65 protein-coding genes, 2 pseudogenes and 1 riboswitch (2 of these 68 running past the window's edge) are annotated in these 54,017 nt (G+C 53.4%); of the genes and pseudogenes, 40 read left to right on the top strand and 27 right to left on the bottom strand.

Going from position 1 to position 54,017, the window contains the following annotated elements; genetic code table 11:
- The 4 genes from QMQ05_RS10950 to QMQ05_RS10935 all read left to right on the top strand — a co-directional run.
- A protein-coding gene (locus QMQ05_RS10950) for a COG4705 family protein (protein WP_345469998.1) crosses the window boundary here: on the top strand, window positions 1-1,171 show its 3' portion. The gene continues 80 nt to the left of window position 1, outside the view; only the last 1,171 of its 1,251 coding nucleotides appear in the window; its start codon lies beyond the left edge, outside the window; its stop codon occupies window positions 1,169-1,171.
- A gap of 81 nt (window positions 1,172-1,252) precedes the next feature.
- Window positions 1,253-1,930, top strand: a complete 678-nt coding sequence (locus QMQ05_RS10945; protein ID WP_345469996.1) for a response regulator transcription factor — start codon at window positions 1,253-1,255, stop codon at window positions 1,928-1,930.
- Complete coding sequence (locus tag QMQ05_RS10940) at window positions 1,927-3,210, top strand: sensor histidine kinase (protein WP_345469994.1); 1,284 nt, start codon at window positions 1,927-1,929, stop codon at window positions 3,208-3,210. Before QMQ05_RS10945 ends, QMQ05_RS10940 begins: the two co-directional genes overlap by 4 nt.
- 279 nt (window positions 3,211-3,489) lie before the next feature.
- Window positions 3,490-4,119, top strand: a complete 630-nt coding sequence (locus QMQ05_RS10935; RefSeq protein WP_345469992.1) for a hypothetical protein — start codon at window positions 3,490-3,492, stop codon at window positions 4,117-4,119.
- Between the two features lie 173 nt (window positions 4,120-4,292).
- On the opposite strand, the gene QMQ05_RS10930 is transcribed toward QMQ05_RS10935, so the two are convergent.
- Window positions 4,293-5,015, bottom strand: coding sequence for a hypothetical protein (locus QMQ05_RS10930; RefSeq protein WP_345469990.1), 723 nt, complete (start codon window positions 5,013-5,015; stop codon window positions 4,293-4,295).
- A gap of 172 nt (window positions 5,016-5,187) precedes the next feature.
- On the opposite strand from QMQ05_RS10930, the gene QMQ05_RS10925 reads away from it, so the two are divergent.
- The gene (locus QMQ05_RS10925; protein WP_345469988.1) at window positions 5,188-5,664 is read left to right on the top strand and encodes an SRPBCC domain-containing protein; all 477 of its coding nucleotides are present in this window, start codon (window positions 5,188-5,190) and stop codon (window positions 5,662-5,664) included.
- On the opposite strand, the gene QMQ05_RS10920 is transcribed toward QMQ05_RS10925, so the two are convergent.
- Window positions 5,661-5,951, bottom strand: coding sequence for a DUF4287 domain-containing protein (locus QMQ05_RS10920; protein WP_345469986.1), 291 nt, complete (start codon window positions 5,949-5,951; stop codon window positions 5,661-5,663). The genes QMQ05_RS10925 and QMQ05_RS10920 overlap by 4 nt on opposite strands.
- A gap of 309 nt (window positions 5,952-6,260) precedes the next feature.
- Here QMQ05_RS10920 and QMQ05_RS10915 point away from each other — a divergent pair, with 309 nt between their 5' ends.
- The gene (locus QMQ05_RS10915) at window positions 6,261-6,449 is read left to right on the top strand and encodes a KOW motif-containing protein (RefSeq protein WP_345469984.1); all 189 of its coding nucleotides are present in this window, start codon (window positions 6,261-6,263) and stop codon (window positions 6,447-6,449) included.
- A gap of 24 nt (window positions 6,450-6,473) precedes the next feature.
- On the opposite strand, the gene QMQ05_RS10910 is transcribed toward QMQ05_RS10915, so the two are convergent.
- The 4 genes from QMQ05_RS10910 to QMQ05_RS10895 all read right to left on the bottom strand — a co-directional run bounded on the left by QMQ05_RS10910 (window position 6,474) and on the right by QMQ05_RS10895 (window position 9,077).
- Entirely contained in the window at window positions 6,474-6,977 is a 504-nt protein-coding gene (locus tag QMQ05_RS10910; RefSeq protein WP_345469982.1) for a mycothiol transferase, read from the bottom strand.
- Between the two features lie 114 nt (window positions 6,978-7,091).
- Window positions 7,092-7,859, bottom strand: a complete 768-nt coding sequence (locus QMQ05_RS10905) for an SCO1664 family protein (RefSeq protein ID WP_345469980.1) — start codon at window positions 7,857-7,859, stop codon at window positions 7,092-7,094.
- Window positions 7,856-8,383, bottom strand: a complete 528-nt coding sequence (locus QMQ05_RS10900) for a DUF3090 domain-containing protein (RefSeq protein WP_334123408.1) — start codon at window positions 8,381-8,383, stop codon at window positions 7,856-7,858. Before QMQ05_RS10900 ends, QMQ05_RS10905 begins: the two co-directional genes overlap by 4 nt.
- Window positions 8,384-8,393: 10 nt before the next feature.
- Entirely contained in the window at window positions 8,394-9,077 is a 684-nt protein-coding gene (locus tag QMQ05_RS10895) for an MSMEG_4193 family putative phosphomutase (RefSeq protein WP_345469977.1), read from the bottom strand.
- A 133-nt stretch (window positions 9,078-9,210) separates the two neighbouring features.
- Between QMQ05_RS10895 and QMQ05_RS10890 the strand changes: the two genes are divergently transcribed.
- The gene (locus QMQ05_RS10890; protein ID WP_345469975.1) at window positions 9,211-10,044 is read left to right on the top strand and encodes an MBL fold metallo-hydrolase; all 834 of its coding nucleotides are present in this window, start codon (window positions 9,211-9,213) and stop codon (window positions 10,042-10,044) included.
- Here the strand turns inward: QMQ05_RS10890 and QMQ05_RS10885 are convergent.
- The 5 genes from QMQ05_RS10885 to QMQ05_RS10865 form a co-directional block, all read right to left on the bottom strand.
- Window positions 10,041-10,505, bottom strand: a complete 465-nt coding sequence (locus tag QMQ05_RS10885) for a phage tail protein (RefSeq protein ID WP_345469973.1) — start codon at window positions 10,503-10,505, stop codon at window positions 10,041-10,043. The genes QMQ05_RS10890 and QMQ05_RS10885 overlap by 4 nt on opposite strands.
- Before the next feature lie 61 nt (window positions 10,506-10,566).
- On the bottom strand, window positions 10,567-11,763 hold the full coding sequence (locus QMQ05_RS10880; RefSeq protein ID WP_345469971.1) for an acyl-CoA dehydrogenase family protein: 1,197 nt from the start codon (window positions 11,761-11,763) through the stop codon (window positions 10,567-10,569).
- Window positions 11,764-11,768: 5 nt separating this feature from the next.
- Window positions 11,769-13,352 carry a fatty acyl-CoA synthetase gene (locus QMQ05_RS10875; RefSeq protein WP_345469969.1) on the bottom strand — a complete coding sequence of 528 codons (1,584 nt, stop codon included), beginning with the start codon at window positions 13,350-13,352 and terminating at the stop codon, window positions 11,769-11,771.
- A gap of 28 nt (window positions 13,353-13,380) precedes the next feature.
- Entirely contained in the window at window positions 13,381-14,529 is a 1,149-nt protein-coding gene (locus tag QMQ05_RS10870; protein WP_345469967.1) for an acetyl-CoA C-acetyltransferase, read from the bottom strand.
- Between the two features lie 85 nt (window positions 14,530-14,614).
- Complete coding sequence (locus QMQ05_RS10865) at window positions 14,615-15,463, bottom strand: alpha/beta fold hydrolase (protein ID WP_345469965.1); 849 nt, start codon at window positions 15,461-15,463, stop codon at window positions 14,615-14,617.
- 292 nt (window positions 15,464-15,755) lie between these two features.
- Here QMQ05_RS10865 and QMQ05_RS10860 point away from each other — a divergent pair, with 292 nt between their 5' ends.
- The gene (locus QMQ05_RS10860; RefSeq protein ID WP_345469963.1) at window positions 15,756-16,262 is read left to right on the top strand and encodes a 2'-5' RNA ligase family protein; all 507 of its coding nucleotides are present in this window, start codon (window positions 15,756-15,758) and stop codon (window positions 16,260-16,262) included.
- Window positions 16,263-16,402: 140 nt separating this feature from the next.
- Here QMQ05_RS10860 and QMQ05_RS10855 read toward each other — a convergent pair whose 3' ends face one another.
- From QMQ05_RS10855 to QMQ05_RS10845, 3 genes are all read right to left on the bottom strand, one after another.
- Window positions 16,403-16,993, bottom strand: coding sequence for a CDP-alcohol phosphatidyltransferase family protein (locus tag QMQ05_RS10855; protein ID WP_345469961.1), 591 nt, complete (start codon window positions 16,991-16,993; stop codon window positions 16,403-16,405).
- A 124-nt stretch (window positions 16,994-17,117) separates the two neighbouring features.
- A complete protein-coding gene (locus tag QMQ05_RS10850) occupies window positions 17,118-18,230 on the bottom strand; it encodes a DNA alkylation repair protein (RefSeq protein ID WP_345469959.1) in 1,113 nt (370 codons plus the stop codon).
- Window positions 18,231-18,365: 135 nt separating this feature from the next.
- Window positions 18,366-18,662: a Fe-S cluster assembly protein HesB gene (locus QMQ05_RS10845; RefSeq protein ID WP_345469957.1), complete on the bottom strand. Its 297-nt coding sequence runs from the start codon at window positions 18,660-18,662 to the stop codon at window positions 18,366-18,368.
- A gap of 207 nt (window positions 18,663-18,869) precedes the next feature.
- On the opposite strand from QMQ05_RS10845, the gene QMQ05_RS10840 reads away from it, so the two are divergent.
- The 8 genes from QMQ05_RS10840 to QMQ05_RS10805 all read left to right on the top strand — a co-directional run bounded on the left by QMQ05_RS10840 (window position 18,870) and on the right by QMQ05_RS10805 (window position 25,097).
- On the top strand, window positions 18,870-19,469 hold the full coding sequence (locus QMQ05_RS10840) for a GNAT family N-acetyltransferase (RefSeq protein WP_345474721.1): 600 nt from the start codon (window positions 18,870-18,872) through the stop codon (window positions 19,467-19,469).
- Complete coding sequence (locus QMQ05_RS10835) at window positions 19,470-19,943, top strand: GNAT family N-acetyltransferase (RefSeq protein ID WP_345469955.1); 474 nt, start codon at window positions 19,470-19,472, stop codon at window positions 19,941-19,943.
- Window positions 19,944-20,041: 98 nt separating this feature from the next.
- Window positions 20,042-20,809, top strand: a complete 768-nt coding sequence (locus QMQ05_RS10830; RefSeq protein ID WP_345469953.1) for an isocitrate lyase/PEP mutase family protein — start codon at window positions 20,042-20,044, stop codon at window positions 20,807-20,809.
- Between the two features lie 111 nt (window positions 20,810-20,920).
- Window positions 20,921-21,610: a VOC family protein gene (locus tag QMQ05_RS10825; RefSeq protein ID WP_345469951.1), complete on the top strand. Its 690-nt coding sequence runs from the start codon at window positions 20,921-20,923 to the stop codon at window positions 21,608-21,610.
- A gap of 141 nt (window positions 21,611-21,751) precedes the next feature.
- Entirely contained in the window at window positions 21,752-22,549 is a 798-nt protein-coding gene (locus QMQ05_RS10820; RefSeq protein ID WP_345469949.1) for an alpha/beta fold hydrolase, read from the top strand.
- 127 nt (window positions 22,550-22,676) lie between these two features.
- The gene (locus QMQ05_RS10815; protein WP_345469946.1) at window positions 22,677-23,138 is read left to right on the top strand and encodes a GNAT family N-acetyltransferase; all 462 of its coding nucleotides are present in this window, start codon (window positions 22,677-22,679) and stop codon (window positions 23,136-23,138) included.
- Between the two features lie 4 nt (window positions 23,139-23,142).
- Window positions 23,143-23,574, top strand: a complete 432-nt coding sequence (locus QMQ05_RS10810; RefSeq protein ID WP_345469944.1) for an OsmC family protein — start codon at window positions 23,143-23,145, stop codon at window positions 23,572-23,574.
- A 293-nt stretch (window positions 23,575-23,867) separates the two neighbouring features.
- Complete coding sequence (locus QMQ05_RS10805; RefSeq protein WP_345469942.1) at window positions 23,868-25,097, top strand: mechanosensitive ion channel; 1,230 nt, start codon at window positions 23,868-23,870, stop codon at window positions 25,095-25,097.
- Between the two features lie 79 nt (window positions 25,098-25,176).
- Here QMQ05_RS10805 and QMQ05_RS10800 read toward each other — a convergent pair whose 3' ends face one another.
- Window positions 25,177-26,145 (bottom strand): GNAT family N-acetyltransferase, encoded by a 969-nt coding sequence (locus QMQ05_RS10800; RefSeq protein ID WP_345469940.1) that lies wholly within the window; start codon window positions 26,143-26,145, stop codon window positions 25,177-25,179.
- A gap of 80 nt (window positions 26,146-26,225) precedes the next feature.
- Window positions 26,226-26,330: riboswitch (TPP riboswitch) on the top strand.
- Between QMQ05_RS10800 and thiO the strand changes: the two genes are divergently transcribed.
- From thiO to QMQ05_RS10765, 7 genes are all read left to right on the top strand, one after another.
- On the top strand, window positions 26,328-27,452 hold the full coding sequence (thiO, locus tag QMQ05_RS10795) for a glycine oxidase ThiO (RefSeq protein ID WP_345469938.1): 1,125 nt from the start codon (window positions 26,328-26,330) through the stop codon (window positions 27,450-27,452). (Overlaps the previous riboswitch by 3 nt.)
- A complete protein-coding gene (thiS, locus tag QMQ05_RS10790; RefSeq protein ID WP_345469936.1) occupies window positions 27,449-27,694 on the top strand; it encodes a sulfur carrier protein ThiS in 246 nt (81 codons plus the stop codon). Before thiO ends, thiS begins: the two co-directional genes overlap by 4 nt.
- 2 nt (window positions 27,695-27,696) lie before the next feature.
- On the top strand, window positions 27,697-28,515 hold the full coding sequence (locus QMQ05_RS10785; protein ID WP_345469934.1) for a thiazole synthase: 819 nt from the start codon (window positions 27,697-27,699) through the stop codon (window positions 28,513-28,515).
- Window positions 28,515-29,660 carry a ThiF family adenylyltransferase gene (locus tag QMQ05_RS10780; RefSeq protein ID WP_345469932.1) on the top strand — a complete coding sequence of 382 codons (1,146 nt, stop codon included), beginning with the start codon at window positions 28,515-28,517 and terminating at the stop codon, window positions 29,658-29,660. The genes QMQ05_RS10785 and QMQ05_RS10780 overlap by 1 nt, the downstream gene beginning before the upstream one ends.
- Window positions 29,661-29,704: 44 nt before the next feature.
- On the top strand, window positions 29,705-30,247 hold the full coding sequence (locus QMQ05_RS10775) for a GNAT family N-acetyltransferase (protein ID WP_345469930.1): 543 nt from the start codon (window positions 29,705-29,707) through the stop codon (window positions 30,245-30,247).
- Between the two features lie 146 nt (window positions 30,248-30,393).
- The gene (typA, locus tag QMQ05_RS10770) at window positions 30,394-32,301 is read left to right on the top strand and encodes a translational GTPase TypA (RefSeq protein ID WP_058254767.1); all 1,908 of its coding nucleotides are present in this window, start codon (window positions 30,394-30,396) and stop codon (window positions 32,299-32,301) included.
- Window positions 32,282-32,722, top strand: coding sequence for a hypothetical protein (locus QMQ05_RS10765; protein WP_345469927.1), 441 nt, complete (start codon window positions 32,282-32,284; stop codon window positions 32,720-32,722). The genes typA and QMQ05_RS10765 overlap by 20 nt, the downstream gene beginning before the upstream one ends.
- 81 nt (window positions 32,723-32,803) lie before the next feature.
- On the opposite strand, the gene QMQ05_RS10760 is transcribed toward QMQ05_RS10765, so the two are convergent.
- On the bottom strand, window positions 32,804-33,313 hold the full coding sequence (locus QMQ05_RS10760) for a helix-turn-helix domain-containing protein (RefSeq protein WP_345469925.1): 510 nt from the start codon (window positions 33,311-33,313) through the stop codon (window positions 32,804-32,806).
- A gap of 95 nt (window positions 33,314-33,408) precedes the next feature.
- On the bottom strand, window positions 33,409-33,654 hold the full coding sequence (locus QMQ05_RS10755; RefSeq protein ID WP_345469923.1) for a putative acetyltransferase: 246 nt from the start codon (window positions 33,652-33,654) through the stop codon (window positions 33,409-33,411).
- Window positions 33,655-33,868: 214 nt separating this feature from the next.
- Here QMQ05_RS10755 and fdxA point away from each other — a divergent pair, with 214 nt between their 5' ends.
- The 4 genes from fdxA (at window position 33,869) to QMQ05_RS10735 (ending at window position 37,452) form a co-directional block, all read left to right on the top strand.
- On the top strand, window positions 33,869-34,192 hold the full coding sequence (fdxA, locus tag QMQ05_RS10750; RefSeq protein WP_028268312.1) for a ferredoxin: 324 nt from the start codon (window positions 33,869-33,871) through the stop codon (window positions 34,190-34,192).
- Between the two features lie 11 nt (window positions 34,193-34,203).
- Window positions 34,204-35,319, top strand: coding sequence for a succinyldiaminopimelate transaminase (gene dapC, locus QMQ05_RS10745; protein WP_345469917.1), 1,116 nt, complete (start codon window positions 34,204-34,206; stop codon window positions 35,317-35,319).
- Window positions 35,320-35,417: 98 nt separating this feature from the next.
- On the top strand, window positions 35,418-36,698 hold the full coding sequence (locus tag QMQ05_RS10740) for a citrate synthase (protein ID WP_345469915.1): 1,281 nt from the start codon (window positions 35,418-35,420) through the stop codon (window positions 36,696-36,698).
- A 175-nt stretch (window positions 36,699-36,873) separates the two neighbouring features.
- Window positions 36,874-37,452 (top strand): hypothetical protein, encoded by a 579-nt coding sequence (locus tag QMQ05_RS10735; RefSeq protein WP_345469913.1) that lies wholly within the window; start codon window positions 36,874-36,876, stop codon window positions 37,450-37,452.
- A 65-nt stretch (window positions 37,453-37,517) separates the two neighbouring features.
- Here the strand turns inward: QMQ05_RS10735 and dapD are convergent, their stop codons facing one another.
- The gene (gene dapD / locus QMQ05_RS10730; protein WP_334123231.1) at window positions 37,518-38,474 is read right to left on the bottom strand and encodes a 2,3,4,5-tetrahydropyridine-2,6-dicarboxylate N-succinyltransferase; all 957 of its coding nucleotides are present in this window, start codon (window positions 38,472-38,474) and stop codon (window positions 37,518-37,520) included.
- 73 nt (window positions 38,475-38,547) lie between these two features.
- Between dapD and dapE the strand changes: the two genes are divergently transcribed.
- From dapE to QMQ05_RS10705, 5 genes and pseudogenes are all read left to right on the top strand, one after another.
- Window positions 38,548-39,633: a succinyl-diaminopimelate desuccinylase gene (gene dapE / locus QMQ05_RS10725; RefSeq protein ID WP_345469911.1), complete on the top strand. Its 1,086-nt coding sequence runs from the start codon at window positions 38,548-38,550 to the stop codon at window positions 39,631-39,633.
- A gap of 169 nt (window positions 39,634-39,802) precedes the next feature.
- Window positions 39,803-40,640: pseudogene (locus tag QMQ05_RS10720) on the top strand (IS5 family transposase).
- Between the two features lie 187 nt (window positions 40,641-40,827).
- Entirely contained in the window at window positions 40,828-41,730 is a 903-nt protein-coding gene (locus QMQ05_RS10715; protein WP_345469909.1) for a hypothetical protein, read from the top strand.
- Between the two features lie 73 nt (window positions 41,731-41,803).
- A complete protein-coding gene (locus tag QMQ05_RS10710; RefSeq protein WP_345469907.1) occupies window positions 41,804-42,361 on the top strand; it encodes a hypothetical protein in 558 nt (185 codons plus the stop codon).
- Window positions 42,358-42,966, top strand: coding sequence for a hypothetical protein (locus tag QMQ05_RS10705; RefSeq protein WP_345469905.1), 609 nt, complete (start codon window positions 42,358-42,360; stop codon window positions 42,964-42,966). Before QMQ05_RS10710 ends, QMQ05_RS10705 begins: the two co-directional genes overlap by 4 nt.
- Before the next feature lie 21 nt (window positions 42,967-42,987).
- Here the strand turns inward: QMQ05_RS10705 and QMQ05_RS10700 are convergent, their stop codons facing one another.
- The 7 genes and pseudogenes from QMQ05_RS10700 to QMQ05_RS10670 all read right to left on the bottom strand — a co-directional run bounded on the left by QMQ05_RS10700 (window position 42,988) and on the right by QMQ05_RS10670 (window position 48,444).
- The gene (locus tag QMQ05_RS10700) at window positions 42,988-43,560 is read right to left on the bottom strand and encodes a S8 family serine peptidase (RefSeq protein ID WP_345469903.1); all 573 of its coding nucleotides are present in this window, start codon (window positions 43,558-43,560) and stop codon (window positions 42,988-42,990) included.
- Window positions 43,561-44,062: 502 nt separating this feature from the next.
- Entirely contained in the window at window positions 44,063-44,896 is an 834-nt protein-coding gene (locus QMQ05_RS10695; protein WP_345469901.1) for an IS5 family transposase, read from the bottom strand.
- Window positions 44,889-45,044 (bottom strand): annotated as a pseudogene (locus QMQ05_RS10690) (IS110 family transposase); the annotation flags it as partial. The pseudogene QMQ05_RS10690 and the gene QMQ05_RS10695, both read right to left, overlap by 8 nt.
- A 101-nt stretch (window positions 45,045-45,145) precedes the next feature.
- On the bottom strand, window positions 45,146-46,042 hold the full coding sequence (locus tag QMQ05_RS10685; protein WP_345469899.1) for an amino acid ABC transporter permease: 897 nt from the start codon (window positions 46,040-46,042) through the stop codon (window positions 45,146-45,148).
- Window positions 46,039-46,716, bottom strand: a complete 678-nt coding sequence (locus QMQ05_RS10680; RefSeq protein ID WP_058254758.1) for an amino acid ABC transporter permease — start codon at window positions 46,714-46,716, stop codon at window positions 46,039-46,041. The genes QMQ05_RS10685 and QMQ05_RS10680 overlap by 4 nt, the downstream gene beginning before the upstream one ends.
- Window positions 46,717-46,853: 137 nt before the next feature.
- Entirely contained in the window at window positions 46,854-47,681 is an 828-nt protein-coding gene (locus tag QMQ05_RS10675) for a glutamate ABC transporter substrate-binding protein (protein WP_345469897.1), read from the bottom strand.
- Between the two features lie 31 nt (window positions 47,682-47,712).
- Window positions 47,713-48,444: an amino acid ABC transporter ATP-binding protein gene (locus QMQ05_RS10670; protein ID WP_334123244.1), complete on the bottom strand. Its 732-nt coding sequence runs from the start codon at window positions 48,442-48,444 to the stop codon at window positions 47,713-47,715.
- Window positions 48,445-48,621: 177 nt separating this feature from the next.
- Between QMQ05_RS10670 and QMQ05_RS10665 the strand changes: the two genes are divergently transcribed.
- The 6 genes from QMQ05_RS10665 to QMQ05_RS10640 all read left to right on the top strand — a co-directional run bounded on the left by QMQ05_RS10665 (window position 48,622) and on the right by QMQ05_RS10640 (window position 51,471).
- Window positions 48,622-49,395 carry a TIGR00730 family Rossman fold protein gene (locus QMQ05_RS10665; protein WP_345469895.1) on the top strand — a complete coding sequence of 258 codons (774 nt, stop codon included), beginning with the start codon at window positions 48,622-48,624 and terminating at the stop codon, window positions 49,393-49,395.
- 8 nt (window positions 49,396-49,403) lie between these two features.
- Window positions 49,404-49,748: a DivIVA domain-containing protein gene (locus QMQ05_RS10660; RefSeq protein ID WP_058254754.1), complete on the top strand. Its 345-nt coding sequence runs from the start codon at window positions 49,404-49,406 to the stop codon at window positions 49,746-49,748.
- A gap of 123 nt (window positions 49,749-49,871) precedes the next feature.
- Window positions 49,872-50,039, top strand: a complete 168-nt coding sequence (locus tag QMQ05_RS10655) for a DUF3117 domain-containing protein (protein WP_074439749.1) — start codon at window positions 49,872-49,874, stop codon at window positions 50,037-50,039.
- A 99-nt stretch (window positions 50,040-50,138) separates the two neighbouring features.
- Complete coding sequence (locus QMQ05_RS10650; protein WP_345469881.1) at window positions 50,139-50,267, top strand: hypothetical protein; 129 nt, start codon at window positions 50,139-50,141, stop codon at window positions 50,265-50,267.
- Between the two features lie 32 nt (window positions 50,268-50,299).
- Window positions 50,300-50,620: a helix-turn-helix domain-containing protein gene (locus tag QMQ05_RS10645; RefSeq protein WP_345469879.1), complete on the top strand. Its 321-nt coding sequence runs from the start codon at window positions 50,300-50,302 to the stop codon at window positions 50,618-50,620.
- Entirely contained in the window at window positions 50,587-51,471 is an 885-nt protein-coding gene (locus QMQ05_RS10640) for an IS3 family transposase (RefSeq protein ID WP_345474717.1), read from the top strand. Before QMQ05_RS10645 ends, QMQ05_RS10640 begins: the two co-directional genes overlap by 34 nt.
- A gap of 68 nt (window positions 51,472-51,539) precedes the next feature.
- Here QMQ05_RS10640 and QMQ05_RS10635 read toward each other — a convergent pair whose 3' ends face one another.
- Entirely contained in the window at window positions 51,540-52,205 is a 666-nt protein-coding gene (locus QMQ05_RS10635) for an O-methyltransferase (protein ID WP_345469877.1), read from the bottom strand.
- A 211-nt stretch (window positions 52,206-52,416) separates the two neighbouring features.
- Here QMQ05_RS10635 and QMQ05_RS10630 point away from each other — a divergent pair, with 211 nt between their 5' ends.
- Both QMQ05_RS10630 and QMQ05_RS10625 read left to right on the top strand, forming a co-directional pair.
- Window positions 52,417-52,962: a sigma-70 family RNA polymerase sigma factor gene (locus QMQ05_RS10630; RefSeq protein WP_345474715.1), complete on the top strand. Its 546-nt coding sequence runs from the start codon at window positions 52,417-52,419 to the stop codon at window positions 52,960-52,962.
- A gap of 79 nt (window positions 52,963-53,041) precedes the next feature.
- Window positions 53,042-53,440, top strand: coding sequence for a sec-independent translocase (locus QMQ05_RS10625; RefSeq protein WP_345469875.1), 399 nt, complete (start codon window positions 53,042-53,044; stop codon window positions 53,438-53,440).
- 12 nt (window positions 53,441-53,452) lie between these two features.
- Here QMQ05_RS10625 and QMQ05_RS10620 read toward each other — a convergent pair whose 3' ends face one another.
- Window positions 53,453-54,017, bottom strand: the 3' portion of a protein-coding gene (locus QMQ05_RS10620; RefSeq protein ID WP_345469873.1) for an Mrp/NBP35 family ATP-binding protein. 539 nt of this gene lie beyond the right edge of the window; the window shows 565 of its 1,104 coding nt (coding positions 540-1,104); its start codon lies beyond the right edge, outside the window; it ends in the stop codon at window positions 53,453-53,455.

Genomic DNA, 54,017 nt, shown 5'->3' with positions numbered 1-54,017 from the left:
GAAAGTTCCGATTGTCACCGCGACTTTCTGGGCGATTAAGATCCTCTCGACAACTGTAGGCGAAACCTTCGCCGACTTCCTTGCCGTAAATGTGGGGCTGGGTCCCATTCCTACCACAGGGATGATGCTGGGTCTGCTGGCCATTGCACTGATCATTCAGTTCCGCACCCGAAGCTACACGCCATGGATCTATTGGCTCACTGTCGTACTGGTCAGCATTGTCGGCACCCAGATCACCGACTTCTTTACTGACACGCTTGGTGTGAGCCTGTACGTTTCGACAACGATCTTCACTATCTTGCTCGCGGTCGTTTTTATCGTTTGGTACCTTCAAGAACGAACCTTGAAAATCACCTCAATCGATACAGTCAAACGCGAGGCGTTCTACTGGGCGGCAATCCTCACAGCATTTGCGTTGGGCACTGCCGCAGGAGACCTGGCTACTGAGGCGCTGGGACTTGGATTCATGTGGGGAACCATCATCTTCGGAACGTTGATCGTGGCGTGTGGCGTTGCAGCAAAATTGGGGATGTCCTCGGTGACCGCCTTCTGGATTGCTTACGTGTTGACACGACCGCTGGGCGCGTCCATTGGAGATTTACTGACCCAAGATCGCAATTATGGTGGTCTCGGTCTGGGAGCCTCAATGACCAGTGTTCTTTTCCTCGTGATCATCGTGATTCTGGTCGCCCGGGAACAGAGCAATGTTCGCAAATACGGAGTACTGATCAAGGGGCAAAAAGCCACTGGGGGACAACGTCGGGACTTGGCGTGGGCCTTTGGCGCCAGCGCTGCTCTGGTTATTGCCGCTTCGCTCATGACCGGCTCCCCATTGGTTCAGCAATCCGCCACGGCGGACTCAGCCAGTGGACAACATGCAACGCAGGGACCGCTAGGTGATTTGTCCCCGTTTTCGACGATCGTGGACGACGTGACCGCCAAAGTTAAAAGCGGTGATCTGGCGGCAGCGACAACCCGCGTCAAGGATTTGGAAACCTCATGGGATAGCGCCGAAGCGGGCATGAAGCCAAAATCTCCGACTAATTGGGGCACCATGGACAAAGCGATTGACGGTGAGCTCACCGCATTGCGGGCAGGCCAACCGAATCAGACCGACTGCCTGAAAGCATCAGTAAATCTGCAGAAAGTCATCAAGTCACTGTCGGCTTGAGATATTCACAGACAGGCTTGGCGGCCGTAGTATCTGTACGTCGGATACTGCGGCCGCCAATTGTGCAGGGAAGGAAAATAATTGCCAAGAATACTCATCGTCGAAGACGATCCAATGATTGGCAGCGTCTTGACCTCACGTTTATCTGAAGATGGTCATGTAGTGCAGCTGCTCACGGACGGACCTTCAGCAAAGCTTTACAGCCAATTCGGGGACTTCGACATCATCCTGCTTGACCTTGGACTTCCGGGTCTCGGCGGACTTGAAGTATTACGGGCAGTGCGGGAAAGCCAAGGCGCGGATAAGGGGCCCTCGGTCATCGTGACCACAGCACGGGGTCAAATCGACGATAGAGTCAAAGGACTCGATCTGGGGGCTGACGACTATTTGGTGAAGCCGTTCGCCTATGAAGAACTCCAAGCCAGGATTCGGGCAGTGGGAAGGCGCGGGTCGGTGCATCGCGGAGCGGTACTGAGAGCTGCCGGTCTTACCCTTGATGAAACTTCCGCCACAGCCACCGGAATAGACGGTCAGGAAAATTCCCTCACACGACGTGAGCTGGCATTGTTGCGGGCCCTGATGCTCCATGCCGGGCAGGTGCTTTCCAGAGCCCAATTAGAGGCGCAGGTCTACGACGATGAAGTCGATATTGAATCGAATGCCATTGACTTCCTCATTGGCAAGTTGCGAGTAAAGCTCGGGGCGAAAGCCATAAAGAATGTCCGCGGTCTGGGCTGGATGGTGGTCAAAGAATCATGAGTTCGTCAAATGCGTTGTCGTTGCGGACCCGTTTGATCACTGCCTTGATGCTGGTCATCCTCGTGGTCACTGGGATCGCGACGCTTTGGGCGTTCCAACGTGCACAGCTTGAAGCTAAAGAAGCCCAAGATGGGCTATTGACGCGAGTATCTCAGATCATGGATTCGCCTGGGGCAGGGTTTGCTCAGGGTGAACCGTCGGACGCCGCCGACGAATCGAGCCTGACTGTAGAAATTCTCGGTGCGGCTGACGGTGGGCATTGGCTCGACGCCAACCTTTCAGAGGGGCTGCAGACCGTAGAAACCTCACGCGGAGAACAGCGGGTCTATGTGAGGACTCTGGCCGATGGCCAGAAGCTGGCGGTGGCCCAAGCAACCGCGGTTCGGCAGGATGCCGTGAACGAAACTTTGATTTCCACACTGGCCCCAATTCTCATTAGCGCACCACTGATGATGGTGCTTGTCTGGCTGGTGGTCAGCTGGGCGCTTCGTCCGGTCGACAAGCTCCGCAAGGAACTCGCCGCCCGTGAAGATGGGTCTTTGGATCCGCTACCCGAGCATCGGATGCCGGCGGAAATCGCTGGGTTTATTCAGGCCCTAGAAGAGCATCACTCACGCGCAGCGACGGTATTAGAAGAACAGCAACGCTTTGCAGCAGAAGCAGCGCACGAGCTACGTACTCCCATAGCCGCGGTGTCCTTTCAAGCAGAGCATCTGGTGGCAGCCCGAAACGAACAAGAACGAAGTGAACGGGGTTCCGCTCTGACTTCAGGGTTGGAACGCTTGCGCGGACTGTGCGAACAGTTGTTGATTATGGGGCAGCCAGAAAATCGTCCGGATACCGCTGTGCCTCTTGGAGATATTGCCAAGAGTGTTGCCCAGAATCTTATGGTTTTACCTGAATCTGAAGACGCGGAGGTCAGTTGGGATCTTGACGGTTGCGAATCGGAATCCCTCCCGGAAATAGCGGGGAGGATCGTGATCCAGAATCTCGTTCACAATGCCATCCGCTATGCACGGGATGCGGGGCCAATAGAAATCTGTGCCCAACGGCTTAAGGACACGCTCGTCATTCAAGTGCAGGACCATGGGCCGGGAATTAAAGAGCCGAGCAAGGCGGTTGCTGCCTTCCATCGTGAAGCAGGACAACACATTCCCGGCTCAGGATTGGGTCTGGCAATTACGAACCAGACTGTGGCGCGTCTAGGTGGAAAGCTTGAACTTCTGTCTCGAAGCGATGGGCAGAGTGGTACTTGCGCAGTCATTACGTTGCCGCGCTAAGAACCCAATGTTTTGACGGCATGTCAAAGGCACCGTGTAGGCGAATCCTCAACGTACCATCCCCGATATTTCAAGAGAAAACGCCACTAGATTCATGGGATTTAGTTCAAGAGTATCCGGGAACTTATGGGTTGCGATTGGCCCCGGAACTACTACTGCGAAGGTGGTTGTCTCGCGTTGTCGTGCTCGAAATTGAACTGCTGTTCGGACCATCGTATAGATTATTAATTGCACCCTTGCGAGAAAATCGTTACAAGACAATTCCGACGGAGTCAGAGAATGCAGATTGACGTCAACCAAGCGTGGGCTACCTTGCAGTCCACAGGACACGTATCACTTCCAGGTGAGACGGCCGGATGGTCCAACGCTTCTAAGTGGTTGAGTGCGGTTCTAATTGGATTGATCGCTGTTCTAGCCGTCGGGTTTGTTATTGGGCTCCCACTGTTTTTCGCTATGAATGGGGGACTGTTCCCCGGATCGATTTTAGGGGTCATTGGTGGACTTGCGATGTTGGTGGCGCTCGGGTTAATCGTGCGTAACTGGCGTCGCCGGGACAAACAACACCAAGTTGTTGAAACCCAGCCTGTGATCCTCGAAGCCACTCGATTGACATTACGTGGGGTAGGACCGATCCCATGGCAGGATTTCGGGATGGCTGAACGTCGAATGGTTCCTGCTGAACACGATTCTGGATACATACTGAGGGCCGTCATGCCATTGACTGCTTCGGGATTTCACAACGTGAACCAGCTGCTACCTCCAGAGTTGCGCGACCGTATTTCACCTGTATCCGGGCCAATGCGGAATCGCCAGTACTCGAATATTTACGTTCCTGGTGTTTCAGGCCTGAAAACTGATGAAGTAATGTGGCTGATCAACTCCGCCCGGGAATTATTCGTGCGGTCCTGAACTAACCTTCTCTACAAATTGAGAGATAGATTCAGCGAGATCCAGCCATCGGAACGTAAAGTCTGTCTATGTCCAAAGGATGTCTCGGACTAGTTCTAGACAATCCTCCCGAATAGTGATAAAGATCTGGCACTAAAGAGTGACTTGCCACGGACTAACGACTAGAGCTTTCGTTAGTCCGTGCCGCTTTCTTTATCGATTGCGTTTCGTAGGTTGGTAAGGCTTCTGTCCTGGGCTTCATGGCCCTTCTTACCCATCTTTTCAAACGGGTTCTCAGGGAAATCGAACAGGTAGGCAACGTTGTTGAATTTTTTGCCTTGCTTTCCTAGCCGAAGATAGGCAGCCAGCTCTTCTTCAACTCGTTCTCTGCGCCGCGCTTCGATGTGCTCGCCGAGTCTTAGCTGCCAACCGATTTGCTCCGTGTACTCCAGCACTCTGCGGATATTTTGCGCCCCCTCATCCGCGCCAATCGTGTTTTCCTCGTTGACTGTACGCTGAATATGGATTCCCAAATTCGCCAAGGTGGTCCGAATCTGTCCTCGTTCTTCCTCATTGGGAGGCCACCTGTTGAAGCTATATTCTTCGGCTTCTAAGAAATCATGTACCAGTTTGAAAGTACGGTCCCGCGCTTGCCAAATCGCTACCAGATCAGAACTGACAAAAGGTTCACCTTCGGGCCGGTAACCCATCTCGGTTCTGCGCTCATGCAGGGCAATTGCTTCTCCAGATGTGTCTACACAAAGTATCGCGAGCAAACGAGCAACAGGTACAGCACCCTTTTCGAGCATGACCAGCGCCGAAGTACGCAATCTATTCGCGTTGGAAAGGAGGGTATCTGTTAATTCGATGACTTCAGCCGCGGTCAATGAAGCTGGGAGTTCCTGTGACGTAATCATGTCTTCAGTGTGCGCCTAAGGTAGGACAATTTGGCATGAGCTGGAAGATATTCACCAGCGCAGCAACAAGAATATTGCTCTCTTTCCCTTATTGCCCGTGAGACAAGTCGCTAGTATTAGCCGAGAGGCATTCTCGATTTCCGACGCACACGTATGAGAAGGAAAAATCCCCATGAATTCAGATCTTGATCTGGTCATTGAGCAAGTCATTCGGGCTCCGCGCTCAATCGTCTGGAAGGCGTGGACGGACCCGGCGAACTTTGCTCAGTGGTGGATTCCTCGGCCGTACACTTGTCGAGTCGAAGCTTTTGACGCCAGATCTGGGGGAGGGTTCATTACTCAGATGAGTGAAGACGGAATCACTTTCGTGCCACATATGGACGCAGCCTTTCTGGTTGTTGAACCAGAGCATCGTCTTGTCTTTACCAACGCGGTAGATTCAGCGCTACGTCCTGCCAATCCAATGCCGGTGGCGGTAACGGGCGAAATTACCCTCAGCGATCATTCTGAGGGAACCCTATACCGCATTGTGGCTCGCCATGGCGGTGTTGCTGCCAGAAAAGCACACGATGATCTCGGATTGAGAGAAGGCTGGACATTCGTAACTCAACAACTTGCTACCCTCGCGGAGGCAAGCAGCACGAGCTAGTTTGGCTTTGTGGCGATTCCATCCAACCACAGGGTCTCTGACTCATCGCTGTGACTGCCTTGGGTTCCAACGTGTTTGCTGCTGATAGTTGGTCCCTTTTGAATCACGTGCACAAGTGCCATACCGTGACCGCGTCCCAGCTCGTAATCTTCTTTTAGCCAAGCTAGGATTTCTCCTGCTTTGACCCCCGGAGCGTCCAACCCTTTCTCATGAGCGATTGCTATGAGTTGACGTGGAGTGAGCTTCGTCTTTTTCTCAATGGTGTCCAGATACGCTTGGAACGGCATTCGGTATCCCTTCGCAATCCGCAGGATTCGAGTGATGGTTTTATCCGCAGAATACACTTCGCCTGAGTGATCGGACAAGGCATCATCACGGACTTAGGGAAGCGCATGAATGGTGTTTTAGAAAAGCTGGCTGTCGTGGTTCGATGGCCAGCGTGTCGACCTTTAAGTCCAGGAGACTGAGCTTGCTTGGGGGAATTGTGGACTCCGGACGACAGGAATGACGGATCAATCCAATGACAACGTTCTTCTGAGCCTTGCTAAATACCGGTAGCCGGCAAATCGGTGACTAGCTGAAATAGGATGTTGCCCATGAACGAACCGACAAATGATGTGGCCGATGGCCAGCGTTGCACGGTCATAGCAGGAAATCACCGGGGAAAATCGGGTGTAGTTTCGGATGTGAACACCAGTAAGACCGGCGCTGTGACGATCACCGTGGTGCAAGAAGACGGCATCCGGTTCAAAACATTGGCCAAGAACGTTCGGGCTGATTCATAATTTCAGCCACATCGAAAATTCAACCTAACTGGTGGTAACGACCGCACCGGCAGCGTAGGCGGCCTGTCCAACATGCTGGGCTGCGTCATCAACGATGGAGACCAGACGAATTCCGCGGGTGACCGGAGGCTCCCAATTGCTGTCGATGACTTCATCAAGATCAACTTCAGCCAGCGACGCGACGTATTCTCCAAGGGCATGAGCACAGGCACTGACGTAATCCACCAGCAGTTTCTGATCATTGATTTTGATCTGTTCTGCCTGCTCACTTGTGTGGCCGTAGCCAACGGAGTCGCCCAACTCGCCTAAGCCAAAACGTTCACGGAATTCTTCCCACACCTGCTGTTTGCCGGAAAGATCGGAAAGCTGAACGTCGATCTCACGGCCGGTATGCCAGAGCAACCAAGCCACGGAATTTGGATGACCTGCAGGATGAGTATTCAACTGTTGAGCATTAAGGTTCGGCAAGGATTCGACGGCGTCGATAGGGCGTTGGATGAAATCAGCAAAAATCTCATGTGCATTCATAGCTCCATTGTGCCCGCTACTCCCGCCTTACGTTAGTGCGGTGCTCAAAGGACCTCAGAATTGTGCTTGGCTCTAGAAGCTACATATTGTCACTTATCGAGGAACTGAGATTCATTAGAACAATGGCCAGGGGACCGCTGGCATATCTCCGCTGTGCTGAGGGAAACTTGAATCGCTAAGCAAATTCGAGCAGCGTTGACCCAAAGCTTCTATTTCTGTAGTGCTGAGAAAGGATGTTAAAGCTTGGCCAAGATCCTGACTCAAAGCAACAGATAGATGACTGATGCCCTCACGCTCCTTGTCGTTGAGCGGTTCGCCAATCCAGCCCCAGAGGACAGTGCGTAACTTATGCTCCTCGTGGAAGCTCAGCCCATGGTCCACTCCAAAACGGTGCCCATTGGCCATGGCCAAAACATGGTCACCTTTACGGTCCGCATTATTAACGAGCACATCAAAAACTGCCATGCGTCTTAGCTGAAGTCCATCTTCGTGCACCAGGCTCACGTCTTGGCCGTTCTCATCCTGTCCTTTAAGTACACTCTTCCAACCAGTGGACGGTACTTCACTGGACATCACTAGATCCACTGGATGCTGTTCAGGATCAACTTCCTGCCACAGCTGCACCATGCCAGGGCCGAAGGGCCCCTCACGTAGCCACGTATGAGGAACAATGTTCCAACCCAGGGCTTCAGAAACTAGGTAAGCAGCCACTTCCCGATTAGCCAACGTGTGGTGGGGGAAATCCCAAAGAGGTTTCTCGCCTTTCACCGGTTTATAGACCACGCTCTGCTCACCGATGGTGCCGAGGAACGTAGCGTTCGAAGCTGTAGTGATTCGCCCGGTAAGTTCCAAATCCCCGGTGAACAGATCAACAGCGGTCATGAAAGTTCAGGTCCCTGACATTCATGCCCTTCGGGATCAATGGGGTAGCCACAGCTTGAGCAGACTGGTCGACCAGCAGCAACTACTTCGTGAGTGCGCATGGCAAAGGCACGCGCAGTACCAACTGGCATTCGCACCTGCATTACAGCGTCGGGATTCTCATCTGAATCTTCATCGGTTAGGGAATAGGCCTCTAGGACGACTTGCGCCACCGTGGCATCCCAACCAAGATTCATTGACCCGACACGGAATGACTCGACCACCTCTTCTAGCGGATCATTGTCCACCAATTCAACTGGCGTGTGAGTGGGAACGCTGAATGGATTATTGGCAACCGTAGCGACTTGATCAAGGATTTCGTCGATCATCTCGGCCACCACCGCGGCTTGTTGTTTCTCCAAAGCAATGCTTGCGATGGTTGCTCCGGTACGTGCCTGCAAATAGAAGGTTCTTGAGCCTGGCTCACCGATGGTGCCGATAACGACCCGATCTGGCCAATTGAATTCGTGAACTGTTGCGACCATTGCTACTTCCTTAGTTTCCTGCTCCGCCACCCACAGGGGCGTCGGCAGTCTTGAGTCCTGGGGCCAGCCAAGACAGGTCCCCTTCGTCGGTGTTGACGGAATGTACCCGCGGCGACCCAGAACCGTAATGCACAATCGACACCGAAGCCGGCCCAACATTAATACGCTGAAATAGGTCTAAATGCATACCCAGTGCGTCGGCCAATACTGACTTAATAATATCGCCATGGCTCACAGCCACCCAGACTGCTTCGGCCCCATGTTCTGCCTCGAAGCTAGCGTCTAGTCGACGGATCTCAGCTACTGCGCGTGCTTGCATCCCCGCCATCGATTCACCGTCCGGAAAGGTGACCGCCGAAGGGTTGGCCTGAACTTTTGACCATAACGCTTGTACGGAGAGATCTGAGAGTTTGCTACCTTGCCAAGCTCCGTAGTCGCACTCATTGAGGTCCTCCGCGAAAAGGATCTCTGGCGACTTGAGTTGTTGCTCGGCGATAAACCGTGCTGTTTGTTGGCAGCGTTCTAGCGGGCTCGAAACGATCCCAGCTAGCGCAATCGCCGCCAATCGTTGTCCCGCTCGTGCTGCCTGAGTTTCGCCAGTTTCATCAAGGCTCACCCCCGGGGTGCGTCCCGCCAGAATGCCTGAAGCATTCGCTGTGGTGCGGCCATGCCGCACAAGAATTACTGTGGCCATAAACCTAGCCTAGTCATCGGCCTTGGTCCACGCGAGACTTTGGAGCTGAGTGCGAACGTTGAATCCAGAGACATCAAGCACCGGAGGATAATATCCTGAGGGACGAGAACAGACCGAATAGCGAGGAGTCACTTTGCCTGAGGACCAGTGGTTAGAAGTGGGGCCTGGCGTATTTCAACGACGATACGAGCCACTGGACGTTTCTATCGGAGTGGTCCTCGGGACCACGGGAGCGACTGTGGTCGATACCCGAAACAACCCCAAAGAAGGCCAAGAAATTTTGGCTGATGTTACTCAACGTTTCCATTTACCGGTTGTTGCGGTGATTAATACTCATGCTCACTATGACCACACCTTCGGAAACCAAGTTTTTCATGACGCGGGCATCGCTATCTACGGGCACCACCTGATCCCGAAGCATTTCCAAAACTACGAAGCACCGCACCTGAAGAAGGTACAAGAACAACCCGAGACTGAACCCGATAAAGAGTGGGGCGAGGTTGTTCTCACAGCACCCAGCCGCCTAATCGACCAAGAATGCACTCTGGATCTGGGCGGACGTGAGATCCAATTGGTGCCATTGTCGGCAGGACATACAGATACTGACTTGGCCATCTATGTGCCTGATGCAAGTGTGTGGTTCCTCGGTGACATTGTTGAAGAATCCGGTCCGCCGATGTTCGGTTCCGGAGCCCATCCGCTGGGGTGGCCCGAGGTGCTCAAAGAATTGCTAACCCGTATCGAGCCCTCCCATACGGTAATTCCCGGACATGGGAAACCGATCAGCAGGGAATTCGTAGCAGAGCAACAACAGCTTTTTGGATTGCTAGCCAAGCATATCCGTCACGGTTACGAACAAGGCACAGCGCCGGAGCAAATGAGTTTCCCCAGCGTATTGCGCCAGTTATGGCCCGAGGATTTCCTCCGCGAAGCGACCATTGACGGATATGCCCAACTGGGTGATTAGTATTCGTTCTTGATTACGAAGTAGGAGCCACGGATAGTTCCGGCCAGCTTTGATTTTTGTCGAGCGAATTTGAACTTATCCGCAAGTTCTTCGGTCACCTCCATGCCATCTGAGAGTTTAAAACCAACTGCCCTTTTCTCACCTGGGGCCAACCCGTAGAGCACATTGATCGAAAGCCCGGATTCATAAAAGACATACGCGCGTTTGGCGCCGTCGGCTTCAAAAACGCAAGCTTGCAGCGGCTGGGATTCGATGCGTAATTCGCGTTCCTCGAACAAGATCTTATGAACCCAGTCAATGACCTCGGCGGCTTTGTCGGCGTCTTCGAGGACTAGATCATGATCGAATTTGTTTTTCAGATAACGGGCCTCGTTGGCGCGTAGACCCGCCAACGCCTCAGCAACTGGCGAAGACTCCAAACCAACGGTGGACACGTCCTTAAAATCGACCAAATATGACATGTTTGTCCTTTGCTCCTGAGACCTCAACGGTGATTGCTTATCCGTTTCTTATCGGCTGACACTAGCCGAAGGCACTGAATCCGGTGAGGTCTCGACCTAGGATGAGAGCTTGAATCGACTCGGTACCTTCATACGTGTGCAGGGCTTCGATGTCACCGACATGTCGGATCACATGATTCTCTAGCAGGATTCCGTTACCGCCAAGCATGTCGCGCGCGGTGGCCGCTATCCGTCGAGCTGCTCTAGTGTTGTGATATTTCAACAACGAGGCTTGCCTAGGCAGTAAGGTTTCGGCCGTTTGCTGGGCTGCTACGGCAACACATTGCAGCTGCATATTGGTCAATTCGGCCAGCATTTGTGCAAGCCGCTCTTGCACCATTTGATGCGCGCCTAGTGGTTTGCCGAACTGTTCTCGCGTTTTCGCGTAGGTCAGGGCTGCTTCGAATAAGAATTGGGCGTGGCCAAGAGCAGACCAACCGACATTGACCCGGGTTTCTACCAATGCTTTGGAGACGTCTTTGAAAGACTTGGCGTTCGACAACAGTGCGCTGTGTGGCACTCGGACGTTGTTCAGTCTGATCTCTGCCTGTTCTATGGCTCGAAGGACCCCTTTGCCACGTACGGCGGTGGCCTCATAGCCCGGCGTTTTCTGGTCAACGATGAACCCTTTGATTTCGCCATCGTCCTGATCGCGAGCCCAGATTATGGTGATACCACCAGCAGCTCCATTGCCGATCCACTTCTTGTTACCGTTTAGGATCCAATTCTCACCATCGCGTTGTGCGCTGGTTTCTAAGCTCACCGAGTCGGAGCCATGATGCGGTTCGGTCAGTGCGAAGGCACCCAGCAATGATCCGCTGGCGATTGGTTCTAGGTATTGTTCTTGCTGTTCAAGGCTGCCAAAGAGCCCGATGCTCCGAAGAACTAAACCACCTTGAACCCCGGCGGCAGCGGCCATAGAACCATCAGCACGAGAAATCTCCATTGCCACTAATCCAGCAGCCAATTTGGAGAACTGTGCATGTCCCGGGATATCTAGACCGTCGGTCAGAAGGTCCAGCTCGCCCATGCGGCGCACGAACTGAACTGGGTAATGCGCTTTGTCCCAGTGTTCGTTGATGACGGGAAGGACTTCGTGAGAAAACTTTCGCGCGCGCATCCAATGATCTCTATCCGCATCGGTGAGCGCAGAAAAAGCTGACAGGTAATCGATGTCTAGCGCTACGTCTACATCGTATGTTTTCCACGGATCAGTCATGATTCTTACTCCTCCCTACTACTTCGTTCTGCTCGAAGCTGACGTTTAAGAAGTTTTCCCGACTGATTGCGCGGTAGCTGTGCAACGAAGTCCACACGCTTGGGAACCTTGTAGTTGGCGAGTTTTTGCTTCACATGATCTTGTATCCCTTGGGCGGATAGCACCGCGCCATCTTTAAGCACGATGATGGCTGTGATCGCTTCAATCCAGCGTTCATCGGCAACACCAACAACAGCCACCTCAGCAACTTCGGGTAGTTCGTAGATGCAGTCTTCGACTTCTCGTGGTGCCACGAGAATACCGCCGGTATTAATCACGTCTTTAATACGGTCCACAACTTGGATATAGCCCTCAGGGTCTTTGACTACTTGATCACCAGAACGGAACCAACCGTCGACAAAAGCTTCTTTGGTTTGCTCCGGCTTATTCCAGTAGCCACGCATCACCTGCGGCGAACGATATTGGATCTCTCCTGGTTCTCCGTCTTCGGCGATCTGGCCGGCAGAATTGATCACGCGCGCTTCGACGAAAAAGACCGGGCGACCGCAGGAGGCTGGCCGAGCATCGTGCTCTTCGGGGCGCAGCACCGAACAAAGTGGACCCAATTCCGATTGGCCGAAGCAGTTGTAGAAGCCGATATTGGGGTAGCGTTCGCGCAGTCGAGAGAGGACGGTAACGGGCATGATTGAAGCACCGTACTGAGCCTTCGTCAGAGAGCTTAAGTCACGCGATGGTAAATCAGGATGGTTACTCAATGGCACCCACACGGTGGGAGCCAAGAACAATGATCCAATACGTTCGTCCTCGACTCGTTGAATGATTTCGGCGATGTCGGGTTTGGCCAGTAAGCGAATGCTGGCACCTAAAGCGAGGTAGGGAAGCAAGAAAACATGCATGGCTGCCGAATGGTACAGCGGCATGGCAATGAGCGGACGGTCCTCGGTCTCTAGGTCTAGGGCAATAATGGCCGAAACGTATTGGGCGATTAGGGCACCGTGGGTCATCATGGCCCCTTTGGGAGCCGAGGTCGTGCCCGAGGTATAAAGCAACTGAACGAGATCGGCACTGACCAGCCCTATATCGGCAAATGGCTGATAATTCTCTTGGCCCATGGCGATATCGAATACGCTTTGAACAGACGAAGCAGTGGAGAAGAACTGCCAAATATCGTGGACTTCGGGAAGCTCGTGGCGCTCGATTAGGTCCTGTACCAACTGGTGTCGAGGCTCGTCGGTAATCACCAAACTGGCACCAGAATCTTGGAGTATGTAGCGAAGCTCCTCGCCTTTGAGAGCAAAATTTACTGGAACATGAATCAGTCCAGCTTTCGCACAGGCAAGGAAGAGGATTGCATAGATATCACTATTCGCGGCAAAGGCAGCAACGCGAGAACCTGCAGGAAGTTCCAACTCCTGTAGTTTGGCAGCAACTTGATCAACTGCCACCAATAATTGCTGATAGGTCCATGAGCGGTCTTCAAAACTAAGTGCGGTGGCCGAAGGATTGCGAAGAACTCCGCGATGTAGAAGGTTACCTATGGTGTTTGTATCGTCTAGGTCGACTGCTGACTCATCCGTAGTTGTGTTCATTGCTCAGTCCCTTCGCATTCAGGTGTAGCTAGAGCCGTTCAATGATGGTGACGTTCGCTTGTCCGCCACCTTCGCACATTGTCTGGAGGCCCCAACGGGTGTCACTTCTTTCCAGCTCATGCAGCAGTGAAGTCATCAATCGCGCCCCGGTTGCGCCGATGGGATGGCCTAGCGCAATGGCCCCACCGTTGACGTTGACCTTGTCTAGATCTGCACCGGTTTCGCGCTGCCAGGCTAGGACAACGGCGGCAAATGCTTCATTGATCTCAACGCGATCTATCTGATCCAAAGTCATGCCGGTCTTTTCAAGGGCATATTTGGTGGCGCGGATAGGCGCAGAGAGCATCATGATCGGGTCATCGCCTCGGGCTGAAACGTGATGAATTCTTGCTCGTGGTTTTAGACCATAGCGTTTCACCGCAGCTTCGGAGGCGATCAGCAGCATTGCGGCTCCGTCTGACATTTGGGATGCAGTGGCTGCTGTGTGTAATCCGGAATCCACGATTGGCGTGAGGGAAGCCATTTTGTCGCGGTCCACCGCTCGTGGACCCTCGTCACTGCGCAATTCATTCAGTGCCAAGATTTCGCGGTCAAAGAAGCCCTGGGCTCGGGCGTGTAGTGCGCGCTCATGAGAGGTGACGGCGAAGTCTTCTAACTGCTCTCTGTTGAAACCCCAGCGTTGTGCCATCATCTCGGCACCACGGAACTGCGAGATCTCCTGATCACCGTAGCGCGCCTCCCAGCGCTTGGAACCTTGGTACGGATCGGGGAAACCAAATTCGGTGGCGGCAACATTGGAGTAAGACAGTGGAATGCTGGACATTGATTGGACACCGCCAGCCACCACAAGATCACTGCTGCCGCTGAGCACTGCTTGGGCTGCATAGGAAATTGCCTGTTGCCCCGAACCACATTGGCGTTCAACGGTGGTCCCCGGAACATATTCGGATAGTCCGGCTGCTAACCAAGCGTTGCGCGCTATGTCCATTGCTTGCGGACCGAGTTGGTCGATGCAGCCAAGGATGATCTCGTCGTATTCTGCCGAATCAATATTGTTGCGTTCAACCAGCTGCGCTAGCGGTGCTGCTGCCAGATCGAGTGGGTGAAGTTGTGCCAGGGACTTTCCTCGGCGCCCCACTGGCGTGCGTAGGGCATCGATGATGTAAGCCTCGGCCATGAGGTTCCTCCAGAGTGTTCAGATCCAAAAGTCTATGTTTGACCAACAATGCCTAAGTCCCAAGGTGTTGTCTAGGGTGAAGAAACTATGATCCTTCTAGCTGCAACATGGCAGTAGCAACCTCTTGAATATTGGTTGCTGGGATAGCAGTTGACGCTTGTTCCAACACCAATAGCTTTGCGTGGGGGATTTCACGGGCTAACGCGTGGGCATTACCGACAGGGAAGAACGGATCCTTGGCGCCGTGGATGACCAGAGTCGGCAGGTTGAGTGTTTTTAGTTGTTCGCGCCATCGAGGAGCACAATCAAGCTTGGAAAAGACGATTCCCATTTGATTAGCCATATGCGCTGGAGGGGAATTCTCGGTGGTGCGCTCCCAAATACGGGAGGCGAGTGTTCTGGCTTCATCGGGATCGTTGCCTAAAATCACTCCCCCCTGCGCGGCATGCTCTGCCACCGCATTTTGATCCGTCCAGTCAGGCATAGCGGAGGAGAATAACTTTCCCATGACTTCTTGATCATGATCCGGTAAGTCTTCATCGACAGGTCCGGGTGCAACGGGGCGCGTACCGAACAAGGTGAGTGCGCAGAAACTTTGAGGAGAATCCAAGGTAGCAACTTGGGCGACCATGCCGCCCACTCCTATTCCAGCTAGATGTGCTGGACGTTCGTCTAATGCTCGTGCCAACGCAATGGCATCGGACGCGAGATCTCGTAGGTTGTATGGGGGGTTCATAGGGTCAACGGTTGTTGATTCACCGCTATCTCGAAGGTCATATCGCACGACATGGCAGCCGGCTAGCGCAAGTTTTTCACACAGTGCGTCAGGCCAAGAAAGCATGGTGGTTCCGCCAACGCACAGTATGAGCGGATGCTTCGGATCTCCGAAGCTTTCAAAGCCTAGTTGAACACCATTGATATGAATTGTTGTCATGCCTGGAGTGCCCCATCGGTAGTCGGTTGAGTTTCCAAGAAAACGTCGGGCCTGCTTTTTCGCGCAATGTAACTCTCACAGCTCATCCTGTCCTTCTCTGGCACACGCGTCAACAGCAAAGGCGGATGATTGATAGTCCTGTGACAGAGCCATTGATTGTTAACGTCAATACATGAGTACCCCGTTTGAGGGTGTTGATCGCCAAGTTGTTGGCGCTGCCCAAGATGATTCTTTGGACACAGGTGAACGGATTGATGACGTGCTCAGTCAGTCTGTAGCAGGATGGTGAGGTATGAGCCGATCGCCGCAAAACATTCTGTTGTATTTGAAGCCGTGCGAAGAACAAACGATTCGCGAGATCTTTGCAGAGTTGGCTTCGCGCGGATTTCCCATCCAGCACCAAGAACCACACATCAGCATTACCTTTGCTCCAGAGCTTTCCGACGATGTTATTGCGCATGCTGCACAGCTTCTGCCACCGGTGATACCGGCAACTTTTCAACGAGTCGGAACCGTAGTATTCGGCACCAAACGTAAACAGACTGTTGCGTGGTTGTTGGAAACAACTGATGAGCTGGAAATCGCTGCACGGGAACTCAGCGCATTGAATATTCATGGGCGGGGACCTCGATGGACGCCGCATCTAACCATGGGTTTACGGCTTCCTAGAGAGATCGTTCCCGAATACATCCATGCGCTTGACGATCTGGGATCTACGCTACAAAAGGAGTTCACCGCTCAGCGGGCTGGACTTTGGAAACCGAAAAGTCGCGAGCTGATTCTCTACGCTGGAGAATAGACGCACGCACGCATCGTGCACGTTGGACACATTGAGCGCTAGTTCAAGTAACAATCTCTGAGCCTTAGAAACGCGCGATTCCTTGCTTTTGAGACTTGGATTTCAAACTACCAGTAGCCGTACAAGAGTCAGGAAGCTCTTCAGGTAGCGACGTCCCCACGCGTTGAGGCTGAATCTCTAGCTTCACCGCGCATGAAGTGAAAGTAACTGAATCCCACCACGATGTGTAAAAGAGCTCCAGCGTAAAGGATATAAATGCCTGGTTGGTAGAGCATGGAGAGCTGTTCGATTCTCCCGAAGGCTACACAGGCCAGACCCAACATGATGAAGGCTGTGCGAAACTTACCTAGCCGCGATGAAGCTGGTGGCTCAGCTAAACGCAAGAGGAAATAGGTACAAAGCAAGATCAGATCGGTTAAGAAAATGACCACTCCGATCCACCAAGGAATCATGCCTCCGACAACGAGAGCCACTGCGATAGCCACGATTCCAAGTCGGTCAGCAACCGGATCCAACAGGATTCCAAGTTTCGAGACCTGACCAAATTTACGTGCAATGAACCCGTCCACCCAGTCACTGAGGCCGAAAGCTAACAGGAGAATAGCGGTTAGTGTTGGGCGGGTGTCGGAGACCAGGTAAGTGCAGATCGGGATGACTAGAAACAAGCGCAGCAACGTTATCGCGTTGGGGATGGTGGCCCAATCATTTCGAGGTGCTGCGTCCATTCTCATGGTTCGCTCCTTTGATCCTTAGTTGAACCATCGCCCACAAGACGCCAAAAAACAAGAGATCCAGTGGACAATTCTCTGTCTGGGAATTGGTGGTGCTATCTAAGAAAAGGGTTCGGTGATGATCCTAGGAACCGGTTGATTCAGCTAATAGTTCAAAGTCGGTTTCCTCGGTAGGCAAACCATTAACTTGTAGCGCTACTGAGTGAGTGCCGGGGTAGTAGCGTCGCGTGGTGATGGCTCTGAACGAATGTGCTCGTTCGATTTTCAACGTCTCGTCTGGTTCCAGCGTGCGGGTGGTGAGCTTAAAAACCTTCGCAGTTCTGGACCCGTTGGCCTTTTGATGGTGCAGGACGTAGTCAATGGCTAGGGGCATTGCTTCGCTACCGGTATTACGTACCGAGGCGGTGAAGCTGACTTCTGCACCCCACTCAACCTGGGTATTGCTCACGTATGGTCCGTCGATCTCAACGGTCGGGGTACCGAACCCTAGCAGTGCCAGGGCCTGTGGGTTGCCTCGTTTGATGAGCGTCCGAAGTCCATGCTTCACCACTGACATGGTTGAAGGTGCAGGATCCTGCAACCAACGCCGCGCAGTTTGCAGGACAAGTTCTGGCTCGTTTCGGCTGAGATCATTGAGATGATTCGAAACCGAACGGCGAACATATTCGCTTGAATCTCGGTATAACGCATCCAAAATGGGAATGGTCCACGCCGGGTTTTTGATAATTTTCGGGACTCGAATAGCCCATGGGAGATAGGGACGAGTTCCTTCACTGGCTAAGCGTCTAACGTGCTCGTCGTCGGAGTGAGTCCATTCCTGAACGAATCGCGACGCAGCCTCAAGGTCATGATTTAGCAGGACTCGTATTGCAAATTCGGAGGTCAGTCGCGGGGTCAACGTACCCATCATCGCCATGGCATCGTTGAACGCATCCTGCGTATTCTCACTGACTGCCCGTGTGGCCAACGCTGAGGTGACCGGCCACATCATCCAGCCGGTGAAGGACGGCGAAGCTTCGGCTGCCTTGATGGCCGTGGCTAACTGATCATAGTTCTCAGGGAAGTCGGCTAAGAGTCCATCACGCAGGGAATCAGAACGCTCCCGTAAACTCAGTGGCTCAAGGTTGTCCGCCGCAGCTTTGAGAGCAGACAGAGAATTATCTGGGGCCACGTCGTGTAGTTCTCGAACTAGCTGTTCGGCGACGTCGCTACCAATGAGTTGATCAGCAAAAGGCATGAAATCATTCTTTACCGGATCACCCCAATGCGCGAATCATGGCAATGTCAGAGTCTAGACGTGGCCTAAACGATTGGAAGCCGCCATAAGCATGGCGGCTTCCAATCAAAGACTGTGGGGTTCTAATCTGAACAATTAGTTCTGGACGAGAACTTGAAAGCTGACGCCACCCTGTTCATCGACGGCCGCATCCAAAATCTTGTCATCTAGTTCATCGGCCACGAGCTCATCGAGGTAGACTGGGCTGCCCTCGCTAGAAACGACGGTGTCGGTTTCTTCTGGCTGCGGAACGATCTGAATAGCAAAAGCGGCTTCCTGGGATGCCTCGGTCTTGTCGGCCTGGTGAATGCGTAGTCCTGCAGATTCGGCTTCGGACTGGTTAGTGACGATGGCGGTCACAATGGATGCTGCTTGATCGGTCAGTGCGAGCACGGTGGCTCTCCTTCCGGTTGCGGACATACCAAGTTCAGGGCATGCGGGTGCCACGATTCCAAAAAGATCTCAGAAACTCAAATGCGCTTAATAGCTCCGAAATATCCTCACGGGTATGCTGTGGAATCAGTTAGGGTCCGTGCTTAAGTTTCGAAACAGCTTTACGCGCCCCTTCCACAAAGGCTATGGAAACGAAGGGAAAGTGCCATCAACCCCAAGACTTCGGAGCAGAGCGCGTCACGACAAATCATCGCTACCGGTCCAAGAGTCGATCTAACCAGTTTTCAACTCACCGACCTTGAAGCAGTTCACACCTACACCTCAAATCCTGAGGTTTGTCGCTATTCGTTGTGGGGGCCAAATAGTCTGGCTGAAACCGAAGCGTTTCTCACCGATGCGATGGATGCGCGAGTAGGGCGCGTAATGGCAGCGGTACTGTTCTCCGGAAAGGTCATTGGCTCGACCTCAATTTGGGTCACCGATGAGATCCACGGCGTCGGGGAGTTGGGGTATACCCTGAACCCCGAGTATTGGGGACAAGGTCTTGCCACCGAGGTGGCCCAGTTGCTGATTACAGTGGGCAAAGAAAGGCTCGGACTCAACACGGTAGAAGCAACCTGTGATCCCAGAAATACTGCATCCATTCGCGTATTGGAAAAATCTGGATTTGTGTTTGCTGAACGCAGAGCACTGGCTGGGGAACCGATCAGAGGAAGAGACGAATCTCTGGTCTACGTCTTGAACCCTCTGGGCACGAACGAAAATCAAGACGCTTCATTCGACCACCAGAATATGGAGACTCTCTAGATGACTGCCAAAGAATTCATGGCCCATCGAGAAGCGTCCCTGCCAGACGAAGTTGCCAGGCTCATAGCTAGCGTGCCGGAGTGGTTTGCACAGCCCGAATCTAACGAGGAGTACATACAGTCAGCTCGGAGCATGGAAACTTGGGCTGTAAGAGACAGCGGAAATCATGTTCTCGGGGTGGGCTTGATTGACCGTCATTATCCGTGGGCCGTTGAGATTCACCTGCTTGTCGTAGAACGGAGTCAGCATGGAAAAGGAGTCGGCAGCGAACTCATCTCAGCAATCGAACGTGCGGCGCTCGCCGAGGGCGTGAAACTTATGCAGGTGAAAACACTCGGTCCCTCGCATCCTGATACCGGCTATGAAAAAACGAGGAAATTTTACGAAAAAGTGGGATTCCTAGCCATGGAAGAGACCGAATTATGGGGAGAAGGGACACCCTGCTTGATCATGGTCAAGGCGCTGTCTGAATAGAAGTCCCCGGATGTACGCTGAAAATCATTGAGGGGTCTATTGGCAGGCGGACCGGACTTCGTAGACTGGGCTAGAACCACTTACTTCAGGAGGCAACTTTGTCGCTATATCAAGCACGCGCCCAATTACTGGCGAAGCAGCACGAATCCGGTGATCTTTTGGTGATGCCCACAGTCTGGGATACCTTCAGCGCATCATTGGCAGCTGACGCTGGATTCGCGAGTCTGACAATCGGAAGCCACCCTGTGGCCGACTCCATTGGAAGTGCGGACGGGGAAAACATGGAATTCTCTGACTACCTTGCCGTCGTACAGCGCATCACCTCTGCCGTAGAGGTCCCAGTAAGTGCGGATGTTGAATCCGGGTACGGCCTTAGCCCTCAGGAGTTGTTTGAACGAGTCTTCGCTGCCGGGGCAGTTGGCGTCAATATTGAAGATGTGGTGCACAAGGAAGGCCGGCGAGTACGAGATCGTCAGGAACACGCAGACTACATCCATGGAGTGCGCGAAGCGGCTGATGCAGCCGGAGTGGACTTTGTGATCAACGGACGTACCGACACCATGAAACTGACGGATCATTTTGCAGATCCGTTGGCCGAGACTATCGCTCGAATCAAGTTGCTTGAAGAAGCTGGAGCACGCAGTGTCTATCCTGTGGCTCTCTCTACCTCTGACCAAGTCCAGCAAGCCGTCCAGGCAGTCACGGTTCCGGTGAATGTCACGGCCCACCCGGTCACGGCTCACCCGGCAGGGGACTTATCGGCCTTGCGTGAACTTGGAGTGCGGCGGGTTAGTTTTGGTCCGCTGTGGCAAAAATGGTTGGCCGAAGTCTCCACTCAACAGTTGGCTGCTTGGCAGCAGAAGTAGCTGCAAAAACTTTTCACACACGAAGAACCCACCACGTCATTAGGGGTTGTGGTGGGTTCTTACTTCACTTGAAGAGCGAGTGCTGACGATGAACAACGAGAACGAGGATAGATGTTCTGGGAGAATCTGGTCTTTGATGCCAAAATGCCACACGAGCACGGCAAATATTGGGAAAAGTTATTAAGTTCTGAAACCCTCACTGACAACGAAGGCGGATTTGAAACCAGACTGCGGTTCTCCCCGGAGCGGTATTTAGATCTTTGTTTTCCGTTGGTCGGTAATCCCGAACCGCATGCGCAACGCGTCTTTCCAGTACTGGATGCGGCTGACAAAAGTGTCGCACTAGAAGTCGAAGGTGTGAAGCTGGCCCGAGAAGAGCTTGTGGACATTGCCGGCAGAGGATACTTCACATCCAGTGACCCAGCCCAAACGCCAAGAACAACATGGCTGGCTGCTGTGGAAGTACACAGCGCGGAACCGGAACGCGACGCGAAATTTTGGGCCATACTAACTGGTTTTCACAGATCGAATTCCGTGCCAACAGTTATTACGCATCCTAGTGGTATTGGCCCAGCGATCATGCTGGTTCACGAAACAACTCCCAAATCGGCAGCGAAATCATCAGTCCATCTTGATCTTCGGCTGGAAGCCGGAGATGACATCAATCAGATACTGAATCTCATACAAGAACACGGCGGAATCGAACTAAAACATGAATGGGGCACAGTTCCTTGGCGCGTGTTTTTGGATCCCTCAGGCAATGAATTTTGCATCTTGCCTGCACTCGCAGGAGATATCTAGGACCCAAAATGCAGCAGAGTCGTGGTCGAAATCTGCTGTGCTTATTCACATTTTCAAGTTTGACCAGCCGATGAGCGTATGCACGGAGCGAAATAGAATCCTTGCTCCCACTATTTTTGAAGACGGAATTGAGCACCACAAATGAACCTGACCCGTGGAAGCGGCTTGCCACTCTTGATGATTCACGGCAACGGCGTTGATCACCGAATTCTGCTGCCGTTAGACACAGCGCTTGGCGAAAAGGACGTCTTTGAAAGGCATTACATCGACTTACCTGGGTTCGGGGATCGAGAACCGCTTTCGAACGCTGGCGGGCTGCCCGAGATAGCTGATTGGCTGGAGAACGAAATCCCCTCCATCGTCGGTGAGCGACCATTCGCGTTATTGGGCAATTCGATGGGAGGGCTGTTGTGCCAAGAAATGGCTGACAGATTCGCCCCGGCAGTCCGAGGGATGTTCCTTATTGCTCCGGTAGTGTACGCCGTAGGTGAGCAACGGACATTACCTAGACAATCAGTATCAGTCAGAGATCAAGAATTGTTGAATTCGTTGAGTAAGCGAGAGCGCGAACTTTTCACTGATGTTTCCGTGATTCAATCGCGGTGGGCCTGGGAAGAATTTTCCCGGTGGGTTTTGCCCGGTCTCTTATCTGCAAATCTGAGGGCGATGGCTAAATTATCCAAGCGCTATTTTCTGGAACCGTTGCCGGTGCATCGAAAAGAACAATTGATGTTTCCAGTAACAGTGGTTTGTGGTCGAAATGATCATGTCACCGGCTTCAAGGATCCAGAGCAGCTTCAATCACGCTATCCAAACCTAAATCTCAAGGTTATTGACGACGCTGGTCACAACGTACACATTGAACAGCAAGAAATCGTCGAGCGTGAACTCCGTGCTTGGGCCAAAGAGTTAGCCGTTTGCGGGAGCGAAACTAGCTAGCTGGCACAGCGCTCTCCACATTTGGATTTCCCGTGGAATCCTGAAAATCGTTGTTGGGTAAACTCTATCTTCAGGTTAGTAATCCATCGAAGGCAGACGATGGTTGTTGGAAAGCAGGAAACAGCATATGGAAGATCGAGTTGTTCTTCGTGAGTGGACCAGCATTGAAGAAGTTCCAGACCTATTAGATGTTTGGCGAAGCTCAGTTGAGGGTGGATTGGACTTCTTGTCTGCCGCTGACTTGGACGCTGTGGCCACAGCTCTGGAAGCAGTGTACTCACAATCTTTGCAAGTGCGAATTGCTGAGCAAGACAAGCGGATCTTGGGGTTTACCGCTTGGGACAATTCGGAAATCAGAATCCTTTGGGTGCGACATGAGGCTCGTCATCGGGGCGTTGGCAGAGAGCTGCTCAACCACATCACGGAGCGCAACCCGGAGATTAGTGTTCAGTTGGATGCTCAAAGTTTACTTGCCATTGAATTTTTCCAAACTTGCGGATTCTTCAAGGATCCAAACACTCTTGAAGATTCTTCTCGACGGCTTGTAATGCGCCATCGCTACTCATCGGCGCGTAACGTGGCACGATAGTTTCATGAGTGAAAATAGCCGAGAAATTCGCGAAGTTAGTGTTCAGCGCACTGAATCACGTAAGTACACAGCCACTAGTCTCGCAACTGGGGCCAGCATCGAATTTGGTCAGGGCGAGGGATTGTTGACGCCAGTGGAGCTATTGCTTGCTGCCATTGCAGGTTGCTCTTCTATTGATGTTGATGTCGCGACCACACGTCGCAGCGAACCTGAGAAATTTGATGTACGCGCAAGCGGATACAAACTTTCGGAGGATGGCGCCAGCCGCATGGATGACATTCACCTCGGGTTTGATTTGAAGTTCCCTGATACTGAAGAAGGACGCAAGGCCGCCAGTATGGTCGAGCGGATTGTGAAGCTTTCACACGATAAATACTGCACGGTTTCACGCACGGTTGAGCTTGGCGCATCGGTTGTCAGTGAAGTAGTTGAATAAAGAGTTACAACTTCGTCTTGAGCACTTTGAGTAGCGTTGAAATGTGGAAACTACAAGTCATTCCAAGGGAATTAACGGAATTGACGGCTTGCGAACTTTCAAGATATTTTGCGATTCAGTAGTGTTTATGCGCGCTTTCTTTGGTTTTCGTTGAATAGCTAACTCAGAGCAACGGTTTTCGTAGTTGGAGCTGTTTATCTCCAATGAATCAGCCCGGCAAACCAACTCTTTGCCCTAGTCAGTGCCGTTCCTTCATCGTAGGGTCGAGTTGTCCCTACGTTGAAGGAGCAGACATGCAAACTGAGAACGTGTTAGGCAACATCGACTGGGCGTCAATGCTACAAAAAGTGGCTATTGCGCTAGTCATTCTCATCATTACGTGGCTTGTAGCGCGCATCGTTCGTTGGGCTGCAGCCAAACTAGTGACCAGAGTGAAGTTCCTGCAGAAACAGGGAAATGACGGAGCTCAAATTGGTGAGTCTCTGGGCAAGGTTGCCGGGCTGATAGTTTGGCTCTTTGGCCTCGTTGCTATCCTTCAAGTTTTTGCGCTTTCAGAAGTTCTTTCGCCGGTTCAGGGTCTACTCGGCGGCGTCATGTCGTTCATTCCGAACCTCATCGGCGCAGGCTTTATCTTCTTCATTGGCTACGTCATCGCCAACATTGTTCGTCAGTTGCTGACTACGGGTTTGAGCACTGTCGACTTTAGCGCTCTGGTGCGCAAGCTGACACCAGGGGACGAACCAGTAGATGAAGTGCAGTCTCGCGAAACCCAGGCGAAGATCGTAGACATCATCGCAAACATTGTTTTTGCTCTGATCCTGCTTGTGGTCGCAATTTCTGCGCTACAGGTCTTGGGCATCGCTGCCATTTCACAGCCTGCCGAGCAGATGCTGCAGTTGGTCTTCACGGCCATCCCACAGGTCATCATGGCTCTGGTCTTGTTGGCAGTTGGTTTCCTTATCGCCAAGTTTGTTGGACAGCTACTAGAATCCACCTTGCACGGAGTTGGAACTGATCGTGTTGTTGCTAGCTGGGGCGTTGTTCCAGAAGGTAAGAGCGCATCAGGCATCATTGCCGGCATCGTGAAGATTGCGATCGTCCTGTTCTTTGGTGTGATGGCAGCTCAGATGCTGAACTTCCCTGCAATCACCAATATCCTCAATGAGATTTTGGCGCTGGGTGGCAAGATCCTCTTTGGTGCAGCAATCATCGCTGCTGGCTTCGTCGTTGCCAATGTGATCGGCAAGTTCATGGGTGACACCACTGCTTCGAAGATCATCCGCTACACGGCCATTGCGCTATTCGTGGCAATGGGCTTGAAGTACATGGGAATCGCCGACTCCATTATCAATATGGCCTTCGGTGCAATCGTTATTGGTGCGGCCCTGGCTGCTGCACTTGCCTTCGGTCTTGGTGGTCGCGACGCAGCAGCACGCGCACTGAACAAGATCGATACCGACAAGCTGGGCTCGGACGGTCCGGATTCGGCACCTCCAGCTCCGCCGACGTCATCAGGTATCTAACCATTTCGAACAGAACCTTAGGGACATAGGAAACGTCGCGGAATCCTTTCAGGATTCCGCGACGTTTCTCCATTTGGGCTCAGAATTCTTCTCGCCGTAAGGGCAAAGGGATTGTTTGGCTCTGTGGATCGGTTCTTAGGCGGGCGTAGGCGTAAACATCGACTCTCGTGCCGTCCACTAGGAACTTGCCACGTTCAATTCCCTCGCGTAGAAAACCATTGTTTTCGGCCACATGCCGTGAACCAGGGTTATTTGCACGTAGACCCAGTTCCAATCGGTAATAGTCACGCACTTCAAAGAGATAGTTGACCATGGTGGCCATGGCTCTGGTGGTAAGGGAACGACCTCGGTACTCATGGTGCATCCAGTACCAGAGCCAGGCATTGGAGTTTGACGAGTCTAAGGTTGCACAGACTAATCCCACTAATCTGTCATTGATGGTGATGGCCAGTGGGTACTGGGTCTTTTCATTGTTGACCAGAGTAGCCACATAAGATTGTGCCTTTTCGGGGGTATCTGCATCGCCTTGACGTCTCATATCTGGATGAGAAATGAACGCCTCATATACTTCTTGCGCATCTGAGATTCGCAATTTTCTGACTGTACATTCTTGAACAAGATCGTGAGCAGTCGTCGTCTCGCGTTGCTTCGGCTTAGCCTGATTGGGGATTGTCAGCGTGCCTTGATGGAAAAGCATTCTCCATCGATCTTGATTGCGTATCCACAATGAACTGCGCAAGGCAGGACGCGGCCCGCCAGTTCTCCAACGCACTTGGACTAGGTCCGTTGCTAATTGGATCACTGCTGGATCAATAACGTGCAACTTCTCAGTAGCGGATTCCTCACGGGCGAGCAATTCAATGACTTGGTCTCTGGTGTAAGTATTGCCGCTGGCACCAATCTCCCGAAAATTTTCATGTAAGAGAGCAAGGAGAAGCTTCTCGTTGCTGCGTACCGAAATGTCCAGCAGCTGCTGTTCAAGACCTACAACTTCGCGGAAAAGTTGAGAACCTGTAGGCAAGTATGCGGGAAAGCTCTGATGCTCCATGCCAGCAAGTACATCACAGAAGATGACGAGACTAAGTCAACTGCAGTTGGCTTTTATGTGATGCATCATGCTTATAATCGCAATTACTCCGCGGGAGCCTGAACCGACCAGGCTGAGAGGGCACTGAGCCGACCGCTACACCTGATGCGGGTCATGCCGCCGTAGGAAGGAAGCGTGCCCCAGTGCATGTGAATATTGTTGGTGCCGGAATCATCGGTCTAGCTATCGCGTTTGAGCTCAGCTCGCGTGGACATACGCTCACCATCATTGACCCAGCTCCAGGCCAAGGTGCCAGTCACGCGGCAGCAGGAATGCTGGCACCGGCTGCAGAGACAGTCTGGGGCCAAGGGCCACTACATCAGCTACTAGCGACATCGAATTCGTTGTACCCGCAATTCGTTGAACGCATTGCGTCAACCACTGGTCACCGACCGGATTACTTGCGATCTTCAACTCTTGTTGTTGCTGCAGAAGCTGCTGATCGCGAAGCGCTCCACGAACTGATTGAACTGCAGAATTCGCTAGGTCTAGCTACCGAAAAATTGCTCCCGAGCCAAGCCAGATCATTAGAGCCGGCGCTAGCCAGCAATATTGCCGGAGCTGTGCTCTGCCCGGATGATCACCAAATCGATCCACGCTCTGTAGTGCGTATCCTGCTTGAATACTTCCAAGAAAATCTCGTCTACGAACGTGTCGAAGAAGTACTCACCGACCACCCAAACACTAGCGCCGTGCGCACGAGTTCTGGACAAATACACGCTGCCGATCAAACTATTATCGCGACAGCCTTGGGGGCTGTCGGGGGAGTGGAGAAGCTTCCGCTACGTCCTGTGTACGGAGATATTCTGAGAATCCAAGCGCCAGCCGGCCCCGCACTACTAAACCGCATCGTTCGTGGCATCGTTCATCGCCAACACGTGTACCTCGTCCCACGTAAGGACCGGAGCTTGGTGCTTGGTGCCAGTGTGCGAGAAGACCACAACCCAGAAGTCAATGTCGGCGCAATGTACAACTTGCTCGACAATGCCCGAAGGCTCGTGCCTGGTATTAGTGACTGCTCGCTGAATGAAGTCATTGCCAGAGCACGTCCAGCCACGGCAGATGACCGCCCACTGATCGGTCGAATAAACCCAAACGTGGTGCTTTCAACTGGGTACTCGCGCCACGGCGTCTTACTCAGCCCCTTGGGTTCTGCCCTCACCGCTGATCTCACCGAAAACATCACAACCAACCCCATGTTGAATGACGTTGATCCGCAACGTTTTTCAACCCTTTCTTCACCTCTGCCTATGGAGCAACACCAATGACATCGATCAACATCACCTTCAACTCACAACAAGTTCAAGTACAGACAGGAACTAGCCTCCGAGAATTTGTTAGCACCCAAATCGGCAAGGAACTCGATGCAGAGTCCAAGGCTGTCGATGGGAGCAAACTCGGGGTAGCTGCCGCCGTGAATGGTGGAGTCATTCCACGTAGCGCCTGGAACGCCACAGTGCTTGAAAACGGGCACAGCGTAGAACTTGTTACCGCAGCTCAAGGAGGCTAAGGATGGAAAATAACGAAGTCACTGAACTCGACGTGAACACCGATCCCTTCGTTGTCGCAGGGCGAACCTTATCGTCACGACTGATTCTGGGCACCGGTGGGGCCACCTCGTTAAGCACCCTGGAGCGCGCGCTCACCATTTCAGGTACAGAACTAACTACCGTGGCCATCCGACACTTTTCTGCAGCCGGTGCAGGCAATGTTTACGAACTTCTGCAACGCAATAACGTTATTGCTTTGCCGAACACCGCAGGATGCTTCACCGCTCGAGATGCCGTACTGACTGCTCAGCTGGCGCGTGAAGCGTTGGAGACTGACTGGATCAAACTTGAAGTCATTGCCGATGAACACACGCTCCTGCCAGATCCATTGGAACTGTATTCAGCCACGGAACAACTGGTAGCCGACGGGTTCAATGTCTTCGCCTACACGAACGATGACCCAGCCCTGGCTCAACGGTTACAAGACGCCGGAGTCGCTGCGATCATGCCTGCCGGCGCCCCGATTGGCTCAGGACTAGGCATTTTGAATCCACATAATATTTCCACCATCGTCGCCCGTGCCCAGGTCCCAGTGATCTTGGATGCAGGTGTCGGCACAGCCTCGGACGCTGCGCTGGCCATGGAATTAGGCTGTGACGCGGTATTGCTGGCCAGTGCGGTCACTCGCGCACACAACGCACCGCTGATGGCAGCAGCCATGCGCGATGCGGTTCGTGCAGGTCGTGCTGCTCGACTAGCTGGTCGAATTCCACGCAGGGACACGGCTCTCGCTTCCTCGCCGGCCGAGGGCATGATGCAAACCTTGGTCGGTGAATTCTGATGTCACGCCTGCCGCTGTGTGAACCTGCGACGGGAATTCTTCCAAGTCAACTGGCCCGCTATTCACGTCACCTGACCCTGCCTGGGGTGGGTGAAATAGGACAACGGCGCATCATCAACGCGAAAGTCCTGATCATTGGTGCCGGTGGGCTCGGCAGCCCGATTGCCAGCTACCTTATTGCTGCTGGTGTTGGTGAGCTGGCGGTTCTGGATGATGACACAGTCGAACTATCCAATCTGCAACGTCAGATCATGCACCGCGAATCTGATGTTGGTTTGCCCAAAGTGGACTCGGTTCAAAGACTGGCCCAAGAACACAACACCACGGTCAACGTTACGAAGTTGAACCAACGGTTGAGCGAAGACAACGCACTAGAACTTTTCGCATCTTATGACCTGGTTATTGATGGTAGTGACAACTTCGCCACAAGGTATCTGGCATCAGATGCCGCCGAAATTACCGGCACTCCACTGGTGTGGGGCACGCTCTTTCAATTCTCGGGCCAGGTCTCAGTCTTTGACCCCCGCACCGGTCCGATGTTGCGCGATATTTTCCCCGATATCCCGGACGCCGATTCGGTACCAAGCTGTGCCGAAGGAGGCGTCTTCGGAGCCTTGTGCGGCGTGGTCGGATCGATGATGGCTACCGAAGCATTGAAGCTGATCACTGGAGCCGGGAGTACGCTCAGCGGAAAACTCTGGTTGTACGACGCGTTGAATGCCAGTGTGCGGTCCTTGGAATTTAGTGCCGACCCGCAACGAGAAAAAGTGACTGAATTGGGGCAATACCAGTTAGTTGCTTGCGCGATCGATGAAAGTTTTTCAACCCTGAGCGTTGCAGAATTGAAGGCTCTGGAACAGGACCATGACGTACTCGTAGTTGATGTCCGGGAACAATGGGAGAGGGAAATTGCCTCGATTCCCCACAGCGTTCACGTGCCACTAAATGAATTGTTAGCTGGCCGGCACGAAAATATACCTGCCACGACTGGAACCATGGTGATGGTCTGCAAGAGTGGTGCACGTTCACGACAAGCAGCTCAATATTTGACTGAGCAACAAGGACATGCCGGAAAAGTATTCAGCCTCGACGGCGGGACGATACGGTGGTTTGCCGAAGTCCAGGGCCAACACATCGACTATTAGATGGGGATGATCCTGCGAGTGCCATGTGATGCAAGAATAGTTTCATGAGCCTCAACCCATCCCTAGAGTTTCGTGAACTAGCTAGTCAAGACGAACAACAGGCCATCGACGCACATCAGAGTATGCTCGCTGATGACTTCGAATTTTTGCCAACGTGGTCGATGGCAGAACCGTGGGAAGACTACATCTACCGTATGAACGCGGGGCGCCGAGGGGAGCATATTCCTGATGGATGGGTGCGCTCGGCACTCTTTGGTGCCTTTGACGATGGTGAACTTGTGGGTCGAGTATCGGTGCGCTACGAACTGAACGACTTCCTGCTGCAAAATGGTGGGCACATTGGTTATGGAGTCCTGCCTGAACATCGTCGCCGTGGAATGGCGGTGGCACTGTGCCAGTTTGGCCTAGCCGAAGTCGGACACGCGGGAGTGGACAGTGCACTGCTCACCTGTGACAGTATGAACGCAGGGTCCATTGCCACCATTCTTCGGTGTGGGGGAGTGCTAGATCCGCAACTTCCGTCTCTGGAGGCGGCCGACGGTTCCAAGACCCTTCGCTATTGGATTTCCACCCAATCCAACCACTGATTTTCCGCGACTTTACTTGAAATTCTTGTATGTTCTGACACAGATCACCGGAGTATTTGCAAGAACAGCGTAAACTGGATTGTTGGGTCGACTGTGGCCCCGACTTCTTAGACCCAAAAACCTCGAGCGGAAGTGAGCCTTCACGCATGTCAGCTAACACCATTAGTCGCGATGAACTTCGCAACGTAGCCATCGTTGCGCACGTTGACCACGGCAAGACCACCTTGGTCAACGCAATGCTCCAGCAGACTGGTGCATTCGCTAGCCACGGTGAAACCGAAGATCGCGTCATGGACTCCGGCGAGCTGGAACGCGAGAAGGGCATCACCATCCTTGCTAAGAACACCACCGTGTTCTACAGCGGCCCAGCTGCTGAAGGTAAGAACATGACCATCAACGTTATCGACACCCCGGGTCACGCTGACTTCGGTGGCGAGGTCGAGCGCGGCCTTTCCATGGTTGACGGTGTGGTTCTGCTGGTTGACGCATCTGAAGGCCCACTGCCTCAGACCCGTTTCGTGCTGCGTAAGGCACTGGGCGCCAACCTGCCAGTAATCATCGTGGTTAACAAGACCGACCGTCCGGACTCCCGCATCGACGGCGTTATCTCCGACTCCATGGATCTGCTGCTGGGCTTGGCTTCTGACCTAGCTGATGAAGCACCAGATCTGGATCTTGACGCCATCTTGAACGTTCCTGTTGTCTTCGCTTCGGGCAAGGCCGGTTACGCTTCGATGAACCAGCCAGCAGATGGTACCCTGCCAGACAATGAAGATCTGGAACCACTGTTCGAGACCATCATCAAGCACGTTCCTGCTCCGACCTACACCGAAGGTGAAGTTCTGCAGGCACACGTCACCAACCTTGACGCATCGCCATTCCTTGGCCGTCTGGCTCTGCTGCGTATGATCAACGGCACCCTGCGTAAGGGCCAGCAGGTTAACTGGGCCCGCCAGGACGGCACCATGAAGCAGGTGAAGATCACCGAGCTTCTTGCTACCAAGGGTCTGCAGCGTGTTCCAGCTGAAGAAGCTGGTCCAGGCGAGATCGTCGCAGTTGCAGGTATCGAAGACATCATGATTGGTGAAACCCTCACCGATCTGGAGAACCCAAAGCCACTGCCACTGATCACCGTTGATCCACCTGCGATCTCCATGACCATCGGTATCAACACCTCGCCACTAGCTGGCAAGGTCAAGGGTGCCAAGGTCACCGCACGCCAGGTGAAGGATCGCCTGGACAAGGAACTGATCGGTAACGTATCGCTGAACATCCTGCCTACCGAGCGTCCAGACGCTTGGGAAGTACAGGGTCGTGGCGAATTGGCTCTGGCCATCCTCGTTGAGCAGATGCGTCGTGAAGGCTTCGAGCTGACCGTTGGTAAGCCACAGGTTGTCACCAAGGTCATCGACGGCAAGGTTCACGAGCCAATGGAACGCATGACCATTGACGTGCCAGAAGAGTACCTGGGTGCTATCACCCAGCTGATGGCTTCGCGTAAGGGTCGCATGACCGATATGGCTAACCACGGCACCGGCTGGGTTCGTATGGAATTCATGGTTCCTGCACGTGGCCTGATCGGTTTCCGTACCCGCTTCATGACCGAAACCCGTGGCGCTGGTATCGCTGCCTCGCTGGCCGAAGGTTACGAGCCATGGGCAGGTCCGATCGAATACCGTATCAACGGTTCGATCGTTGCTGACCGTGCCGGTGTTGTCACTCCATTCGCGATGATCAACCTGCAGGAACGCATGAGCTTCTTCGTGAAGCCAACCGAAGAGGTTTACGAGGGCATGATCGTTGGCGAGAACTCCCGCGCCGACGACATGGACGTGAACATCACCAAGGAAAAGAAGCTCACCAACATGCGTGCAGCTTCCTCGGATAGCTTCGAGAACCTGACCCCACCACAGACTCTGACCCTGGAAGAGTCGCTGGAATTCGCTCGCGAAGACGAGTGCGTTGAGGTTACCCCAGAGGCTATTCGTATCCGTAAGGTGCTGCTGAACGCCAACGACCGTGCCAAGGCAACCCGTGCACGCGCTCGCTCCTAATAGTCAGCGTAAATCCCACGGTAGCAACCTCTCTGCGCTCTGGCGCGGGGTTGTTGCTGCCGTGGTAGCAGGACTTTTCGGTACTGCAATCCATGCCTCCATCACCTACGTCGGTAACGACATTCCGCTGGTGTGGGGAGTAGGGGTAGCTTGGCTACTTCTCGGCTTACTGGTGTACTGGGCGGCAGTGTCCTCAGGGAAACTGTGGTCTGGCGCCTTGGCACTCATTGGCTGCTATGTCTGCGTGGGACTTATTTCCTATGTCGGCAACGACCAGCTGATCTTGGGTATGCAGTACTACCAATATCTACCCGGCCCTGCATTAGCTTCGGCCCTGTGGATGTACGGAATGATCGTTCCTGCAATCATTGGCCTGCTGTTGGCCCTGCGAGTCATTCGCAAACAACACCGCCAGAACTAAACAGTGAAGGTGCCCCATCCGCTTTGCGGGTAGGGCACCTTCAGTGTTTAACGCTATGAAATTTGATCTTTGGACAGGGCTCTAACCCTCGTCGCTCTGAACGCCGGTGATGTCTAAGTGGTGGGCCATGAACAGGGAAGTAGCGATACCGCCTTCTTCGGGCTCACGCATTGCGTAATCTTCAATGACCGCGCGTAGGCGGGACATCATCTCTTGACGCGATTCGTCGCTCAGTTTGAGGCCCACCCGAATAATCTGAATTTCTTGAGGATCCAGACCATCGATTTCCTGTAGGAAAGTATCAACTAGCATCGGTGCAGCATCAGGGATACGCGTGCCCCATGATTGTTTGGTGCTTCGGTACGGGACCTCTTTTGCGCCGCGGTTTCCACGTCGGGCCTCTTCGGGGGCCAGATACCCATTGTTCACCAAGGTCCGTACGTGGTGCAGGGACGTGGCTGGATTCAGATCAAGTATGTCCGCGATTTCCTTATTGGTTCGCGACTCATGGAGGCACAAACGCAGGATACGAAGCCTCAGCGGAGAGCTGAGTGCACGTGCTCGCGATTGGACAAGTTTGTCAGAAGGCATAAAAACAGCATACGGGAAAATCCGTGAGTGATTGGCAGAATCAAATCACATGTCGTCGAACGGCGGGTTTTACCAAGTGTTGACCGTGCAGAACGCTAGTTTCTGGGCGCCCGCGCCCTGCGTCGTTCCGGGGCCGGTGGAACCTTTTTCGCGTGCGTGATTGAAGAGCGGGGGATGGTGAGCAATTCAGAGCGGGTCTGGACGGTAATTGAATTGTCGGTGACTTCTTGCAGTTCACCTAACGCATCGCTAAAGCGTTCGCCCGATGTTTTAGCTTCCATAGTCAGGCGGTAGCGAACAACAATCCGTTCACCGGGAGTCACATCACCAAAACTAAGCATTAATCCGCGTCATCTTTTCGTAAGAAGAATTCATCTAAACCCTCAGAGGCTGAAATGTGAATGGTCGGTTACGTCACAGCTGGCTCTCGGGCGCATCGATGTATTGATATCAGGACTAGACTGTAGTTTGAGTTGGTCAGGGATTCAAAGAGCATCCAGGAATCCGACTGGCTCGTGTTGAAACCACCAAGTGCAAGGAAAGGTCTCGGCCCTCGTGACTTACATCATCGCTCAGCCGTGCGTCGACGTGAAAGACAAGGCGTGCGTCGAAGAGTGCCCGGTAGATTGTATTTATGAAGGCGAACGCTCGCTGTACATTCACCCGGATGAATGCGTAGACTGCGGCGCTTGCGAACCAGTCTGCCCCGTTGAAGCCATCTACTACGAAGACGATGTGCCAGACGAGTGGGCTGACTATTACAAAGCAAACGTCGACTTTTTCGATGAACTTGGTTCCCCGGGTGGCGCCGCTAAGATTGGTAATACCGGTACTGATCACCCGTTCATCAGTGCCTTGCCACCTCAGAACCAAGGCTAGGTTTTACTTTTATGCTTGAGCTCCCCGATTACCCCTGGAACCAGCTAGCTCCATACCGTGAGCAAGCAGCGAAGCACCCAGGGGGAGTCGTGGACTTGTCGATCGGCACGCCGGTTGACGACACCCCACAGCTCATTCAGGACGCGTTGACCGACGGCGCCAACTCCCATGGTTACCCCACCACACACGGAACCGTAGAAGTTCGTCAGGCCATCGTGGACTGGTTCGCACGCCGTCGCCAGGTCACCGGCTTGAGCGTCAACGATGTCATGCCAACCGTAGGCTCCAAAGAAATGGTGGCCTGGTTGCCACTATTCCTCGGCATCGGCGCCCAAGACATCGTGGTGCGCCCAAAAATTGCGTACCCAACCTATGACATTGGTGCACAGCTCGTCGGTGCGAAACCCATCGCCACCGATGACCTTGATGAACTTTCCGCGGAAGAGCTTTCGCGGGTAAAGCTCATCTGGGTTAACTCCCCAGGTAACCCCACCGGCAAGGTCGCCAGCGCTGAACAGCTGCAAAAAATCGTTGAGAAGGCTCGCGAAATTGGTGCTGTAGTAGCCTCGGATGAGTGCTATGCGGAACTGGGCTGGGAAGAATCTGAAGGCCGCGTGCCGAGCATTTTGGACCCGCAGGTCAATGGCGGCAACCTCGATAACTTACTAGCGCTGTATTCGCTGTCTAAGCAGTCGAATCTTGCCGGTTACCGTGCCGCTTTTGTTGCCGGTGCGCCTAACCTCATGCCCACGTTGATCAACAGCCGCAAGCACACCGGAATGATTGTGCCTGGTCCCATTCAGCACGCCATGGTGGTGGCGCTCAATGATGATGAGCATGTAGCCACACAACGTGAGCTGTACCGGGCGCGACGCGAAGCCTTGCGTCCGGCCCTAGAAAACTTTGGCCTGAGAATCGAAGATTCGGTGGCCGGCCTGTACTTGTGGTGCACGCAGGATCGTCCAAGCTTCGAAACCATCGGCGCCCTCGCCGAGTTGGGAATCGTCGCTGGACCCGGTGCTTTTTATGGAACTGCAGGAGAACGCCACGTCCGCGTGGCATTGACCGCTTCCGATGAACGGATTGCGGCCGCCGTTGAACGGCTGAATTCTTCCGCCAATCGGTGAAGATGACAGCTTGATTAGCGGGATAGGGTCAAATCGCGGTATGTTCTACGGTGACGACTGACCTTTCGGAACTACACGCTTTCCGGTTAGGAGAAGCAATGACAGATACTACATCTGCACAGCTACATTTTGGAGAATCCAATCTTGAGCTTCCGGTAATTCCGGCTGCTGAAGGCAACGACGGATTCAGTGTAGCCCCACTATTGAAGACCACTGGGAACGTGACCTACGATCCTGGCTTCATGAACACCGCGGCCACCAAATCTGCGATCACCTACATCGACGGAGATGCAGGCATCCTGCGTTACCGCGGTTACCCCATCGAACAGCTGGCCGAGAAGTCCAGCTTCATCGAGGTAACCTACCTGCTCATCTACGGCGAACTGCCAACCGCACAACAGTTGGCAGATTTCGACAACTCGCTGCGCCGCCACACCCTGCTGCACGAAGAGCTCAAGGGCTTCTTCGGTGGCTTCCCACGCGACGCACACCCAATGCCAGTGCTTTCCTCGGCTGTTTCGGCACTGTCGACCTGGTACCAGGATTCCCTGGATCCTAAGGATGACGCACAGGTTGAGCGCTCGACCTTGCGCCTGTTGGCTAAGCTTCCAGTACTGGCTGCTTATTCCCACAAGAAGTCCATCGGCCAGGCTCTGCTCTACCCGGACAACTCGATGAACATGGTCGAGAACTTCCTGCGCCTGTGCTTCGGTACCGCCGCTGAGCCTTACGAGCTGGATCCAGACGTGGTCAAGGCTCTTGACCTGTTGCTGATCCTGCACGCAGACCACGAGCAGAACTGCTCGACCTCCACCGTGCGCCTGGTTGGTTCTTCGGAAGCAAACATGTTCGCTTCGGTTTCTGCAGGTATCCACGCACTGTCCGGCCCAGCTCACGGTGGCGCCAACGAAGCAGTGCTGAAGATGCTGCGCGAGATCCAGTCCTCTGGTATCTCCCCAGAAGACTTCATGCAGAAGGTCAAGAACAAGGAAGATGGCGTACGCCTGATGGGCTTCGGCCACCGCGTGTACAAGAACTACGATCCACGCGCCAAGATCATCAAGAAGACCGCTCACGACCTGCTGGCAAAGCAGGGCAAGAACGAGCTGCTTGACATCGCCATGAAGCTGGAAGAGACCGCGCTGAACGATGAGTACTTCATCTCACGCAAGCTCTACCCGAACGTAGACTTCTACACCGGCCTGATCTACACCGCTATGGGCTTCCCTGAAAAGATGTTCACCGTTCTGTTCGCGATCGGACGCCTGCCAGGCTGGATCGCACAGTGGCGCGAAATGATCAAGGATCCTGAACTGAAGATCGGTCGCCCACGTCAGCTGTACATGGGTGAAACCGCTCGTAACTACCCAGGCTTCTAAGCCACACGGTATATTCAGCGTTCACTGACAAGGAGCTTTTCACCATTGATTTGGTGGCAAGCTCCTTGTCTGTTTTAACCACGTGGACGGGAGTATCCTTTGAGTCTAAGACCGCGGGGGTATGCCTAAAAGTCAGGTGGTATGCATGTACTTTCGTCGTGGAAATAATTGGTCTTTGGCGGTAAAAACCAATCAGACGATGTTGATGGCCCTGTACTTACGTGAGCTTGGCGGGGTTGATCCCGCTGAAGCCGGGCCGAACTGTCGACTCACCTCGGTGATTAAAAATCGTAACGGCGCTGACACTTCGCACGGGCAATTCAAACAGGAATGGAGTGCTTGGTGGGGTGCGTTGACCTCGGGGGAGATCGAAGCTGAGACTGCTCCGGAGCAAACCTTGCATGAGCATCTGGATTTGGAAGGATTTCCGGCGCTGGCTAAATTGGCCAAGGCTCACTATGGGCAAGCGACCGTGTTCGCCCAGCAGCATGCCGAGGAGTTCATTGAAAAGAGCGTGGACTATGTTCCACGTCGCCTCGATGAGTTAGAGAGAATTTTGTTGGATCACGGAGTGGATCACGATACACAAGCCCAAGAGCAGCAGATCCAACTCATCGACATGCCTTTAGACGAGCCTCGTGCGTGGCTGACGGGCCGGTCGACGATTGTTGCCAGTACCTCTCTCTTGCAAGATTCTAAGGCGTTCCACGGCTTTATTCAGCCGATGGTCACCATCATTTTCCCGAGTGCCTAGATGGGTGCTTAAAAGCGTGAGGGCCAGCCGAAGAGTTTTTCTCTTTGGCTGGCCCTCACCTGAGTTTAGTTTGCGTGTAGAGCGCTGTTCAATTCAACGGTTTGGCCGGCGCGAGCCAGGGCCTCAACGGCACCTGAAATCGAATTACGGCGGAACAGTAGGTTAGGGACTCCGGAAAGCTCTAGGGCCTTGACCTGCTGGTCACCCAAGAGCACACGGGTTCCGGCCGTCACGTAGAGGCCGGCTTCTACTACCGAGTCATCACCGATGGAAATTCCAACACCAGCATTGGCACCGAGCAATACGCGCTCGCCAATAACGATGCGTTCACGCCCGCCACCGGAGAGCGTACCCATGATCGACGCGCCACCACCAACATCGGAACCGTTACCGACAACTACCGAAGCCGAAATACGGCCCTCGACCATGGAGGTACCCAGGGTGCCAGCGTTGAAGTTCACGAAGCCTTCGTGCATGACCGTAGTACCTTCGGCAAGGTGTGCGCCCAATCGAACGCGGTCAGCATCGGCGATGCGAACGCCAGAAGGTACAACGTAGTCAACCATGCGCGGGAACTTGTCGACACCGTAAACAGTGACGGCGCCGCGGGCACGCAGCTTCAGGCGGGTCACCTCAAAACCATCAACCTGGCAGGGGCCGAAGTTGGTCCATACAACGTTAGCCAGGTGGCCGAAAATTCCATCAAGGTTGATGGAGTTTGGCTGCACCAGGCGGTGCGAAAGCAGATGCAAGCGGAGCCACACATCGGCGGTATCGGCAGGGGCAACATCAAGATCGATGGTTAGTGAGAGAACCTTCTGGGTGGTTCCTCGGGCAGCGTCGTCTTGAGCTGCAGCGGCTAGTTCGCCGGAAAGTTCTTCGGCCAGCGCGAGTTCGCCAAGAACAGGAGCTGGGTACCACACGTCGAGGATGGTTCCATCGGCGGCAATGGTGGCCAGACCGTGGCCCGAGGCCAAACGGACGGCGGAGTCACTGGATGAAGTCACAGATTCTGAAGTCATACACTGATCGTATCCTCGATACCCCGGGTAACGTTGATAGATGACAGGCTAGTGAAGCTAGAGACGTAGGACGATGGATAACGTGAACGAATTGGACCTGCTACAGGACGTTGCAGTACTGACCGAACAGATCATGAACATTGAATCTGTTTCTGGGAATGAACGCGAAATTGCTGATCAGGTGCATCAGGCATTGCTGAAGCTGGAACATTTAGAGGTTCATCGGGACCAGGACGCGATTGTTGCCCGCACTAATTTCGGCCGTGAACGCCGAGTAGTGCTGGCCGGGCACTTGGATACCGTCCCTTTGCCACGTACTGAGGGTGCAAAGGGCACAGTACCTGCCCAGGTCATCGACGGGGTGCTTTATGGTCGCGGTGCCACCGACATGAAGGGTGGAGTTGCGGTGCAGCTCGCTCTTGCTGCAGAACTAAAAGACGCCAAATACGATGTCACCTACGTCTTCTACGACCACGAGGAAGTTGAAGCAGCGAAGTCCGGGTTGGGACGCTTGGCCAAGAACTCCCCAGAATTGCTTGAAGCTGATTTTGCGATTCTGCTCGAACCAACCAATGGAACGGTTGAAGGCGGGTGCAACGGTACCAGTCGATTCGTGATTAGAACTCACGGTAAGGCTGCACACTCCGGGCGTGCATGGATGGGCCACAATGCGATTCATGATGCAGCACCGATTCTGCAACGTTTAGCCGATTACCAGCCACAGACCATTACCGTTCAGGGATTGGACTACCGCGAAGGAATGAACGCGGTGCGCATCAGCGGCGGCATCGCTGGAAACGTGATCCCTGATTACTGTGAGGTCGAAGTCAATTATCGTTTCGCCCCGGATAAGACCCTGGCACAGGCTGAGGCGCTGGTTTTTGACCTCTTTGAAGGTTTTGAGATTGAACGCACCGATGGTGCTGAAGGAGCCAAGCCCGGTTTAGATCAGGAGATCGCTGCGGATCTCATTAGGATTCTGGGCCAGGAACCTAAACCAAAATATGGGTGGACTGATGTCTCTCGTTTCTCGGCCCTGGGCGTATCGGCCGTGAACTTCGGTCCCGGCGATGCCTTGCTGGCCCACAGCGACGATGAACATGTGGCGCAGGAAGATATTCGCACCTGTTTGAAGTCACTGCGTTCCTGGTTGAGCTAGCCTGCAGGAAATCTAAATAAGAGATCGCGCCAATAGGCAGCTCCCGACCTCGATTACTATTAACGCCAGCGTAATTAACCAAGCCAACCGCGTCATTAAAGGCTGAAGCAGGCACGAACCCTGTTGAACATGTTTTCGACCAAGAAATTAAGTTTGACGAGGAGCGTTCGTGCCTGCCTTATCATTATCCATTATTGACCCCCCTCTGGAGCCAATTCAGCGCGCTCATCCCCAGCCCTCAGCGGATCCATCCCTTGGGCTGCCACCGGCCACGGATCAGTGACCGGATCATCTTCGACAAGCTCATCCAAGTACTCATCTTGGGTGCCGCTTACGAAAGAATCAGCGACGCCACCTGCTCAGCAACCACCATCCGACGCCGCCGCCGCGACGAATGGATTAGCGCGGGAGTCTTCCTGCAACTTGAGCAACTATGCCTAGAAGCTTATGACCGGATCGTCGGGTTGGACCTTGAAAACCTGTCAGTTGACGGATGTCTGGTCGAAGCCTCCTGCAGCGGGGAAGCGTCCGGAAAATCCCCGGTAGACCGGGGTAAACAAGGTACTAAACGCTCCGTGATGACCGACGGCAAAAGCATACTTCTTGGATGCGTGATTGTCGGGGCGAACCGTCACGATTCTCCCTTGCTGCGTCCCACGCTTGAACGCTTGAGTCGTTTCGGATACTTCTTGCCCGAACAGATCACTGTGTATCTGGATGCTGGGTACGACAGTCAGAAAACCCGGGATTTACTCACCGAGTTAGGTCGCCAGGGAGTCATCAGCACCAAGGGTGAACCGCTGCAAACCGGTGATCGGTGGGTCGTGGAGCGCACCAACTCGTGGCATACCCGGGGATTTAGGAAATTGGCGATCTGCACCGAGCTCAAGAGCAGGGTCCTTGATGCGTTGATCAGCTTGGCGAACAGCATCATTGTGATCCGCAGGTTGATCCGTGAGGCATGGTTAAGTCATCGGTGGGATTCAAAGCCGAAACGAAAGCCTTAATATTCACGGTTCACCAATTGGCGCGATCTCTTATTCGACTTCTTCATTTACGCGCAAGCTGGATACGTGCAGAGTAACGCAGGCGGAGGGTGAATCGAGTCTAAATAACTCTTAAGGATGATTTAGTCTCTGCTCAGATATGGTTCATTGGTTATGGTCACATCCGCACCGACTTCGAAAGAAGACCATGATCAAAATCGTTACCGCTATAGCGGTTGCATCCGCGCTTTCGCTCGGATCTGTACAATCCCCGCCAGAACCCGCAACTGAGGCAGCCGCCCCGACAGCTTCCACCACCCAAGAGCTCCAGGCGCAATATGCTGGATACAGCTCTGAAGAAATCGTCGAAGAAGGTCTGGCCGAAGAAGGCTTAGAGCTTGAACAAGTTAACGTCAGCACCGCGGGAATCGAAATTGAGGCAGAAGCAGCCGCTCCCAACGATCCATTCGAATTCGCCCTTGAACTCGACGCTGGAAAAGCCAGTGGCGAAGTAACCTTCACCGACAAGATTGACGGTGAAATCGTCACCGAAACCTACGACATCGACATTCAGGAGTCTACTGTTGAGCGCACAGTTTTCACCCTGACGAACCCGAACACTGGCGAAATCTACGAGCACGACTCAGCGGAAGCATCTTCTTCAGTTGCTTTCGTGATACCTCTTGCTTTTGGCGCAATCTCCATCAGCACCGCACTTTACTACCTTGCTGTCGGTGCCGCCATCGTGATTAGCGGAGCCCTTGCTCTTGAAGCGGGGAAGGCTATTTCCAAGATCATCAAGGAGAACAGCAGGAAGAATAAGTCGAAGAAGCGCGATTACTACCCAGCGACGCTTAAGAACAATAAAGTGTTCATCAGCGCGAAGGGGCTTACAAAGACCCAGGCTGTAACTCGTGGCAAGAAGGGTAAGGGAAATGACGTTTGGGCTTTGTCCAAGAGCAAGGCGAAATCCTTAGCTGTCTCTATTAAGAACGGCAAGTCGGCTGTTGGCCCTGAAATCAGTGGTGGAGGCAAGAAGGGATACATGTGGCACTACCATCCCAACAATCGGACACCTAGCGTTCACCTCTTCTACGGAAGCATGACCTAAGAAATAATCTGCACGAAGTATTGGTGTCGCTAGCTACGGTTGGCGGCACCAATCGTGTTTGAATTGAGGAACTATGACTGACTACCAAGAACTCTTGCAGGCTGCTCGTGCACACTACGGGGTTGGCGCTGCTCCACGCGTGTCGGAAGCTGCAGCATTTCTCACCTCGTTGGGTGGCAAGACCTTCGACTACTCCAGGTTCGCCGGCAACCTCATCGATGAATATGTAGACTCGGCACGTGTAGTTGCAGCCTACGATATTTCCGACCCAGAGCTCCTTGCTTCCCGGTCCTTGCCGGTTGAACGCGAAATGATGGAATGGCCTCCCGAAGAAGATGAAGACAGCTATGACGTTGTGTTCACTAAGGATGAAGAGCTGTGGAACGTCATTCAGGACGAGCTCGGTGGGATGAGGCGAGCAATTGTCTTGCTTGAGCATGCTGAAGGGGATGCAGGCGCTGTAGGCAACTTTCGTGTAGCTGGATTCGCACAGTGGCTAAGGGAGATGCTCTGGGCTGCTACCGGTGTCGTTCCGCGAGATCCAGGCTGGCCGGATGAGAGCGCCACTCTGTATGAGAAGGCTTTTGCGATGCAGGGACGGCCAGGTTGCGAACCAGACCCAATCGATTGACGAGTATTGTCGGGTCAATCCGAGACACTTTCCAAGCTGCTTGCATCACCAGTCGTGCCTTCGGCAAGGGCACGGCTGGTGCCGCAGTTATTTTCCTTGCGCAACTGCTCTCAGTAGTTTCCGTGGGAGCCCGTCACGTGCACCTAACCGGCAACCGTTTGGGTGTTTTCGTGCTGCTTCGTAACAGGCCGGTGCAGACTCTGCTGCGCTTGTGCTTGTTCCTTGTAGCGTTGTGCGTTCCAGCTTTACTGGCTCTAGCCGTCCGCCACTTGCACATTGGGAGTGCCTGGGTTCAAATTGTCGGATTCGGCATCAGTGCCTTGCTGATGATCTGGTTGGCTGCCGGCATGGCAATTATGGCGCGACAGGGAGAAGTAGCTCTGGACATCCGCGGACTACCCGAAGGTGACCTCTACATTCTTTCTTCTCTTGCTCAAATGCCAGGTTCAAGCTCAGGGGTGCTAGCAGATCTTCGCTCAGCTCTATTGGGCTTGCCGGCTAAATCCGTAGTGGCCGCTGTAGCTGCGGATGAAACCATGGCGGCGCGATACGAAAAGCTGGGGTTCACACGAGGAAGCGGGCTACAAGTTTTTCTTCAGCGGTAGCCCGCTCCCATGTGTTGCGGCTTAGCCGTCCAGCTGGCTGGACTCGAATTTGCTTGCATCCTTAATGCGTCCGGAAAGTATTCCTGCAGCTATCTTTCTGGTCGTTTCAGAAGCTGCAATGGAAGATCCCGATTCTTCAACTACCTTGCCGTTGGATTTGGACACTGGAATGTCCACTCCTGCCTCTGTGAGGTCAGCTTTGTCGCAGGGGTTTCCCGTCCAGCATTCGCCGTTGGCGTCAGTTGCTGCAACTGAAAGTGCTGTGTCATAGCGTGCCGGGTAATCGGGGGCCAGAGATCTCACGTTGCCAGTTGCGGCGACAACGAACGCTCCGGCATCCTTGGCCGATTTCAGGGCTTTCTCAATTTCAGCGTGTGGACGCCTGACACCAAGGCTGATGTTGATGATTCGCGCGTTGTTCGCAACGGCAGCTTCAATAGCATTGGCTATGTCTGAGGCGCTTGGAGCGTCGCCAATGTCATATGAGTGCATCGTTAGGGACGCAGGGTCCAGTTGGGAGTCTGAATTTACACCCAAGATCGAGGACATCATCATGGTGCCGTGCTCGGAGGGTGTGTTTGCTCCGTGGTTCACGATGTCATACTTGGAAAATTGCGCGAGTGCAGTTTGTCCGCTGTCAATCAACGCAATGTCTATGTGCGCGGGAGGCCGCTGGCATCCTGTAAGCATGAAGCTGGCGCTCAGCAGCGCAACTGATATGGCAGCGTTTTTCTTCATCATCGAATGCAATAATCTACCTGTTCGGGTGCAACCATCGTGTAACGTCTGGTCAGAGTCGGTTGGTCGTGTGTTACAAGTTCACCGTTTTTTACAAGAGGTGACGGTGAAAGTGGCACTGTTAGAACTCTAATGCACGCGATTGGGTGGGTGCTGAAATGAAACCCGGACTAGTTGTATCCGTACTGTGTGACAGTTCAGCTGCGAAAGAACCTGAGATGGGCACCGGAAGGTGTTCTGCTTGCCGTTCGCCCCGAGGACGGGCTGGGTAGAAATCTCAACTTCATCCTTGGTGAGTATCTGATCCGCGTGAGACCAATTGACCTAAGAGATCGCGCCAATTGGTGAACCGTGAATATTAAGGCTTTCGTTTCGGCTTTGAATCCCACCGATGACTTAACCATGCCTCACGGATCAACCTGCGGATCACAATGATGCTGTTCGCCAAGCTGATCAACGCATCAAGGACCCTGCTCTTGAGCTCGGTGCAGATCGCCAATTTCCTAAATCCCCGGGTATGCCACGAGTTGGTGCGCTCCACGACCCACCGATCACCGGTTTGCAGCGGTTCACCCTTGGTGCTGATGACTCCCTGGCGACCTAACTCGGTGAGTAAATCCCGGGTTTTCTGACTGTCGTACCCAGCATCCAGATACACAGTGATCTGTTCGGGCAAGAAGTATCCGAAACGACTCAAGCGTTCAAGCGTGGGACGCAGCAAGGGAGAATCGTGACGGTTCGCCCCGACAATCACGCATCCAAGAAGTATGCTTTTGCCGTCGGTCATCACGGAGCGTTTAGTACCTTGTTTACCCCGGTCTACCGGGGATTTTCCGGACGCTTCCCCGCTGCAGGAGGCTTCGACCAGACATCCGTCAACTGACAGGTTTTCAAGGTCCAACCCGACGATCCGGTCATAAGCTTCTAGGCATAGTTGCTCAAGTTGCAGGAAGACTCCCGCGCTAATCCATTCGTCGCGGCGGCGGCGTCGGATGGTGGTTGCTGAGCAGGTGGCGTCGCTGATTCTTTCGTAAGCGGCACCCAAGATGAGTACTTGGATGAGCTTGTCGAAGATGATCCGGTCACTGATCCGTGGCCGGTGGCAGCCCAAGGGATGGATCCGCTGAGGGCTGGGGATGAGCGCGCTGAATTGGCTCCAGAGGGGGGCGCCCCTATGTTTAAAGTCAAGCAATTTTCAGCTCCGGAACATCATAAAATGATCCATCTCGGATCATCGCGAACAGCACCGTCAGCCGGCGGTGGGCCAAGGCGATGAGCGCTTGGTTATGTCGCTTTCCTTGGCCTCGTTTCCGGTCGTAGTAGTCGCGGCTGGTCGGGTCGGGAGCTGCCTATTGGCGCGATCTCTAAGAAAGCTGCGCTCCAAGCCTGAGGCTTGGAGCGCAGCTTTGTTCTCATATGAATCACTGTTCAGAACATGAAATTATTGTTCTTTTGAATCATCCTTGGTGCCTGTCTCAGCGAAGGTCACCGCGGTAGTTCCAACCACTGCAGGTGCATTCTTGGCCTTCTTGACTCGGGTGCTCAAGCGCTTAGAAACCTGCTCTGCAATCTTGCTCAAGGTGAAGTTGATCAAGATGAAGATTACTGCGGTAACAATCAGCGCCTGCAAGACGTTGCCGTTAGGCGATGAGTAAGTTCTAGCGAAGAACAGCAGCTCGTTGAAGCTGATGATGTAGCCCAACGCGGAGTCCTTCAAGATGACCACAAACTGACCGATCAATGCCGGCAACATGGCAACTAATGCCTGTGGAATCTCGATATAGCGCAGGGACATGCCACGCGTTAGACCGATAGCGATACCGGCTTCTCGTTGACCCTTCGGCAAGTTGTGAACGCCTGACCGGACCAATTCGGCGACGACAGAACCGTTGTAGAAGATCAGAGCAGCTACAACGGCCCACAGGGCAGTATCCCCGGGCAGTTCTAGTGAACGGGAGAAGAACACGTTGAAGAACACGATCATCAACAGCACTGGAACCGCACGGAAGAATTCCACGATCACCGTCGAGAATCCATTGATGAGTTTGTTCTGTGACAATCGACCGATACCGAAGACCAAACCAAAAATCACCGAACCGATGATGCCTAGAATGGCCGCCTTGACGGTGTTTAGCAGGCCAGGAAGAAGGTAGTTCTTCCAGGTGCTGGCTTGGATGAAGTCATCCCACTGCTCTGGCTGCATTTGTCCCTTGGCTGCGAGGCCAAAGAAAATCCAAGCAACAATGCCCACGGCGATTAGTGCACCGACGATATTGATGATCAGAATTCGACGACGGGCTTTGGGCCCGGGAGTATCAAAAAGAATCGAAGCGCTCATCGTGCCACCGCCAGTTTCTTAGACAGCCATGTAGTCAAGAGACCCACGGGAATCACGATGATTACGAAGCCAATAGCAAAGGTCAAGAAGATTGGGATGACAATATCGGAACGGAACTCAATCATTGTCTTCATCACCGAGGAAGATTCGGTTGCTACCGAACCCACCGCGGCAACTGTGGAGTTCTTGATCAACGCAATCAATGTGTTGCCCAAGGGAACTATGGCGCCCCGGAAAGCTTGAGGAAGAATGATCAAGCGGGCCGCAGGCATGAAACCCAAACCGATAGCTCGTGCTGCTTCAGCCTGACCCAGCGGAACGGTGTTCACGCCTGAACGGATGGCCTCACACACAAATGCTGCGTGATACACCGCGAGGCCCAAAACTGACAGTCGGAAGAAGTTCGCTTGGAAATCGCCGCCCAGGGTGAAGCCAAGTTGGCCATAGAGCGCCAAGACTGCGAACAAGATGATGATGGTCAGTGGGGTATTTCGAACCAGGTTAACGTAACTGGCACCAATGGCCTGGAAGCTAGCCACGGGGGAGATGCGAAGCAACGCCAAAATTGTGCCCAGCACCAGCGCGCCGATGGCAGCCCAGAACGTCAGTTGGATGTTGACCCAGAATGCTCCGGGAATGTCGTACTCAGTGAATATGGATAAATAATTCTCCACTGCAAGCCTCTGTCTCGATGGCCATGGTGAGGGCCAAGCGGCTACGGGATCGATGAACAAAAAATTGGTTCATCGGGAAAATAAGAATGCCGCGGGGGACAAGAACACTGCTTGACCCCCGCCGCATCGAAAAAAGGTTAAGCGCAGGTATCTGACAGCTTTGGTGGGTTGGTCTTCGAGTTAGGCGTGTAGCCGGTACCCTCAGTGTTCTTGTCCAACGCCTTCTGCCAATCGCCGGAATCGATCATCTTGGTGATCGCTTCGTTGATGGCCTTGCACTTGTCGGTGCCGTCTGGCAGACCTACACCGTAGTTTTCTTCGGTGAATGGCTTGCCAACAACCTTGAACTTGCCCTTGTAAGCAGGCTGAGCGGCCAGACCAGCAAGGATGATGTCATCGGTGGTGACCGCGTCGATGGTGCCACCGCTCATCTGGGTGACACACTCTGCGTAGCCCGGAAGTTCCTGCAGGTTGGTGCCTTCAGCGTAGTTGTCCTTAACCTTTTGCGCCGAGGTCGAGCCGGTGACCGAGCACAGGTTCTTACCGTTGAGGTCTTCTGGACCGGTAATATCTGAGTCCGCAGCCACGAGCAGGTCCTGACCAGCAACAAAGTATGGTCCAGCGAAGTCGATGACCTTGTTACGCTCATCGGTGATCGAGTAGGTAGCGAAGATCATGTCCACCTGGTTGTTCTGCAACATCGTCTCGCGGTTAGCCGACGGTGCCGAAACGAACTCGATCTTATCCTCGGAGTAACCCAACTCATTGGCAACGTACTTGGCTACATCCACATCGAAGCCGGTGTAGTTATCCCCGTCTTTGAAGCCCAAGCCTGGCTGATCAAACTTGATACCAATACGAATCTTGTCTCCATCAGCGGAGCTGTCCGAGCCGCCACATGAAGTCAGGGCCAGCGCGGCGACTGCTGCCATTGCAGCGATGGTGCCAAAACGATTCTTACGCATAATTCCTCCTGTTGGATGCGTGGTGATGAAATCAGTGGTTGGTAATGAGCTTGCCGAGGAAGTCCTTGGCACGGTCAGATTGCGGGTTGGTGAAGAACTCTTCTGGCGTTGCCTGCTCAACGATTTGTCCATCGGCCATGAAGATGACGCGGTCTGCGGCTTTGCGCGCGAAACCCATTTCGTGGGTGACCACAAGCATGGTCATGCCTTCCTTGGCTAGTCCCACCATGGTGTCGAGCACTTCGTTGATCATTTCTGGATCCAACGCGCTGGTGGGCTCGTCAAAGAGCATGACCTTAGGCTTCATGGCTAGGGCCCGGGCAATGGCAACACGTTGTTGCTGACCGCCGGAAAGCTGGGCTGGAAGCTTGTCGGCCTGATTAGCCACGCCAACGCGTTCCAGAAGCTTCATCGCCAAGTCCTTGGCTTCCTGCTTTTTCATACCCTTGACCTTGATTGGTCCAAGGGTCACATTCTCCAAAATGGACTTGTGCGCAAACAGGTTAAAAGATTGGAAAACCATGCCGACGTCGGCACGCAACTTGGCTAGCGCTTTTCCTTCGGAAGGAAGCGTGTTGCCGTCAATTTTGATGGTGCCTTCGTCGATAGTTTCGAGTCGGTTGATGGCACGGCACAAGGTTGATTTACCTGAACCCGATGGACCCAAGATCACCACAACCTCGCCCTTGGTGACCTCGAGGTTGATGTTGTTGAGTACATGCAGGGCACCGTAGTGCTTATTGACCCCAGCGAGTTGGACGATGGGGCCAGCTGAAGAAGCCTGAGCCTGATGATCGTTGTTCATGCAATAGACATTACTGGATGTGATGCACGCTACGTGTGACATCGAACAAGTCACACACAGTTGTTACATAACTGTCACTTTAACGGTGGTGCGACACAGTCTGGATCATAAGGAGATAACCGATAGAGTGAAGTCATGGTTCATCAGCGAAAGAGTGAAGAGAATGCTCGTGAAGGGCATCGGCATGTCGAAGCCAGCTGGCCAGGCAAGCGCCCCGAAGACCAGCTCGACCACTATCTATTGGAGAGCCCTCAGGAGGATGTGACCCACACCGATGTCTGGCGTGTCCTGCGCATCCAATCTGAATTCGTGAACGGTTTTGGAACCCTTGCCGGCACCGGTCCAGCAATTGCTGTGTTTGGCTCAGCCCGTACGGACCCAAAGAGCCCGTATTACAAGATGGCTCATCATATTGGAACCCGACTGGCGGAGGCTGGGGTCACCACAATTACCGGTGGTGGACCCGGTGCTATGGAAGCGGCCAACAAGGGTGCGGCTGATAAAGACGGCATCTCAGTGGGTTTGGGCATCGAGCTACCGTTTGAGACCGGGCTGAATGCTTCGGTTAATAAGGGACTGAACTTCCGGTACTTCTTTGTCCGCAAGACTATGTTTGTAAAGTACTCGCAAGGTTTCATTGTTCTCCCTGGCGGCTTCGGAACCCTGGATGAACTTTTTGAGGCTTTGACCCTGGTGCAAACCCAAAAGATCACTAGCTTCCCGATTGTTCTGGTCGGTAAGTCCTATTGGGGCGGTCTAGTGGATTGGCTGACCAATACAGTCGCAGCTGAACGCGCCATCTCCCCGAAGGACCTGAACCTGTTTATGGTCACTGATGATCCGGACGAGGCAGTGGACTTTGTGCTGGGCGCCAATGACAAAAAACCTGACACAGAAAAAGCCGTGTAGGGGAATTCATGCCGTTTTTGCTGATCTTGATTGCCATCCTGCTCATTGGTGCAGTGGCGCTATTGCTATCTGGCCAACGAAAAAAGCTGGGTGTTGGGAGACACTTCGAAGCTCCGAATGAACCAATCGTTGGGCTGGTGGAACACCAAGCATCCCTACCACCGGTGTTGTTGCCCGAAAACCCACGTGCCGAACATATCGATAAAGTGCGTTTTTCGTTGGGCCTGCGTGGTTACCGTTGTGATCAGGTTGATGAAGTTTTGGATGTGCTCGCTGCGGAAATTACTAGTCTGGAAAATACGATTCGTGACCTCGAATCACGGCGTGTGATTAGCGACACGAGCGAAAATTAGTAATAATAGAAGATAAGAGTCCCAACTCAGCCGGGAATCTGGGCAGATGATGGACAAGGCATTCGGTTGTGCGCAGCGCAGTTATGGTTGCGCGCGTTAGCCACAGACGAAGGGAACAGCTTAATGGCTGCTATGAAGCCACGCACTGGTGATGGGCCAATGGAAGTCGTTAAAGAGGGCCGCAGCCTGATCCTGAGGTTGCCAATCGACGGCGGTGGACGACTCGTCGTTGAGTTAAACGACGCCGAAGCGACCGAATTGCGCGACTGCCTTCTGAAGGTCACCGACTAATATTGCTTGTCGCAACTAGGCGATAAAAGGACCAACAATAATGAACTGCTCCCCAAAAGTTGGACTGAGAAATCAGAACTACTTCTGGGGAGTATTTTCATGCGAACACGCAGCACATTAACCGAGGGCCAACGAGAACGACTCGTTGATCTATTTGAAGCCGGCATGGGAGCGGCAGTTGCTGCCAGCGAACTGAACGTTCGTTACTACGCCACGGAGAAGCTTTAGATCGGTGGCGATTACATGGCAGGCTTTGTCTCATGGAAAAGCCAACCAAAACGCAGTATTCCTTCGAAACCAAGAAGGAAGTCGTTGACCGGTACCTCGCCGGTGAAACTAGTATGGATCTCGCGACCGAGTTCCATATCAGTTCAAAGCAATTGGTGAAGACTTGGGCGCGAACATGGCGTCAAGGTGGGGACGAAGCGCTCATGCCTAAACCCAAAGGGCGGCCTAAAGACGACGCTGAGACTGAACCTTTGAGCGAAGAAGAGAAGCTTCGTCGGGAGAACAAGCGACTGCTCGCCGAGGTAGCCTACTTGAAAAAATTGCGGGACTTGAGGGAGCAGGGGCATCGCTAAAAACCAAGGCGATTGTCACTCTCAAGTCAGAGCACGACCTCACAGACCTGCTTGCCGCGGCAGGATTGACCAGGTCAACCTATTACTACCACTTGAAACTGATGGACCAGGCGGATCCGTATGCGGAACTCAAAGCAGCCATCACCACCTCGTTTGAGAACAGTAAGCGACGCTACGGGTACCGAAGAGTTCACATGGATCTTCGCGCTGAAGGCTGGAATGTTAGTAGGAAGCTGGTCCGTAAGCTCATGCGGATCCTCGGATTCCAATCCAAAGCACGCCCGAAGCGACGTTACAACTCATATCAGGGTGAGCAGAGCAAGATCGCTGAAAACCTGCTGCAACGACAGTTTGACGTGGAATCCCCGGACACTGTTTACGTCAGTGACGTGACTGAATTTCGGGTTGATCAGAGAAAACTGTATTTGTCACCGATTATGGATCTGTTTGACCACAGCATCTTGAGCTACACGATCGCCTCGTCACCGACTACGGTGTTCACCAACGAAAGTTTGGCACTGGCTTTAGGTTCCCGGGACTTCAACAAGAAACTGTTGGTCCACACGGATCAAGGTTTCCAGTATCAGCATCAATCGTGGAAACGATTGTTGGAGGAGCATGGTGCGATGCAGTCCATGTCTCGTAAGGGCAATTGTTTCGACAACTCGGTCATGGAGAACTTCTTTGGACATCTCCAGTCAGAGATGTTTCATGGAGAGCATTTCACGGATTTTGCGGTGCTCAAGGTGGAGATTGAAGCGTATATCGATTGGTATAACAGCAGTCGTCGTCAGGAACGACTGAAGGGTATGACTCCGATGGAATATCGGTGTCATACCCTTGCAGCCTGAGCAGGACTATTATTTAGTGAGTCCAACATTCGGGACCCAGTTCAATAACTTGTCGGTCCTTTTGTGTATTACCTTGTTTTTTGTGCAACCGGCGGCAGCACCGTGGCCACGAACAATCCTTGTTCGGTGGGGAACAGGTGTGTCTGTAAACGAGGATCTTCGCGTAGCATTCGCAACGCATCTCGGGTCATCACCGTTGATGTCCTACGCACTGCAGGTTTGGCTAAGCGGTGCTCGTCGAAAGCGTTGTTTAAGATAATGACGCCACCAACCCCGACAATACGCTTGGCCTCAGCAACATACTCAAGTAACAGTTCGGCACCGGCGTCAATCAATACTAGATCGTAGGCATGATCGGCCAGGCGTGAAAGAACATTTTCGGCGCGTTCGTTGATAATCCTTGCCCGGGCCGAGGGGATATTTGATTCACGTAAGCCCTGGCGCATCGCGTTCGCGTGTTCCAAGTCGGACTCAATAGCCGTCAAGGTCAATGATGGTCCGACAGCTTCGAGCATGGCCAGCGAGGCGACACCGACACCAGAACCAATCTCTACCGCATTGCGGGGACGGCGCAGGGTACAGAGCAGCTGCAACATGGATCGTCCGGCCGGGTCGATGCACCGTACGCCCAGATCTTCCGCACGTCCGCGGGCTTGGGCAACATGCTCAGGCTCGCTGATGTGGTTCTGAGTGTAGGTCCAGCTCGCGAAGAGTTCTGGATTCATCGATGGCATGGTGGTGATCCTCAATTGTGTTGTTGGTTGGTGGGCATTACCAATCGTACCCAGCGTAGGAAGCGATGTTGTTCAACTTGATAGTTCCCCCGTAGGGGATTCTTAGCTTCAGCTCAGCTTCCCAACTCATACTTGAAGAGTGAACAATGCACCAAGTGAATCAGTTTCTGCCGTTGCGGCTCCGGAAACCACTACGCCTTCGTGGGACCAGATGGTCCAAGAACACGGCGAACAGGTCTTCCGACTGGCTTACCGTTTAACTGGCAACCGCCAAGACGCGGAGGACCTCTCCCAAGAAGCATTCGTTCGCGCCTTCAAAGCCTTGGACAGCTACACCCCTGGGACAATGGGTGGTTGGTTGCACCGCATCACCACCAACCTCTTCCTGGATCAGGCTCGTCGCAAGAGCAAAATTCGCTTTGATGGTTTCGCTGACGGTGCCGAAGACCGCTTGCCCGGCAATGTGATAACTCCTGAACGTTATTTCGAATTCAACAATCTGGATATCGATGTGCAAGAGGCATTGCGGGCGCTTTCTCCAGAATTCCGTGCCGCTATCGTTTTGTGCGATATGGAAGGCTTCTCTTATGAAGAAGTCTCTCGAATCCTTGATGTGAAGCTTGGAACGGTACGTTCAAGAATTCACCGTGGTCGTGCCATGTTGCGTGATGCGCTAGCTCACCGCAATCCGGCCAATCGTCCGGCCAAAACTATGTCACTGCCGCGACTTCCTTTGGCGCTGCGGGCTGCTAATTAATGTGCGAAGGGCCGTGTTGCAGGTTTCTCTGTGGCGCGGTGACTTCGTGAGTTCGTCTGGAACAAGGTAATCTTTTTACGTGGATCTTTTTGGAATTAACGGTAGCGAGTTCATTGTTCTCGCAGTACTCGCGGTCGTCATTCTCGGACCCGAAAAGTTGCCTGAATACGCCAAAAAGTTAGCGAACCTCGTCAAAGAAGTTCGACGTATGGCCAACGGAGCCAAAGAACAGTTGCGCGAGGAAGTCGGCGATGAAGTCGCCGACATTGACTGGCGAAAACTTGATCCTCGGCAATATGACCCCCGCCGGATCATCAAGGAGGCCCTGGTTGATGAGTTTGATGACGCCATCAATGTAGCCAAGGCTTCCCCAGAAACTTCTCCGGCTCCGGTGCGCACTGCGATTGCTCCGGAAACTCAGAAGCAGAAACAGCTTGAAGCTAACGAAGCAGCTCCCTTCGATTCCGAAGCTACCTAAAAATACAGAAGTTTAGAATGACATCGGCAGCGATCGCCCGGCAAGTCCGCGCGGTCGCTGTACTAGTTTCTCGACTAATTCCTGCAGTGCAGTGGCGGCCGGAGACTGAGAATCGCTGAGTACGACCGGGGTGCCCTGATCGGAGCCGATACGTACGGATTCTTCCAAAGGGATCTGGGCTAATAGGTTGACCGGATAGCCGAGCTGTTCTGTTAACGACTCGCTGAGCTTTGCGCCGCCGCCGGAGCCGAAGACCTCCATACGGGTCCCGTCCGGTAGCTGTAAGAAGCTCATATTCTCCACGACCCCGATGACCTTTTGATCGGTCTGCAGAGCAATCGTCCCAGCACGTTCAGCAACTTCGGTCGCCGTGGATTGTGGGGTGGTGATCACCAGAAGCTCGCTATTGGGCAAGAGCTGGGAAACGGAGATCGCCATATCTCCCGTGCCAGGTGGCAAATCGAGGAACAGATAGTCCAGATCCCCGAAATACACGTCGGAGAGGAACTGTTCCAACGCCCGATGCAGCATGGGGCCGCGCCAAATCACCGGCTGGTTCGAATCTAGGAACATGCCA

The organism is Glutamicibacter sp. B1 (assembly GCF_039602135.1).
In the GTDB taxonomy this organism is placed as follows: domain Bacteria; phylum Actinomycetota; class Actinomycetes; order Actinomycetales; family Micrococcaceae; genus Glutamicibacter; species Glutamicibacter ectropisis.
This window is presented reverse-complemented; position numbering and strand designations above follow the sequence as displayed.

Excerpts from the sequence above, each read along its gene's own strand:
- QMQ05_RS10940 (WP_345469994.1), top strand. The coding sequence starts at position 1,927 with ATGAGTTCGTCAAATGCGTTGTCGTTGCGGACCCGTTTGATCACTGCC.
- QMQ05_RS10935 (WP_345469992.1), top strand. The coding sequence starts at position 3,490 with ATGCAGATTGACGTCAACCAAGCGTGGGCTACCTTGCAGTCCACAGGA.
- QMQ05_RS10930 (WP_345469990.1), bottom strand. The coding sequence starts at position 5,015 with ATGATTACGTCACAGGAACTCCCAGCTTCATTGACCGCGGCTGAAGTC.
- QMQ05_RS10925 (WP_345469988.1), top strand. The coding sequence starts at position 5,188 with ATGAATTCAGATCTTGATCTGGTCATTGAGCAAGTCATTCGGGCTCCG.
- QMQ05_RS10920 (WP_345469986.1), bottom strand. The coding sequence starts at position 5,951 with ATGCCGTTCCAAGCGTATCTGGACACCATTGAGAAAAAGACGAAGCTC.
- QMQ05_RS10915 (WP_345469984.1), top strand. The coding sequence starts at position 6,261 with ATGAACGAACCGACAAATGATGTGGCCGATGGCCAGCGTTGCACGGTC.
- QMQ05_RS10910 (WP_345469982.1), bottom strand. The coding sequence starts at position 6,977 with ATGAATGCACATGAGATTTTTGCTGATTTCATCCAACGCCCTATCGAC.
- QMQ05_RS10905 (WP_345469980.1), bottom strand. The coding sequence starts at position 7,859 with ATGACCGCTGTTGATCTGTTCACCGGGGATTTGGAACTTACCGGGCGA.
- QMQ05_RS10900 (WP_334123408.1), bottom strand. The coding sequence starts at position 8,383 with ATGGTCGCAACAGTTCACGAATTCAATTGGCCAGATCGGGTCGTTATC.
- QMQ05_RS10895 (WP_345469977.1), bottom strand. The coding sequence starts at position 9,077 with ATGGCCACAGTAATTCTTGTGCGGCATGGCCGCACCACAGCGAATGCT.
- QMQ05_RS10885 (WP_345469973.1), bottom strand. The coding sequence starts at position 10,505 with ATGTCATATTTGGTCGATTTTAAGGACGTGTCCACCGTTGGTTTGGAG.
- QMQ05_RS10880 (WP_345469971.1), bottom strand. The coding sequence starts at position 11,763 with ATGACTGATCCGTGGAAAACATACGATGTAGACGTAGCGCTAGACATC.
- QMQ05_RS10875 (WP_345469969.1), bottom strand. The coding sequence starts at position 13,352 with ATGAACACAACTACGGATGAGTCAGCAGTCGACCTAGACGATACAAAC.
- QMQ05_RS10870 (WP_345469967.1), bottom strand. The coding sequence starts at position 14,529 with ATGGCCGAGGCTTACATCATCGATGCCCTACGCACGCCAGTGGGGCGC.
- QMQ05_RS10865 (WP_345469965.1), bottom strand. The coding sequence starts at position 15,463 with ATGACAACAATTCATATCAATGGTGTTCAACTAGGCTTTGAAAGCTTC.
- QMQ05_RS10860 (WP_345469963.1), top strand. The coding sequence starts at position 15,756 with ATGAGCCGATCGCCGCAAAACATTCTGTTGTATTTGAAGCCGTGCGAA.
- QMQ05_RS10855 (WP_345469961.1), bottom strand. The coding sequence starts at position 16,993 with ATGAGAATGGACGCAGCACCTCGAAATGATTGGGCCACCATCCCCAAC.
- QMQ05_RS10850 (WP_345469959.1), bottom strand. The coding sequence starts at position 18,230 with ATGCCTTTTGCTGATCAACTCATTGGTAGCGACGTCGCCGAACAGCTA.
- QMQ05_RS10835 (WP_345469955.1), top strand. The coding sequence starts at position 19,470 with ATGACTGCCAAAGAATTCATGGCCCATCGAGAAGCGTCCCTGCCAGAC.
- QMQ05_RS10825 (WP_345469951.1), top strand. The coding sequence starts at position 20,921 with ATGTTCTGGGAGAATCTGGTCTTTGATGCCAAAATGCCACACGAGCAC.
- QMQ05_RS10820 (WP_345469949.1), top strand. The coding sequence starts at position 21,752 with ATGAACCTGACCCGTGGAAGCGGCTTGCCACTCTTGATGATTCACGGC.
- QMQ05_RS10815 (WP_345469946.1), top strand. The coding sequence starts at position 22,677 with ATGGAAGATCGAGTTGTTCTTCGTGAGTGGACCAGCATTGAAGAAGTT.
- QMQ05_RS10810 (WP_345469944.1), top strand. The coding sequence starts at position 23,143 with ATGAGTGAAAATAGCCGAGAAATTCGCGAAGTTAGTGTTCAGCGCACT.
- QMQ05_RS10805 (WP_345469942.1), top strand. The coding sequence starts at position 23,868 with ATGCAAACTGAGAACGTGTTAGGCAACATCGACTGGGCGTCAATGCTA.
- QMQ05_RS10800 (WP_345469940.1), bottom strand. The coding sequence starts at position 26,145 with ATGGAGCATCAGAGCTTTCCCGCATACTTGCCTACAGGTTCTCAACTT.
- thiS (WP_345469936.1), top strand. The coding sequence starts at position 27,449 with ATGACATCGATCAACATCACCTTCAACTCACAACAAGTTCAAGTACAG.
- QMQ05_RS10785 (WP_345469934.1), top strand. The coding sequence starts at position 27,697 with ATGGAAAATAACGAAGTCACTGAACTCGACGTGAACACCGATCCCTTC.
- QMQ05_RS10780 (WP_345469932.1), top strand. The coding sequence starts at position 28,515 with ATGTCACGCCTGCCGCTGTGTGAACCTGCGACGGGAATTCTTCCAAGT.
- QMQ05_RS10775 (WP_345469930.1), top strand. The coding sequence starts at position 29,705 with ATGAGCCTCAACCCATCCCTAGAGTTTCGTGAACTAGCTAGTCAAGAC.
- typA (WP_058254767.1), top strand. The coding sequence starts at position 30,394 with ATGTCAGCTAACACCATTAGTCGCGATGAACTTCGCAACGTAGCCATC.
- QMQ05_RS10760 (WP_345469925.1), bottom strand. The coding sequence starts at position 33,313 with ATGCCTTCTGACAAACTTGTCCAATCGCGAGCACGTGCACTCAGCTCT.
- QMQ05_RS10755 (WP_345469923.1), bottom strand. The coding sequence starts at position 33,654 with ATGCTTAGTTTTGGTGATGTGACTCCCGGTGAACGGATTGTTGTTCGC.
- dapC (WP_345469917.1), top strand. The coding sequence starts at position 34,204 with ATGCTTGAGCTCCCCGATTACCCCTGGAACCAGCTAGCTCCATACCGT.
- QMQ05_RS10740 (WP_345469915.1), top strand. The coding sequence starts at position 35,418 with ATGACAGATACTACATCTGCACAGCTACATTTTGGAGAATCCAATCTT.
- dapD (WP_334123231.1), bottom strand. The coding sequence starts at position 38,474 with ATGACTTCAGAATCTGTGACTTCATCCAGTGACTCCGCCGTCCGTTTG.
- dapE (WP_345469911.1), top strand. The coding sequence starts at position 38,548 with ATGGATAACGTGAACGAATTGGACCTGCTACAGGACGTTGCAGTACTG.
- QMQ05_RS10715 (WP_345469909.1), top strand. The coding sequence starts at position 40,828 with ATGATCAAAATCGTTACCGCTATAGCGGTTGCATCCGCGCTTTCGCTC.
- QMQ05_RS10710 (WP_345469907.1), top strand. The coding sequence starts at position 41,804 with ATGACTGACTACCAAGAACTCTTGCAGGCTGCTCGTGCACACTACGGG.
- QMQ05_RS10685 (WP_345469899.1), bottom strand. The coding sequence starts at position 46,042 with ATGAGCGCTTCGATTCTTTTTGATACTCCCGGGCCCAAAGCCCGTCGT.
- QMQ05_RS10675 (WP_345469897.1), bottom strand. The coding sequence starts at position 47,681 with ATGCGTAAGAATCGTTTTGGCACCATCGCTGCAATGGCAGCAGTCGCC.
- QMQ05_RS10665 (WP_345469895.1), top strand. The coding sequence starts at position 48,622 with ATGGTTCATCAGCGAAAGAGTGAAGAGAATGCTCGTGAAGGGCATCGG.
- QMQ05_RS10660 (WP_058254754.1), top strand. The coding sequence starts at position 49,404 with ATGCCGTTTTTGCTGATCTTGATTGCCATCCTGCTCATTGGTGCAGTG.
- QMQ05_RS10655 (WP_074439749.1), top strand. The coding sequence starts at position 49,872 with ATGGCTGCTATGAAGCCACGCACTGGTGATGGGCCAATGGAAGTCGTT.
- QMQ05_RS10650 (WP_345469881.1), top strand. The coding sequence starts at position 50,139 with ATGCGAACACGCAGCACATTAACCGAGGGCCAACGAGAACGACTCGTT.
- QMQ05_RS10645 (WP_345469879.1), top strand. The coding sequence starts at position 50,300 with ATGGAAAAGCCAACCAAAACGCAGTATTCCTTCGAAACCAAGAAGGAA.
- QMQ05_RS10635 (WP_345469877.1), bottom strand. The coding sequence starts at position 52,205 with ATGCCATCGATGAATCCAGAACTCTTCGCGAGCTGGACCTACACTCAG.
- QMQ05_RS10630 (WP_345474715.1), top strand. The coding sequence starts at position 52,417 with ATGGTCCAAGAACACGGCGAACAGGTCTTCCGACTGGCTTACCGTTTA.